The organism is Lactococcus hircilactis, assembly GCF_009601015.1.
GTDB lineage: Bacteria > Bacillota > Bacilli > Lactobacillales > Streptococcaceae > Lactococcus > Lactococcus hircilactis.
On record NZ_WITJ01000012.1, the window covers coordinates 57,672 to 115,342 of the forward strand.

Consider the following 57,671-nt stretch of genomic DNA (forward strand, 5'->3'; position numbering starts at 1 on the left):
GCTTACGCGATGGTTAAAGCTCAAAACCCACGCGGGATTAATAAGATGATCATGGAAAAATTACGAATTCACTCTGAAAATTAAAGCTGTCAGTACTGACAGCTTTTTTGTTAATTAAGCAATACAATGTATCGTTAATTTTACAATAATGAGAACAGTTTTTTTATTTAGAGTTATCATAATTATTGACACAATTTATAAAAAAGAGTATAATCATCCTTATCTTAATACAGTCTTAAAGTCTGAAAAAAAAAGTAATAAATTTAATAAAATTATACTTTGAGTGGAGGGAAAATGAAGAGTATAAGTGATGATCAAACGCTCTTGAAAGCAAAAGAGGTAAGTGTTTCTTTTCGCATTGGAGGAGAGTTTTTGGATGCGATTTACCATGTCGATTTGGACGTGAAACGTGGCGAGGTTTTGGCGATTGTTGGCGAATCTGGCTCAGGAAAGAGTACATTTGCGACAGCAATCATGGGGTTACATAATCCCAAACAGTCTCGTATTACAGGCTCGATTGTTTTGGATGGTGAAGAAATTGTTGGTAAAGTTGGCGATCAGATGTCAAAAATCAGAGGAAACAAAGCGGGAATGATTTTCCAAGATCCTCTAGCAGCGCTTAATCCGCTCATGAAAATTGGTTTACAGATTAAAGAAATGATGGCTGTTCATGATGTTTATCCAGAAAAAGAACAAAACGATCGGATCATTCAACTACTAAATCAAGTAGGCATTCCAAATCCTGAACGTGTTGCAAATCAATTTCCCCATGAGCTCTCAGGTGGGATGAGACAGCGAGTGATGATTGCTATAGCCATTGCAAATGATCCTGACTTGATTATTGCAGACGAGCCAACAACGGCATTAGATGTAACAATCCAAGCACAAATTTTAGATTTAATCCTGGATGTTCAAAAAAGGAAAAACGCAGGGGTTATTTTAATAACACATGATTTAGGTGTCGTTGCAGAAATCGCAGACACTGTTGCTGTCATGTATGCGGGGCAGTTAGTTGAAAAAGCCTCAGCACAAGAACTATTTACTCACCCCAAACATCCCTATACACGATCTCTTTTGAGATCAATCCCTTCGGCAGAGACAACATCAGACGATCTTTATGTGATCCCAGGACGTGTTCCTGCACTTATTGATATGGAACATGATAAGGATTTATTCTTACAACGTGTGCCATGGATGCAAAATCTAGCTGACAAGGTCGTTGCAGAAAAAATGGCGGAAGTTTCCCCTGATCACTTTGTACGTGGAGAAGCATGGAAAACTTTTGAATTTCCAGATGGAGGGGAAGCATAAGAAATAATGAATGAAATTTTAACATTAAAAAATCTAAAGGTACATTATCCTATACGATCAGGATTTTTCAATCGCGTGACAGATAATGTATATGCTGTTGATGGGATTGATTTGACTATCAACGAAGGAGAAACAGTTGGTTTAGTTGGTGAGTCTGGCTCAGGAAAAACAACGATTGGAAAAACGATTGTTGGACTTGAAAACATGACATCTGGCGAAATGATTTATAAAGGTCAAGACATTAGCAAAAAGAGCACACGAAATAAATTAAAATACAATAAAGATGTTCAGATGATTTTTCAAGATTCAATGTCAAGTTTGAATCCACGGAAAAATATTTATGACATCATTTCAGAGCCGATTCGAAATTTTGAAAAATTAGATCCAATAAGTGAAAGACAGCGTGTTAATGATTTGCTAGATATTGTGGGGCTTCCGCAACAGACATTAAGTCAATATCCGCACCAATTTTCAGGAGGACAGCGTCAAAGAATTGGGATTGCACGTGCTGTTGCAACAAATCCCAAATTAATTGTTGCAGATGAACCAGTCTCAGCACTTGACTTATCTGTACAAGCTCAAGTTTTGAATTTTATGAAACAAATTCAAAAAGAAATGGGAATTGCATTTTTGTTTATCTCACACGATTTGGGTGTTGTTCGACACATGACTGACAATATTGCAGTGATGCATTATGGTCGCATCGTTGAAAAAGGGTCTCGTGAAGCAATATTTAATGATCCTAAACACATTTATACGAAGCGTTTATTATCTGCGATTCCATCCATTGATGTCTCCAAAAGGCAAGAAAATAAAGCAAACCGACTTCAAGTAGAAAAAACTTTTGAAGAACAAAAGTACCTTTTCTATGATAAAGACGGACGTGCGCTCCCTCTAAAGAAAATTGGCGAGATGCACTGGGCAGCACTACCTGAAGGAGGAACAAAATAAATGTGGAAAGTAATTATTAGACGCATTCTGTTGATGATTCCTCAGTTGATTATTTTGAGCATTCTTGTTTTCTTGTTTGCTAAAATGATGCCTGGTGATCCATTCTCAGGATTAATCGGAGCAAAAACAGACTTGCATGAAATCGATGCCTTACGAAGAGCTGCAGGATTATACGATCCCTGGTGGGAACAATATTTGCGGTGGGTAGGGCACGCTATCCATGGTGATTTAGGCATGTCATATAATCTTCATATGCCAGTGACGACAGTGATTGGCCAACGAGCCATTAATACATTTTGGCTCTCCTTGTTGTCTGTTGTGCTGACTTATGTGTTTGCAGTACCGATGTCGATCTCTGCTGCGAAAAATGAAGGCAAATGGCAAGATAAGCTATGGCTGACGTACAATTCCATCACTTTTGGACTTCCACCTTACGTGATTTATCTCGTGATGATTGTTATTTTTGGATTTACACTCAAATGGTTTCCAACAGGAGGAACGGTCAGCCCAAACGCGATTGGTTTCTTTCCTGTGTTATTCAGTCGCATCTATCACATGATTTTGCCTGCCTTTACGATGGCTATTCTTGGGACGGTCGGGATCTTTACTTATTTCCGTTCAGGAATTTTGGATGAAGAAACGCAAGATTATGTTAGAACAGCTCGTGCTAAAGGTGTAAAAGAAAAATACATCTTTACACGTCACATTTTAAGAAATGCTTCTCTTCCAATTGCGGCAAACTTTGGATTTGTCATTACTGGATTATTGAGCGGTGCTATTTTTGCAGAAACAATCTTTGGTTATCCTGGACTTGGGTATTTATTTATTCAATCCATCACAGGTCGAGATTATTCGATGATTACGGCATTGATTTTGCTTAATGGTTTCTTAGGACTTCTTGGAGCACTTTTGTCAGATGTTATCATGGCACTGGTTGATCCTCGAATTCGGATTCAGTAAGGGGGAGAAGATGTCAGATAAAAAACAAAAAAATACAATGTCATTAACTCATGGCATTAAAAGAGAAATCAGAAATGATAAATTAGCACTGTATTCAAGTATTATTCTTGTGATATTATTTGTCGGTGTCTATGTGACAGCAATGTTTATTAAAAAGACAAGTTATGTAGATGTGAATATCATGGATCAGTACTTAGCACCGCTGACGAATGGACATCTGCTTGGCACCGATGTGGGCGGACGAGACATCATTTTGATGTTAATCATCAGTGCTAGAAATTCCTTTAATATCGCTATTGCAGTAACGCTTTTTACACTATTTGTCGGAAATGTTTTAGGGGTGACAACAGGGTATTTTGGAGGAAAAGTCGACTTCATTTTTATGAGATTTACAGACTTTGTCATGATTTTACCTAATTTGATGATCATTATTGTTTTAGTGACCATCATCCCCAAATTTAATGCTTGGTCATTGATTGGGATTATGTGTATCTTTAGTTGGATTGGAACAACGCGGTTGATTCGCGCAAGAACATTGACAGAAGTTAATCGAGATTATGTTCGCGCTTCTAAAACCTCTGGAACATCAAATCTGAAAATCATGTTCCGTGAGATATGGCCGAATTTATCGTCCATTATCATTGCTGAATCCACTTTAGTTTTGGCGGGTAATATTGGTCTTGAAACAGGACTTAGTTTCTTAGGTTTTGGTCTTCCAGCTGGAACGCCTTCTCTTGGATCTATGGTGAGTGAAGCAACCAACCCTCAAACCATGACGGCGATGCCTTGGACATGGGTTCCTGCAACGGTACTTATCGTAATTGTCATTTTAGGAACCATATTTATTGGTCAAGCCCTCAGACGTGTAGCGGACCAACGACAATCTACAAATTAATCAATCAATCAATCAATCAATCAATCAATTAATTAATTAACTCATTAAGCTTGTCATTTGGTTATCTGACGTTAAAGAAATAATCAAAAATGGAATTTGAAAGTAATCCTGAATTGTTACTTTCGAATTTACACTGCTTTTCAATTTTTTCAGTAATTCCAAGACTGATTTCCCTCAAAATTGCAAAGCGGTGTAAATTCGAAAAAGAATTTGGATGACTTTTGAAAATATTATATTTGGAGAAAAACGGATGAAAAAAACGAAAATTACACTTCTTGCAACTGGGTTGGTCGTTGCAGCAGCAGCATTGAGTGCTTGTGGTAACTCATCTACAACAAGCTCAGCAAAAGTGCTTAAAGTAGGAGATTTTAAAGTCGCTTACGATAATAAAGCAAAACCAATCAAGGGTGGAGAGTTGAATGTTGCTTATGAATCGGATTCACCATTTAAAGCACAATGGTTGGGCGGGCTCAGCGATGATGCTACATTTGCTGCGATGTCAGCTCCTTCTGGAGGCGCACTTTTCAATGTTAATAGTGCATTTAAGATCCAAAAAGGAGGTCCAGCAGACATTACTTTTGATAAGGATGCAAAAACAGCAACGGTTACGTTGCGTAAAGATTTGAAATGGTCTGATGGTTCTGAGGTTACTGCAAAAGACTATGAATTCCAATATGAGATCATTGCAAACCCTGCTTATGGTTCAAGTCGTTGGACAGATTCACTTTCTAATATTGTCGGAATGGATGATTTCCATACTGGAAAAGCCAAAACAATCTCTGGAATTACATACCCAGACGGTGAAAATGGAAAAGTGGTTAAAATCCAATTTAAAGATAATAAACCAGGATTCACGCAATCAGGAAATGGTTATTTCCTTGAATCTGCGGTACCTTACAATTATTTGAAAGATGTTGCACCTAAAGATTTAGCTTCAAGTCCAAAAACGACGACAAAACCATTGGTATTTGGTCCATTCAAACCAGTGAATATCGTCACAGGTGAGTCTATCAAGTATGTTCCGAATGAATACTATTATGGTGAAAAACCCAAATTGAAGTCCATCATCTACTCTACGGTCTCAACGGCCAAAGCTGTTTCGGCGATGAAGGCAGGAAAATATGATGTTATCAATGGAATGGCAAATAGTCAATACAAACAAGTGAAAGATGTCAAAGGTTATGTGACTCTTGGAAATCAAGCGTTGTATATTTCATTGATGTATTACAATCTTGGACATTATGACACTGCGAAATCTGTGAATATTCAAGATCGTAAAACACCTCTTCAAGATCAAGCTGTTCGTCAAGCGGTTGCTTATGCAAGAAATGTCGCAGAAGTTGATGCAAAATTCAGCAATGGATTATCAACGCCTGCAAATGGTATGATTCCACCAATCTTCAAACAATTTACAGATCCAAGTGCAAAAGCTTATGAAAAACAAAATTTGGATAAAGCTAAGAAATTACTGGAAAATGATGGTTGGAAAGTCAATAAGAGCACAGGTTATCGTGAAAAAGACGGTAAAGAGTTGTCTCTTGTTTATGCCGCACGTCAAGGAGACGCCAATCAAGAAACTATTGCTCAAAACTATATCCAACAATGGAAGAAAATTGGAGCTAAAGTCACACTTTACAATGGAAAATTGATGGAATTCAATTCTTGGGTTGACCATATGACGACTCCTCCAGGAGCAAATGACTGGGATATTACTGATGGAGCTTGGTCACTTTCATCAGAACCTTCTCAACAAGATTTATTCTCAGCAGCGGCACCTTATAACTTCGGTCACTTTAATGATCCACAAATCACTAAAGATTTGAATGATATTGACTCTGAAAAATCAGAAGATCCAACGTACCGTAAACAAGCTTTTGTCACTTACTCAAATGATATGGTTAAAAAAGCTTATGTTGTTCCAACAAACTTCTCAATTTCTTATACGCCAGTCAATAAACGTGTTACAGGAATGACGCTTGATTATGGGGATAATTACGGTTGGTCAGAAATTGGAGTCTCATCTAATACGCCAGCTTCGAAATAATGAATAAGAAAAAGATTTAAACTCAAGTTTAAATCTTTTTTATGTCGTCTTATTTTTCAAAGAGATAAGTTGTTAAGGCTTTAGAAACACCATTTTCGTTATTACTTGTCGTGATGTAATCAACTTCATTTTTTACGGGTTGAGGAGCATTTCCCATTGCGATGCCACAACCTGCAGCTTTTAGCATCTCAAGGTCGTTATAGTGATCGCCAAATGCTAAGATTTCTGATGGGTGGAGCTGATAGTATTTTGCAATTTCTTCAAGTGCTGTTTTTTTGGAACACGCACAAGAAGTGATTTCGAGGTAGTTTGGTTTGGATAAATTAAAGGAGGTGCGTGTAAGTCCAAGTGTTTTGAGTCCTAAAAGTGTATTTTGGATTTCATTTACGTCTCCAATCAAGAGGAGCTTGTGTGCGGGAAGGTCTGGAAATTTTCCAATGATGGGGAGCGTTTTAACAATCTCGGCTTCTTTTTGAGCCCATGAATCGAAAGTTTCAACGCGCCAGTCATTAGATGTGTAAAGGTTGATGGAGAGGTTGGGGTGTTGAGTCGTCACAAAATCAAGTATGAGTTTTAACTCCTTTTTGGCGAGCGGATGTTCGATTAAGGGATAAAACTGGTCTATTTTCCAATGTCCAATCAGTGCACCATTGAAACTAACCAATGGGAAATCAGGGATGTTTAGCATTTTTAGAAGCTCAATCATGCCAGATGGTGCTCTTGCAGAAGCTAAAATGAAAGGAATATCCATTTTTTTTAACTTTTTAACGGCCTTTTTCAATCCTGAATCTAAGTGGTGCTGGTCATTTAAAATGGTGCCATCAATGTCTGTGATGACCAATTTTATTGTCATGATTTCCTCCTTTTACGAAACAATTTTGTAAGTGATCGGCCAAAAGTAGGGGCTTTAATGATTTTTTCATTCCCAATGCGATCGCGGATGACACGCATTAATGGTCCAGTTTGATTGGATGAAAAACGTAATTTTTGGTGATTTTCAAGAATGAGTGCAAAAAATCTCCCTACTTTTTCTCCGTGTACCTCTACTTCAATTTTTTCAATTTCTGACCATCGAAATGCGAAGTGATCGTTTGGATTTCCATTTTTAAAAAATTCAAACGCACGATCGCCAACCATGATTTGACCATATTTTGCAAAACCTGATATAAAAACAGCATCTACCACATGATCATGTACCGTGTTTAATGATTCAACCAATTTTCATCCTCCTTTATAAAAAATAAAGTCCATCCAGTGATGGAGAGACTTTTGTGGTATGTTTATAAGATTCCAACGACGTGTGCTAAAATACCAACAACAAAGATGCCTAAAATCAAAAGTACTGGAGAGACTTTTTTGCGCAATAACCACATGCACAAGAAGGTCAATAAAACGCCTGCTAATCCTGGAAGTAATTTATCCAAATTGTTTTGCAGCGTAGTGACTTGCATGTTGGATAAGGAGTAACCTCCTGCATATTGTTGAAGAATCGTTTGTAAATCTGAACTTTGAAGATTTCCATGGAAGCTGTTAAAGTCGATGTATGCTCCTTTTTGGAGTTTGACTTTTGAAACTTGGGTGATGAAATTAATGCTGACCCATCGCTCAATCAATACACCCATGATAAACATTCCAAGAAGTCCAGCACCACGTGTGATGGTACTGAGTAAAGTGACATTTTTGGTGATTTGAACCCCTTGTTTATAGCCTAATTCTTGGGTGTACCACATAAATACGATGCGGATGATATTCCAGACAAGGACAAAAAAGACGGGAGCTACTAATGACCCACTAACGGCCAAACTTGCAGCGATTGCTCCAATGATGGGACGTAATGTAAACCAAAAGAGCGGATCTCCGATTCCAGCCAAAGGACCCATCATTCCGATCTTTGTTCCTTGGATGGCAGTATCGTCAACGATAGAAGAACCAGAAGCACGTTCTTCTTCAAGCGCCATCGTTACTCCTAAAATAGGTGCAGCAACGTAGGGGTGAGTGTTGAAGAATTCCAAATGGCGTTTCAAAGCTGCGGCTTGATCTTCTTTTTTTAGGGTAGAGTTTTTTGATTGCGGGAATCAATGAAAAGGCAATCCCGATATTTTGCATTCTTTCGTAGTTGTATGAACCTAATAACCACCATGAGCGTACGTTGACTTTCAGACGATCATTTTTTGTTAATTTAATTTTTTCAGCCATTGTTACACTCCTTAGTAGTTATCCAAAATTGTTCCAAGTTGATCGCCGTTTCCACCGCCACCAGAGCCTGAACTTTTTTCTGCTGTTAACATGACAGACATGTAGATGATGGTCAAAGCGACACCAATCAAACCAAGCGAGAGCAATGTTAATTGCATGATTGGCGCAAGGGCTAAACCAAGAATGAAGAAAGGCCAAGCTTCGCGTGTGGCCATCATATTGATAACCATGGCATATCCGACAGCAACAATCATCCCACCAGAAACTGAAAGTCCTCCAGTGAGCCATGCTGGGATTGCTTCTAATCCTTTTTGAACGACACTTGGTGCAACAGAAAGTAAAATACCAGCAGGAATGGCAACACGCAATCCTTGAAGTGCTAATCCAACTAAATGCCAGAGTTGTACACCAAAAAATGAGCTATGACGCGCTGCTGCATCGGCTTGGTGTGCGATAAAGACGGTCAATGTGCGGACGATCATTGTCAAGGCAAGTCCTGCAGTTGCAAGTGCTACAGCCATTCCGATGATGGTTGTGATTTCAGATAAAGAAACGTTTGGATTTTTTGCCCAATCGTGAGATTGAACAAGAATAATTGCTGAAGCAACTGAGGCTAAAGCAGCATCAGGTGCCATAGCAGCTCCGACGTTTGCCCATCCAAGAGCAATCATTTGAAGGGTTCCCCCTAAGATGACACAAGGAATGATGTGTCCTGTTGCGATTCCAATCAAGGAGCAAGCAACGATGGGCTGATGTAATTCAAAGGAATCTAATACACTTTCCATCCCTGCGATAAAGGCAATGATCAAAACAAAAATTATAGATATAAAACTCATTATTTCTCCTTACTATTTGAGGTGGGCATTTTCGATTAATTTGAAAATGTTCTCTTTGCTATTACTTGGTAATTGGCGAACTTCAAGTTCAACACCTTGTTCTTTTAATTTTTCAAAGGCGACAATGTCTTCGTGATCAACTGCAATCGCTTTTGAAATGAGTGTTTTTCCTTCAGAGTGAACCATTCCACCGACATTAAGTGTTTTGATGGGAACGCCCGCACGAATGGCTGTTTCGGCTTCGATAGGACTTTCAAAGAGAAAGAAAATCTTTTGTCCTCCAAATCGAGGATCTTTGAGGACTTCGACCATTTTTTTGATGGGGACGATATTGACTGGGACACCAGCTGGTGCGGCTTGTTTTAAGAGCTTTTTTCGTAAATCATCTTTTGAGACACGATCAGAAACGACGATAATCCGGTCTGGATGCACTTCTTTTGTCCATGCAGATGCGACCTGTCCGTGAACAAGGCGAGAATCAATTCGGGCAAAGGCGACTTTGATTTTTCCATCTCCAACTACGGTTCCTTCTGGCATGAAGGCTGAGTTTTTCTTGATTTCTTGGGCTGGTGCGCTGTAGTGCTTTTGTAATTCATCAGGGCGCACCTTGATGCCTGTGGTCTTAATTTCTTTAAGAATGTTAATTACTGCTTGTTGTGCTGTTTGATCAGGGTTCATTTGCTCAGCATACGCTTGAATCAAAATGGGTAGATTCAATCCTGCAATGATTCCTGTTGTTTCTTGATGTTGCTCGAAAATACGATTGGCCTCGTTAAATGGGCTTCCTCCCCATAAATCAACGAGAAACAAAATTTGATCTTCAGGGTCAAATTTTGCCATTGCTTCTTGATACTTTCTTGCAAGATCTTCTGGTCCTTCTCCAGGCATAAAAGTGATTACTTCCACTTTTTCTGGATTTCCAAAAAGCATGGTCCCAGATTGCCTCACTCCTTTGGCAAATTCTCCATGGCTTGCTAGAATAATTCCAATACTCATCAAAACCTCCATTAAATTTTTTTATGATCAGCTAGCCTAATCATAGATATTATACTATATTTATTTGAAATATACTTAATTTATATGAATTATTTTAGATATTTTTTTAAATATTTGTAATTCCTTATTTTTCCAATAGTTTTATATAAAGAACTCAGAAATTTGATAAAAAGAAAAAAACCATTTCTGTCAGTACTGACAGAAATGGTTTGAGGGGAGATTTTTTATTGACGAACAACAAGAACGTCACATGGGGCATTTTTGATGATATAGTCCGCAACTGAACCAATGAAAATCCGTTCAATATAAGATAATCCAGTTGCTCCTAAGACGATCAAATCGACATTCTCGTCTTTTGGTAAGGTTTGTCCAAGCATGACCTTTGGGGAGCCAAATTCGACGCGCGTTTTCACTTTTGTGAGACCAGCTTGTCTGGCATCGTCAGCGAAATCTTGAATGAGATTTTCAGCACCTTTATGTGTATCGTCAGCGACAACAGTGTCATAAGCTGAAATAGATTGGAAAGCGCGCAAGTCGATAACGTTTGCGATGACTAATTCAGCATCATTACGGAGGGCAGTCGCGACAGCTTTATCAAAGGCTTTTGTAGCTTCAACAGAACCATCAAGACCGACGAGGATTTTTTTATAATTATCTAACATAAGCGACTCCTTTATTTGTATCTTTTTTTATCTATACTCTCATTTTACTCTTATTTTTGCGATTTGTAAAATGAAAACTGTTTCATTTCTTTATTGTGGTATAATGAAATGTAAGTTTCATTGTGGAAATAAAATGATTTATTGAAAGAATGAACGGAAACAAAATACTCAAGTGCTTGCACTTGAAGAATGAAATGGAAGTTTAATGTTTCATCTAAAACTCCAAAGAAATAAGGTAAAGAAATGACTCGATATGCTGTGGTGGATTTGGAAGCGACCGATGCTCATAGTACAGAGAATAAGATTATTCAAATTGGCATTGTTTTTGTAGAAGAGGGAAAAATTGTTGGAACTTATACGACGGATGTGAACCCACATCGGGCGCTATTGCCGAGAATTCATGAACTGACAGGACTTTCTGATCAGCAGTTGAAAAAAGCACCTGATTTTTCAGAAATTGCACAAGAAGTGGCTGATTTGCTTGAGGATTGTGTTTTTGTGGCGCACAATGCGGCATTTGATTATGGATTGTTGTGGAAAAGCTTTCAATCGCTTGGGATTGTTTTTGAAGTGCCGCGCGTGGATACGGTTGAATTAGCACGGATTTTTTATCCGACTTTTGACAAATATGGAATGGAAGCACTGGGAAAGCGGCTGAAATTGACACATGAACATCCTCATGCAGCTCTTTCAGATGCGTATGCAACAGCGGAATTACTGATTAAAATGCAAGAAAAAGCACGTCAATTGCCTCTGTCAGTACTGACAGAATTAGTTAAGCACGCGGATGCCTTGCTTTATGAGACCGCCCTTTTTTTGCGAGAACAAATTACTTTTGCAAGTGCAAAACCAGCCGGATTTCTTGTGATTAATCAGATTGCAACAAGAAAACGGCGGGTGATGAAGGTGAAAAAAAAGAAAGCGACATCGCTCTCTTTTGATTTCTCTGAAAATATGAGTGCGATGGGACTTTCTGCACGTCCAAAACAACTCGTACTGGCGCAAAAAATAAATCAAGCGCTAGAGTCAAAAACGGTTGATTTTATTGAAGCACCAACAGGGATGGGAAAAACTTTTGCGTATCTTTTGCCCGTTCTTGCTGCAGGAAAAAGAGGCGTTATCTCAACGCCTACAAAACTCTTGCAAAATCAATTGATGCGTGATGTCGCGCCAGTTTTGTATAAAAAATTTGGCATCAGAATGGCCAAAATCGTCGGGAATCAAAATTATATTTCGATTGCGCGTTTTTCAACACTGTTACAAGAAGATACAGGGAGCAAAAATTTTGAAATTTTTAAAATGAAAGTGTTGGTGTGGCTGACCCAAACAAATACTGGAGAACTTGATGAACTTTCAAAAGTGATGATGAGTGATGATTATTTAACAGCGGTTGCTTATCACGCAGATGTGAGAGAACAGCAGTTGCATTACGCGCAGGAATTTTGGCCAAAAGCACAAGAAAAAGCGAAACATGCACACATCAAAGTCGTCAATCATGCGTATTTGATTGAACGATTGGCTGATTTTCCAGAGACATTCTTGGAAGATCGTGTTTTGATTGTTGATGAAGCGCAGCAATTATTCCAAATGATGGAGCAAATCAATCAAAAATCCATTCGTTTAACAGATGAATTACTTAAAATTGATCCAGAAGAATCACAGCTCAAAAAGCGCCTCCAAGAAAGTCTGATCTATCAGCTCTCAAAAAAAGAAATCCAAGTGGATAAAATCAGGCTAGATGCGCAAGAATTGGGCCTGTCAGCGCTGACAGAATTGCTAAGCGAGCCTGATGCTTTGGTGTTTAAAGCGCAGGATCGGCTTTATGCGAGTCGCCCAGATTTTTATAATTTTGCAAAATTAGTGCCAAAAGAAACAAAACTTTTCATGATCGGAGCAACGCTCTCACTGAGTGAAAAAGAGCCCTTATTTCCTGAACTCCTTGGATTTTCGGAATATCATTTTTTCAAGATTGAAAGCGAACCTGTCAAAAATCAAAAACTTTTTGTCATTAATGACAGCCCTAATGTGAAGAATACCAGTGTGATGGATTACGCACATTACACTGCCCAAGCGATTGCGCAATTGTCTGAACTTGACTTTCCAATTGTTGTTTTGTTTCGGTCAAAAATGGCGCTCACGTTTACGGCAGAAAAACTCTCAGCAGACGGTTTTCATCTCTTAGCGCAGGACATCAATGGGACTGCAGCACATATTAAGAAAAAATTTGATAAAGGGGAATGTCAGATTTTGCTTGGGTTGGGGAGTTTTTGGGAAGGAGTTGATTTTGAGCAACAGAAAAAAATGATTTTAGTCATTCCACGACTTCCCTTTTCAACTCCAGAGGACATTTTAACGAAAAAATATGCTGCGCGATTTAAAAATCCATTTTATGATTTTAATGTACCGATGGCGACATTGCAATTAAAACAAGCTTTTGGTCGTGTCAATCGCAAGCCGCGTCAAAAGTCAGCGCTTGTGATTCTGGATTCACGCCTTTCAGGAAAGAATTATGCTAAAAAAATGCGCCACAATATTTCTGATGTGATGGCGATAAAAATGCTCCCATTTAGCGATACAATCAGCGAAATTTTAGAATTTTTGATATAATTAAAAATAGCACTTGAAAATGGAAGCGATATATACTGATTTTTATTTTTAAAGAAAAAGAAAAGGGGAATTTGAGATGAGAAAACACAAAATGAGTGTGGTTTCACAAATCACAATCGGTATTTTGAGTGTCATTCTCGCAGTTTATCTTGCCTTTGCCGCTTATTTTTTGGGGGCGACTCATCCATATACCTATTCACGTCAACAGGTTATCGCTATTGCAAAAGAAAAGGCGCACTTGAAAACAGCAGAAGCTTTTGGTGTAGCAACAACAAATGAAACGACATACGCGGTCATTGGTTTGGATCAGAAAAACAAGCAAATTGGAGTGATTGTACCAGAGCACAAAGGAAATTTAACGGTCGTTGACCTCTCTAAAGGAGTTTCTCCTGAGCAACTCAAAACAAACACAACGACGTCGATTGTTTTGGGACTCTATGAGAATAAGCCCGTTTGGCAAGTCAACCTACCGAGCGGATTTAAAATATATGATTTTAAAAGTGGACATGTGATTTTGTCTTTGAATGCATAAAAATAGGGAGTGAAGTAATGAAAAAATGTTCTGATTTTGTTCTTGGTATGGATGAATCTGTCACCTTAGCCGCAGCGAATCGTGCGAAACAATTGAAAAGTCAAGGACGAGATATTATTGATTTGACGTTAGGACAACCTGATTTTAAAACGCCAAAAAACATTGGAGATCAAGCGATTTGCGCCATTGAGAATGGAAAAGCGAGTTTTTACACTCAAGCAGGTGGACTTCCAGAATTAAAGCAAGCGGTCGCTAATTATTGGCAAAAATTTTATGGGTATGCTGTAGATCAAAAAGAAATAGTAATCACGTCAGGGGCTAAATTTGCGCTGTATGCGTATTTTCAAGCTGTATTAGATCCAGGAGATGAGGTAATTATTCCAGCACCTTGTTGGGTGTCTTATGTGGACCAAGTAAAGATGTCCAGAGGAAAGCCTGTCATTGTTCACGCAACACAAGCGCATGATTTTAAAGTGACAGTCGATCAATTGGAAGCTGTCATTACTGACAAAACGAAAGTATTGCTGCTCAACTCGCCATCTAATCCAACGGGCATGATTTATACGCAAGAAGAACTGACTGCGATTGGAAATTGGGCGGTCGCACACGATTTACTGATTTTGGCAGATGATATTTATTGTCATTTGATTTATGGGGATGCCCAATTTAGTGCGATTTCGAGTTTGTCTCCTGCCATTCGTCAGCAGACGATGGTGATTAATGGTGCTTCAAAAACTTACGCGATGACTGGCTGGCGGATTGGATTTGCTGTTGGGGATTCAGAAATTATTGCGGCAATGACGAAATTTGTGAGTCAAACCACATCAAATCCTGCTGCGATTAGTCAATATGCAGCCATTGAAGCGCTAAATGGGGATAAAACACAAGTTGAAGTGATGAGAAAAGAATTTGAAGCACGACTCAATACGATTTATCCGCTTTTGTGTGAGATTCCAGGATTTGAGGTCATCAAACCTAACGGTGCATTTTATCTCTTTCCAAAAGTGACGCAAGCAATGGCCATGAAAGGGTATCATGATGTGACTGATTTTACCACAGCGATTTTAGAAGAAGCCGGTGTGGCTTTAGTCACAGGTGCGGGCTTTGGTGCGCCTGAAAATATTCGATTGAGTTATGCTACAGATCTTGAGAGTTTGCTTGAAGCAGTCTCACGCATTAAAAATTGGATTAATTCAAGTAATCAATCGAGTGGAAGTTCTAATTGATTTTAAAACCGCTGCCCCCAACTTTTACAAACTATAGAAAGACGATTTAAAAATGAAAGATTTAATTTCGATTAAAAATGTCGGCGCACACGTCGGCGAAACAGTAAAAATCGGCGCTTGGATTGCTGATAAATCAGGCAAAGGGAAACTTCAATTTCTTCAATTGCGCGATGGCACAGCATTTTTCCAAGCTGTTGTCTTCAAACCAAATATGATTGAAAAATTTGGTGAAGAAGAAGGTACAGCTAAATTTGATGAAATCAAGCATCTCTCACAAGAAACTTCAGTTTATGTGACTGGTGTGGTTAAAGAAGATTCACGGTCAAAATTTGGTTATGAACTTGATGTGACAGATTTGGAAGTGATTGGTCACTCACACGATTATCCCATTACACCAAAAGAACACGGCGTTGAATTCCTCCTTGATAACCGTCATTTATGGTTGCGCTCAAAACGTCAAATGGCAATGATGCAAGTTCGTAATGCAATCATCTATGCAAGCTATGATTTCTTTGCGAAAAACGGCTTCATTAAGTTCGATAGTCCGATTTTGTCAGGAAATGCTGCTGAAAACACAACAGAACTCTTTGAAACAGATTATTTTGGAAATTCTGCGTTCTTGTCACAATCAGGGCAACTTTATCTTGAAGCTGGGGCAATGGCGCTTGGACGTGTTTTTGACTTTGGACCAGTATTCCGTGCTGAAAAATCAAAAACACGTCGTCATTTGACTGAGTTTTGGATGATGGATGCAGAATATCCCTTTGTTACTCATGATGAATCATTGGATATTCAAGAAGCTTATGTGAAAGCGATGATTCAAGGTGTTTTGGACAATGCGGCTTATGCGCTTGAAACCCTTGAACGTGATACAAGTAAGTTGCAAAAGTATATTGATACACCTTTCAAACGTGTGTCGTATGATGATGCGATAGATTTGTTGCAAGCCCACGAAAATGATGATGATACAGACTATGAGCACGTCGAACATGGAGATGATTTTGGTTCGCCTCATGAAACATGGATTTCAAACTACTATGGTCTGCCAACATTTATCGTCAACTATCCTGCAAGTTTCAAAGCGTTCTACATGAAACCAGTCCCTGGTAACCCAGAACGTGTCTTGTGTGCTGATTTGTTGGCACCAGAAGGTTATGGTGAAATCATTGGTGGTTCAGAACGTGAAACAGATTATGATTTGTTACTTAAGAAAATTGCTGATTTCGGTTTAGATCCTAAAGATTATGATTGGTATTTAGAACTTCGTAAATTTGGTTCTGTTCCTCATGCTGGATTTGGACTTGGTCTTGAGCGGATGGTGACGTTTGTCGCTGGGACTGAACACATTCGTGAAGCCATTCCATTTCCACGGATGATTAATCGTATCCATCCTTAAGGGATGCCCAAAAACGATAAGTTTCTCATCGGACGATGGGAGATTTTTTTTAAAGAAAATAAAAAATTTTCAAAGCATTATAAGCATTGTATTTTTTTAAATCATTAATGGTATAATAATTAAAGCAGTAAAAAGGAGAAAAAATGAAAAAAGTCGGACTTGTTTTTGGGACACTATTGGCGTTTTTTGCCGTTGAAAAGCTCGTAATGCTAGGAATTGGCCAATTATTAAAGCCAATCACAAAAGGGATGCTAGGTTATTTCTTTGTTCAGTTGATTTTGGAGCTTGCGATGCTTTTTGTTTTTATTGTTCTCAATCAAAAAGTGGTGAAACAAAAAATCTTATTTGAAAAATATCCGTTATTAAAAGGGTTTGGTTTGATGTGGTACACGTGGTTGATTCTCGTGGTGCTTGTGATGACGGAGTTGAGTGGGATGAAAAAAGCCAGTCTTTCATTTTCAGAAAGTGCGCTTGCTTTAGTGCTTGCACTCACGATTGGTTGTGCTGAAGAGTTTATTTTTAGAGGGCTGATTCTTGGGAAAATGGTTTCAAGTGGAAGCTCTGTACTTGTTGCATTGTGTGTTTCTTCAGTATTATTTGGTGCAGTCCATTTCATCAATCTTTTGCATAATTCATTTTATAATGTTGGACTTCAGGTATTATATGCGATCCCATTGGGGGCATTTTTGGGATTACTTTATCTCAAATCCAATGCATTAATTTATCCGATCGTTGCGCATGGATTACAAGATTTTGCAGCATTCTTTATTTCTGGTGGGAAGATGGATTCGACAATGGCGACACCACAAACGGTGTTGCAGCTCTATGTAGTGTTTGGCGTGATTGTTGTTGCTTATTATCTGACAGGAAAAAAGCAGTTGCGGTTATTTAAAATACGCCTTGAAAATCCTGTCAGTACTGACAGCACGCTAAAAAGGGGACTTGGGAAATGAATTTGAATGAGTATCAAGAAAAAATCATAAAATTCGATGTTGACGGACCGATTCATGGAATTTCACAGGTTGATTTTGCGTTTTTGGATAAGGTTTTAGGTTTAAGTGGAGAGTCTGGAGAGGTCGCAGACAAGGTAAAAAAATTGATCCGAGATCAAAATGGCATGATTTTATCTGAGAATAAAGTGGCAATCCAAAAAGAATTGGGAGATGTGCTTTGGTATTTAGCGAGTGTTGCGCGCTATTTGGGAATTGATTTGGAGTCAGTCGCACTAGGAAATATCGAAAAATTAGAACGCCGAATTCAGCGCGGAAAAATTTCTGGGAGTGGAGATGAGCGATGAAAATACTGATTGTAGCGGGGATGCCAATTGATGAAATTACGGGTTCTTATGATGTTGTGATTGGTGTTGATGCGGGAAATCTTCACTTGCTTCATTTTGGAATTCGTCCAGATCTGGCTGTGGGGGATTTTGATTCTGTCAGTGCTGACGATTTTTTAAAGATCAAAAATCAAAGTCGTAAACTTTTGAAATTACCAGAAAAAAAAGATGATACGGATTTAGAAATCGCATTGAATCAGGCTTTTGAGATTTCTGATGATGCAAAAGTGACGATTATCGGTGCGCTTGGGGGACGGATGGATCACATGTTATCAAATCTCTATCTGCCGACCACATCAACGTATCGGGCACACGCAAGGCAAATCCAGCTGGTGAATGCTCAAAATGTGATTCGTTACTATCCTTGTGGAACATATATACTAAAGCGACTTGAGGGGATGAAATATATTGGATTTGTCCAAGTCGATACAGGAGAGAGTTTAGAAATCACGGGAGCAAAATATCCGCTCAAAGCAGCAGATAATTTCAAAACGATCTATACCAGTAATGAATTTCTCACAGATACAATGACCATCAGTCACAAAAAAGGAATGCTTATCGTGATTTATACTAAGGATGAAATTCCAAAAAAGTGATAAAATAATAAAATAACAAACGAAAAGAGAGAAAAAATGTCAAAAGAAATTTCAACTCAAAAGGCACCTGCGGCAATCGGTCCTTATGTTCAAGGAAGAATTGTCAATGGAATTTTATTTGCTTCTGGTCAAATTGCACTAGATCCAGCGACGGGGGAGCTTGTGGGAGAAACCATCGAAGCACAAACCACTCAGGTCATGGCCAATGTCACCGCATTGCTTGAAGCCGCTCATACAGATGTGGATCATCTGATTAAGGCAACCTGCTATTTAACCAATATCTCAGATTTTGCACGCTTTAATGCAGAATACAGTAAAGCATTGGGAAAATCATTTCCTGCGCGTTCTGCTGTTGGCGTTGCTGGATTACCAAAAAATGCTTTGGTTGAAGTCGAAGTCATTGCTGAAATTCCAGTGTAAAGAGAAAGGTAATCGCTCTTTGATAAAACGGATGATGAAAAAATGGTGCTCGATGAAGTCCCATTTTTTTGAATCTTATGAGATCACTAAAGAGTGAAAACGGTTTTTTTCAATGGAAAATGATAAAATAGAGAAAAATAAGGAGCGGTCAAAAGAAATGATCATTGGAGTAATCGGAGCGACATCAACTATTGCCAGTAAAGCTTATCTGCCTGTTTATGCGAGTTTGCAAGATGAGCATCGCTTTATTCTTTATTCAAGAACATGGGAAAAAGCAGAAGAATATCGCAAAAAATACAAGTTTGAGTATGCAACAACAGACCTTGCAGCATTGGAAACAGTGGATTTAGTCATGATTCATGCAGCAACCAGCCAGCATTTTGAGTTGGCTAAACGCTATTTATCTGCAGGGGTTCATGTGTTGATGGATAAACCAATTTCTGAAAATTTCAATGAAGTGCGTGAACTTTATGACATTGCAAAAGCAAAAGAGGTTTTGTTTGTGATTGCATTTAACAGACGTTTTGCCCCTCAAACACAGAAACTAAAAGCGATGCCGCATAAAAATGTCATTAAGATCACAAAAAATTTAGCAGATCATAAAGGAGAAATCAGGTTTCAACTGTATGATATTTTTAGTCATCCATTAGATACATTGATTTACTTGTTGGATGATGAGATTGAACAGTATCAGTATCGGTTGAAGCTGGATGATCAGGGAAATTTGGCACGTGCATGCGTGTTTCTTGAAACGGCGACAACGAGCGGAATTGCGAGCATGAATTTGGATTCTGGCGCATACAAAGAAACGTTTGAAGTTGAATCAAGTGCTGCAACGTCCATCGTTACAGATTTGACTGAATTAGAAATACTAACGACACAAGGACGTCACATTTCGCATCCCAACGGATGGAACTCTGCACCAGTCAATCGTGGCTTTGAGGAGCTTTTGTGTGAGATGCTGCAAGCTGTCAGTGACTATGACCCTAAAAATCGGACTGCACAACTAAAAAAACTCAAACAAGAAAACATCCTCAAAACTCACGAAATTATCGCCGAAATGCTTGGTGAAAAATGAATGCTCTTTTCTTAATTCTAAAAAGAAAGAAGTGCTCTGTTTTTTAAAATCTGTCAGTACTGACAGATTTTTTGAAAAAAGAAAAAAGGAAAAAAGTGATGAAAATTGAGCGATTATTGGGAATTATTTTTTATTTACTTCGGCACCAGCACGTGAGTGCTCAACAACTTGCTCAAAAATTTGAAGTGTCAAAACGAACGATTATACGAGATATGGAAACATTGAGTTTATCAGGAATTCCGGTCTTTTCAACTTCTGGAATTAAAGGAGGATATGAGCTGCTTGATACTTTTGAGTTGAATCAAACGCTGACAAATGCTCAAGATTTCAAAAATGTCTGGGAGGCATTAAAAACTTTGCAAACCGTTCTTGAAGATGAAAATTTAGAACATACGATGAACAAAATACAGGTGAAAATGCCACATCCATCAATTTCAGAGGATGTTTTGGTTGATTTTGGTATTGTTCGAGAAAATGAGTTTCTGTCAGTACTGACAAAGCAAATTACAGCGGCGATTGCTCAAAAAAAAGTCATTTTATTTCATTATAAAAACAGTGAAAAAGAGCGAGAGGTCGAACCAATTGCACTCAATTATCGGTGGTACAGCTGGTATTTGATTGCGCATGATATGCAGTGTCAACAGACTCGAATATTTAAGCTGAGTCGGATGTCGGAGTTGCGTGTAACAAAAAAACAGCTGCAAAAAGAGATACAAGACAAGGCACAATTTGTGGAAGAATGTTGGAAAAACGACGCACGTCCAAAAACAAAACTCACATTATTTTGTGAAAAAGAAATCAAAAGTGAAATAATGGAATACTTTAGACCTTCAATTTTATCTGTTGATGAACGGGGAAATTTTATCTGTTCATTTGATGTTGTTGAATCAGAACGACTTTGGTTTGGACTTCTACTCAGTTTTGGGGATTCGGTCAAAATTATCGCACCAGAAAAAATAAAAAATAAAATGATCACACAGGTCAAAAAAATAATTGAGCAAATGGAAAAGTGACAGACTGTTGTCACCTTTTTTATTCTATAATGAAGAGGAATTAAGAAAGGAGTATCAAAATGACAACAATCATTCGTAAAGACGGTGTTTCTGATTGGGCACATTCAGGGATTATAAAAGCAGGAGATTATTATTTTGTGGGCTATTGTTCAGGAAATGATCAACTGGACATGAAAGGTCAAGTTGCCACAAGTTTAGATGAGCTGGAAAGAAAATTAAAACTTTTTGATTTAAGTTTAGAAAATGTTGTTCAATTGAATGCACTTTTGCTTGACATCTGGGAAATTCCAATTATGGAAGAGGTGTTTAAATCTCGATTTTTGGGAGATTATCCAGTCAGAAAGTCAATTCAGACGAATTTTGCACATCAAAATTTGCGTTTTCAATGCGATGCCATTTGTTACAAGTCAAGTGATGAATGAGTTTAAATCTGTCAGTACTGACAGATTTTTTTAGTCTTGAAAATGAGAAAAAACTGGTGAAAAATTCGATTTTTTTCTCTTTTGTTGGGCAAAATATGGTAAAATATTACTATGACTATCGAGCAAAAAATCAAAGCATTAACGGACCTATTGAATCAGTATGCCTATGAATATTATACAAAAGATGCCCCATCTGTTGAGGATGAAGAATATGATCGACGGTATCGTGAATTGGAGAAATTGGAGCTAGAAAATCCTAATTTGGTGCGTGCAGATTCTCCGACAAAACGGACTGGAGATGTGATATTATCTGGTTTTGAGAAGTTTCAACATCCTTATAATTTATACAGTTTAGGCGATGTTTTTTCAAAAGAAGAGTTGGAAGTTTGGGAAGCACGTGTTCGCAAGGAAGTGTCGAATCCAGAATACATTTGTGAATTAAAAATTGATGGATTGTCTCTCTCTTTATACTATGAACAAGGAAATTTAGTGACTGCAGCAACGCGTGGTGATGGTTCTGTAGGTGAAAATATTACAGAAAATGTGAAACGCATCAAAGACGTTCCACTAAAACTACGTGAACCGATTGATATTGTCGTGCGCGGGGAGGCCTATCTCCCAAGAAAAAACTTTGCAAAACTTAACGATGAGCGAGAATTAGAAGGGCTACCGCCTTTTGCAAATCCGAGAAATGCAGCAGCAGGAACTTTGCGTCAGCTTGATACAAAAGTTGTTGGTAAACGTGGTTTAGCTACTTTTCTTTATCAAGAAGCCAGCCCTGCGACCAATGACAGTCAAGAAGAAGTGCTTGAATATTTTGAAAGTCTTGGATTTCAAGTGAATCCTGAGCGAAAATTTGCAAAAAATATGGACGAGATTTGGGCGTTTATTGAGCGTGCAACAACGTTGCGGGATCAATTGGCTTATGATATTGATGGCGTTGTCATCAAAGTGAATGATCTTGCAACGCAAGAAGAACTCGGATTTACAATAAAAGCTCCGCGATGGGCCATAGCTTATAAATTTCCAGCAGAGCTTGCACAAACAGAGATCTTATCTGTGGATTGGACCGTCGGACGTACGGGGGTTGTAACACCAACAGCTAATATGACACCAGTGATTCTCGCTCAAACAAAAGTATCCAGAGCAACATTGCACAATGTTGATTACATTCGTGAAAAAGACATTCGGATTGGGGATAAGGTCTTGATTTACAAGGCTGGAGATATCATTCCTGCGGTCAGTCGTGTATTGTTTGATCAGCGGCTGTCAGCACTGACAGAAATGCCCATCCCAACGACTTGTCCAGAATGTCACTCGGATTTATTGCATTTTGATGATGAAGTCGCACTCCGCTGCGTAAACCCGTTGTGTCCTGCTCAAAATCGTGAGCGTTTGATCCATTTTGCCAGTCGAAATGCGATGAACATCGTAGGACTTGGTCCAAGTGTGATTTCACAATTGTTTGACAAAAAATTAATCAGTGACGTGTCAGATTTATACGCTTTGACGACTGAAAAATTAGCCGAACTTGATAAAGTTCAAACCAAATCAGCTCAAAAAATAGTGGATGCTATTTCTGTCAGTCGAGAAAATTCGGCTGAAAAACTACTTTTTGGTTTGGGCATTCGTCATGTCGGTGCAAAAGCAGCAAAGCTTTTGATGGAAGAATTTTTGAACCTCAGAACTTTAGCACAAGCCAGTGAAGAAAAAATCGCGAATATCCCGTCATTAGGCGAGGTGATTGCGCGTTCTGTGACGACTTATTTTGAAACTGCAGGCGCTCAAAAATTACTGAATGAACTCGAAAACGCGGGACTGAACTTTGATTATTTAGGGACTGTTGTCAGTACTGACAGCATTTTATCAGGAAAAACAGTCGTTCTGACAGGAAAATTAAACACACTGACACGGACACAAGCAAAAGAAAAATTAGAAGCACTTGGCGCCACTGTTTCTGGGTCAGTTTCAAAAAAAACAGCGCTTGTTGTTGCAGGAAGTGAGGCAGGATCAAAACTTTTGAAGGCTCAAGCACTGGGCATCGAAATTTGGTCAGAAGAAGCGTTGATCAATTTATAATAAAACAGATGTTTAGTTTTTAAAAAAAATAAACAACAAAAGATGAGAAAAAAATGAAAGAAAATAAACGTCGTGCACGCCTGATCTATAATCCTTCAAGCGGTCAAGAGATAATGAAAAAAAATGTGGCGGATGTTTTAGAAAAATTAGAAAGTTTTGGTTATGAAGCTTCCGCATTTCAAACAAAAATTGATTCAAAATCCGCAGAAAAAGAAGCAAAACGTGCGACTTTAGCAGGTTTTGATTTGATTGTGGTTGCTGGCGGAGACGGGACCATCAATGAAGTAGTCAGCGGCATTGCAGAGTTCAAAAAACGACCGCAACTCGCCATCATTCCCACTGGGACTACCAATGATTTTGCACGCGCACTCAAAATTCCGCGCAATAATCCTGTTGCTGCTGTCGAGATCATTGGAAAGCATCAAACACTAAATATAGATGTCGGGCAAGCCATCACTGCAGACAAAGAAAGTAAATTTTTCATCAATATCGCTGCTGGCGGAGCACTGACGGAGCTGACTTATAGTGTGCCTAGCAATCTTAAAACCATGTTTGGTTATTTGGCTTATTTGTCAAAAGGAGCAGAGCTTTTGCCACGTGTGAAATCTGAAAAAGTCCGCGTAAAATATGATGACGGAATTTTTGAAGGCAAAATTTCCATGTTTTTTGTTGCGTTGACCAATTCAGTTGGCGGATTTGAAAAAATCGCTCCCGATGCGAAGCTTGATGATGGTCAATTTACACTCATTTTAGTCAAAACGGATGATTTTTTCTCACTTTTAGCGCTTTTAGGGATGGTCGCCAATGGCTCAGGCAAGCATGTAAATGACATTAATGTCGAGTACATTAAATCCTCACACATTGAAATAGAGCCGCTTGAGCGAAAACGTCCGACCTTGATCAATTTGGATGGGGAGTTTGGCGGCGAAGCACCCGTTAAATTCAAAAATCTAAAAAATCACATTGAAATGTTTGTCAATCTTGACGAAATCAATGATGAGCATTATATTGGCGATGAAGAATCCTTGGCACTTGAAGCAGTCGCACAAAAATTTGCCAAAGAAGCAGGTCGTGTCCAAAACGAAACACTCTAAAACAAAAACTTTTTTTCATACATAAAGAAGGACAACAAAAGTGAAAAAACAGCTTCTGTTTTTTTTTTGCATAAAATTGCATTGCACAATGATGACGAAAAATTAAATTTTAGTGATATTTTCTAAAATGCAACCGTTTGCGCTTGCAAGATAATATTTTTTGATATAAAATAAAGGCGGTTTCATTTTTAAGCTTCAGATAAGTATGAGCTTATTTAAGAAAAAAGGAGAAAATGATGTTTTCAAATCAAAAAACAAATCAAACGAACCCCCATTTCAGGACGTGGAAATCGGGAAAAAGATGGCTTTTTGCTGCTTCAATTCTTGCCACATTGGTCGGCAGTGCCTTTATTAGTTATCCGAAAGTCGAAGCTTCTACGGTTCAGATTACTTACACTGCGAAGTCAGGGGATCCAATCTATCCGACATTGTCAGCATGGGTGTGGGGGACAGGGACAAGTTCAGATAATTCCTGGACCACCTTAAAAAATGTAGCTGGGACAGAAAATTACACGGCTACGATTTCTGGGGTGTCAAGCTCTGGAGCTGGGATGACTTTGGTCAAAAAACAAGGCGACTGGAGCACCCAAATCAAAGATGCGACTGGCGGAACGAACATTAATCTCTCAGCGACAGAGACACAATCAGAGCTGATTCATATCACGGGAGATAATGTCGTTACTTCTGATGAAAAATTTACCATCCCTACGATTAAAGTCCCAACGATTTCAAATGCAACCGTTGATACACCACTTGACTTAACAGCAACAGTATCAAATCCAGACCAACTCCCAAGTTTAGAAGGACTTAAAGTTGAAGTAAATGGGGTGCTGATCAATGATCCTGCTCATTTTATTCCCACAAATCCCGGTGCAATGACGGTTTCTTATCGTTATGAGTACACATTACCGAATAAAACAACGGATACAGCTACGCAATCCATCAGTTTTCAAGTGGCAAAAAGTGATCAAGGCATCTTGAGTGTACCAGCCAATCAAACCTTATCTATCCTTGCAGGAAAAACAACTCAAACCTTTCATCCAACCGCACTCAAAGATTCATTAGGAAATGAAACGACAGTGCAACTGCTTGATGCTGCAAATCAAGTGATCACACCAAAGGCAGACGGAAGTTATGAGTTAACCTCAGGCACTTATCGTGTTGTTTACACAGGAAAAAATACTGCTCCTGAGCGTGTCACGCAAACCATAACAGTCAATCAAGCCCCTGCTACCATCACGGTGCATTATTACAATCCAAATGGATATGAAGGATGGAACATGTGGAAGTGGGTTGACGACAATAATGGTGCAGGAAATACTGCACCAGCGTCAAGTCCAACGTTTTCTGGAACCCAAACTGCTCAAGATGGTACAGTTTGGGATACAGCGCAGCTCATTTATGATACGAGTGGAACAGCAGGCAATGCGACAGCGCCGTTTAATTCAGTCAGTTTGATTATTCGTCAAAGCATCAATGGAAATGATTGGGCGAATCAAACGCAAAATCTTGTTTTTGCACCAAATGAAGATGGATCACCAAAAGATATTTATGTGGTTTCTGGAGATAACACACACATTTATTCTACAGAACAAGAGGCAATGGCTGCATACAAAAAAGCACAAGAAATTGTCACTATGGATTGGAAGGCTTTTGATGCTCACTATGCGTATGAGGGCACTTTAGGAAGTTTTTATTCTAAAGCAAGTACGACCTTTAAGGTCTGGGCTCCAACAACAGATGTCACAGGAGTTACAAAGGTGCAACTCATTGATTATGGGATTTCTACACTTACAGATAAGGATTTGGATCTGAGACCAGCTCGCGTTATTGAGATGACACAAGGAACGACCCAAAGCACTGATTTGAGCAAAAATACGATCGGACTTTGGACGACTGTTGTTTCTGGTGACATGAAAAATCATGTTTATACTTATCGTGTGACTTATGCTGATGGTTCTGTCAAAGAAACCCAAGATCCCTATTCTACTGCTGTGATTGTGAATGGGCATCGCTCTGTTGTGATTGATCCCAATGAGACCATTCCTGAGCATTTTAAAGTTGTCCAAGGGGCACAAGCCACTTGGCGTGTTTCTGATCCGACAAAAGCCATCATTCAAGAGATGAATGTTCGTGATTTTACGATTTCAAAAACTTCGGGTGTGGCATCAAATCAGAAAGGAAAATATTTGGGGGTGATTCAATCCGGCACTAAAAATTCGGCTGGAGCGTCAACGGGTCTTGATTATCTGAAAAAACTGGGTGTGAATTATGTGCAAATCATGCCTGCTGCTGACTTTGCCTCTGTAGATGAAACAGGCGCAGGACAGCAACAAAACTGGGGATACGATCCGGAAAATTATAATGTTCCAGAAGGATCTTTTTCGACGGATGCTGCAAATCCTGTGACACGAATTACTGAATTTAAAACGATGGTTCAAGGGTTACATGATGCAGGACTTGGCGTCATTATGGATGTGGTTTATCCCCACCAAGCGAATCAATCGCTCTCACCTTTCCAAATCATGGCGCCAAATTATTATTTCCGCCTTTCCAATGGTTCTGGTTGCGGAAATGATACCGCAAGTGAGCGAGAAATGTATTCAAATTATATTGTGAATTCTGTATTATATTGGGTCAATACGTATGATGTTGATGGCTTTAGATTTGATCAAATGATGCAGATTGATACAGGAACAATGAATAAAATTCGTGAAAAATTATCCCAGATTGATCCAAATATCATTCTTTATGGTGAGGGCTGGAATGGGGGAACAACGGCCTTACCAGAGAACGAAAAATCAAATCAAGATAATATTCAAAAAATTCCTGGTGTGGGTGTTTTTAATGATATTGCCCGTGATGCCATCAAAGGCTCTGATGTTTACAGTCAAACTGATCCAAAAACTGGATTTGTTAATGGTCAAACGGGAAATAGTGTCTTTACGGATACAGAAGCTGCCGTAGCTAATGTTATCACAGGGACACACACAAGTAGTGAAGATAAAAAAATCTCGGCATTGACGCCGTCACAAATCATGAATTTTATTGAAGTTCACGATAACGCAACGTTAAATGATTTGATTTGGAAAGAAAATCCCAAAGATGATCAAGCCACACATGATGCCAGAGTTAATCTTGCGAATGCAATTAATCTTTTAGCTCAGGGCGTTCCGGTTATTGAAACAGGACAGGAATTTGATCGAACGAAAGTTGTAGACAGTAATGGTAATGGAGTCATTGATCAAGATGAATTTAATGCTGCTGCAAATTCGTATAATACAGGAGATACGGCAAATGAAATCAATTGGGATTTGCTTTCAGCTCATGCTGATATGGTTGATTTTATCCAAAGTGTCATTGCTTTTAGAAAGGCACATCCTGCCTTTCAACTGACCAGTTATAATGCGATTAGCCAACACGTTAAAATCACCAACGCTGCTGCTGGATCAGGTGTTATTACTTATGAAGTCACTGAAAATGGAATCAAATATCTTGTCATTTATAATGCTACTGACAAGGCCATTCATCTTGGGAAATCTGGAACTTACTATACTGCAACCGATTTTTCAGATGCGCTGGTTGAAATCTCTGATTCATCCAATTTATCAGTAGGTCAAACGTTACACACCGCAACAGTGAGTGTCAATGCTCTGTCGGCAACAATTCTCCGATTGACTCCAGAAAAAGTGCCAGTCTTGACTCCGCCAAATTCGTCAGTACTGACAAAAAATCCAGTGCGTCATACAGCTTTAAAAAAAGGCCAGGTTAATCCGAGTGTCAGCGCTGTCACGTTAAAAAATGAAGGCCAGGGCGTTAAAGCATTGCCACTTCAAGAAAAAATTCTGCCAAAAACAGGCAGCGAAGATCAAAGTGCGTTAAGTGTGTTTGGTGTGGCGATTTTGTCACTGCTTGGCGTGACTTTAGGACTTAAAAAACGGCAGGAATGATAAAAAATGTGCAATAAGGATAGAAAAAATGTGCAGATTGATCATTGCACAAAGAAAACGGTTGCAGTACAATTGGATTATCATAAGAAAACATGGAGAAATAGAAAATGACAACACTTAGTCTTGAAAAAATTTACAAAAAATATCCTAATGCGACGCAATATGCCGTTGAGGATTTCAACATTGACATCAAAGATAAAGAATTTATCGTTTTTGTTGGTCCTTCAGGATGTGGGAAATCAACGACATTGCGGATGGTTGCTGGACTTGAAGACATCACAGAAGGTGAATTTAAGATTGATGGAAAAGTGATGAATGATGTTGCACCTAAAGATCGTGATATCGCGATGGTTTTCCAAAACTACGCATTGTACCCACACATGACTGTATTTGATAATATGGCTTTTGGATTGAAGTTGCGCAAGTTTAAAAAAGATGACATCAAAAAACGAGTGGATGAAGCAGCAGCGATTCTTGGATTGACAGATATGCTTGATCGTAAACCTGCAGATTTATCAGGTGGACAACGCCAACGTGTTGCAATGGGACGTGCGATTGTCCGTGATGCGAAAGTCTTTTTGATGGATGAACCACTCTCAAACTTAGATGCTAAACTTCGTGTATCTATGCGGACTGAAATTGCTAAAATTCACCGTCGTATCGGAGCTACAACCATCTATGTTACTCACGACCAAACAGAAGCAATGACACTTGCTGACCGGATTGTCATCATGTCCTCCACACCAAATTCAGATAAAACAGGAACAGTTGGACGTGTGGAGCAAATCGGATCTCCACAAGAACTTTATAACGAACCTGCAAATAAATTCGTCGCTGGATTTATCGGAAGTCCTGCCATGAATTTCTTTAATGTCACAGTATCTGGCAATAAATTGGTCAATGCTGAAGGGATTAATATTGACCTTCCAGAAGGCAAACAAAAATTGCTCAAAGATGCTGGTTATGATGGAAAAGCAGTTATTCTTGGCATTCGTCCAGAAGATGTACAATCTAGCAATCTTGCAATGGAAGCTTATCCAAATCAAAATGTCGAAGCAGAAGTGGTGGTTTCTGAATTGCTTGGTGCTGAAACAATGCTTTATTTAAAGACCGGGTCAGCTGAATTTGTCTCCCGTGTTGAGGCGCGTGATTTCCGTAATCCAGGTGAAAAAATCACTGTGGCACTCAACCTAAGTAAAGCACACTTCTTTGATGTAGAAACAGAAAAACGCATTCACGAATAAGAAGTTCCCTCACGTTTTCCTCTTAATGAGTTCTGTCAGTACTGACAGAACTTTTTTCATTTTGTAAAAGTTAATTGACACTGTGTTGGGTAATTATTTTGGAAGAAAAATGTTAAAATAGAAGCAGTCAAAATTTATAATAAACGCAAAGCGCTTGATTTGTTTCACTTCACTTCACTAGTCTTGAGTACAGAAAATTCATCGACACCGTTTTTTCTGATAAATAGATCAAATAATTGCTCTGCAAAAAGGATTATAAAATGTCAGAACAAAAAACAATGGATGGAAACATGGCTGCTGCACACGTGGCGTATGCTTTTTCAGAAATCGCTGTGGTTTATCCCATCACACCAAGTTCTCCGATGGCGGATAATGTTGATGATTGGGCGACAGCAGGACGTAAAAATATTTGGGGACAGCCTGTTAAACTCACGGAATTGCAATCTGAAGCTGGAGCAGCAGGAGCGCTTCATGGTGTTTTGAAAACAGGGAGTTTAGGCACGACATTTACCGCTTCACAAGGACTTCTTTTGATGTTGCCCAACATGTATAAAATGGCGGGAGAATTACTCCCTGCAGTAATTCATGTTGCTGCGCGTGCAGTAGCAGCAGGAGCACTCAATATTTTTGGAGATCAATCGGATGTCATGGCAGCGCGAAGCACTGGTTTTGCGCTGCTTGCAGAATCCTCTGTTCAAGAGGTCATGGATCTGTCTGCTGTGGCGCATTTAGCAGCGCTTGATGGATCACTTCCATTTTTGAACTTTTTTGATGGATTTCGAACGTCTCATGAAATTCAAAAAATTGAGGTACTCGCTTATGAAGATTTAGTCCCCTTAATTCCTCAAGAGAAACTGGAGGCTTTTCGCAAATTGGCGATGAATCCAGATCATCCGAGTGTTTCAGGAACCAACCAAAATGCGGACCTCTATTTTCAGCAGCGTGAAATTGTCAATCGGTATTATGATGCTTTACCTGCGATTGTCGAAAAATACATGGGAAAAATCAACCAACTGCGCGGCACGGACTATGATTTGGTGAATTATTATGGGGATGAACAAGCGACAGAAGTGATTGTAAGTATGGGTTCTGTAGCAGGAACCATCATGCAAACAGTAGATGAATTAAATGCCAATGGAAGAAAAGTTGGATTTTTGAATGTGCATTTGTATCGGCCATTTCCAGCTGAAAAAATACTTGAAAAATTACCTAAAACTGTAAAAAGTGTTGCGGTACTTGATCGGACAAAAGAATCTGGATCAAGTGGAGAGCCTTTATTTTTGGATGTTCAAAATGTGTTGCATGATCGCGCCATCAAAATCAGTGGTGGGAGATACGGCATTGGTGGAAAAGAAACACGTCCAGAACATATCATGGCGGTCTTTTCAGAATTAACCAAAAAAAATCCAAAGCGAAATTTTACGATTGGCATTGTAGATGATGTGACGCATTTGTCTCTTGATGTCAATGAAGTGCTTGATTTGACACCGTCAGAGATTTATCAGGCGAAATTTTGGGGCTTTGGATCAGATGGGACAGTCGGGGCAAATAAAGCTGCAATCAAAATCATTGGAGACCATACCAATCAGTATGTTCAAGGGGCATTTGAGTATGATTCGAAAAAATCAGGAGGATTAACGATCAGTCATTTGCGTTTTGGAAATCAGCCCATTTTATCAGAGTACATGCAAGTAAAAAGTGATTTTATTTCGTGTTCCAATATGACTTATATTCATCGTTATGATCTCATTAAAGGACTTAAAACGGGAGGGATTTTCTTATTAAATACAAGTTGGGATGATGAGAAATTATCTCAGCACTTACCGCCTGCACTTAAAGCTGCACTATTGGATAAAAACATTAAATTCTACCGCATTGATGCAATGAAAATTGCACGTCAAAATGGCTTAGAACGCCGCATTAATACCATCATGCAAGTGGCCTTCTTTAAATTGACGGGGATAATGCCATTTAATGAAGTTTATGATCTGCTCAAAAAAGATGCTCAAAAATACGCTAAAAAATCACCAACAATCGTGAATCAAAATTTGTCTGCAATGGCAGATGCACTCTCAGAGCTTCATCAGGTTGAACTAAGAGAAAGCAAAGATCAAGAAGTGCCAGTTGAGCACATGAAGCGCGAAGTAGCGCATAAAAAATACGTTTTCAATTTCTTGGATCAAGTGAATGCTTTTGAAGGCGATGCATTGTCGGTTGGGAATTTGATTGATAATGGACTTGAGCGGGGAAATTCGCCATTAGGAACAGCAGCGAGTGAAAAAAGAGGAATTGCGCTTGAAGTGCCGCAATGGAATGCACAAGCGTGTATTCAATGTAATGAATGTGCGTTTGTCTGTCCACATGCTGCGATTCGACCATTTTTGGTGGATGAAGAGGAGTGGAATACTGCACCAGAAGGCTTTAAAGTGATGGATTTTAAAAATGCACAAGGGTTGAGTTATCGCATTCAGGTTTCTGTTGAGGATTGTACTGGATGTGGACTTTGTGTTGAGGCGTGTCCTAAAAAAGGAGAAGCTTTAAAGATGATGCCGTATGAGAGTCAAAAAGACCAAGCGATTCAGTGGGCTTTTGCGATGACTTTAAAAGCAAAAGATAATCCATTAGCCAACCGTTTGACACCGAGCAGCACACAATTTAATCAACCGTTGTTTGAATTTTCAGGCGCATGTTCAGGCTGTGGTGAAACGCCGTACATCAAGCTTTTGACGCAAATGTTTGGAGATCGGATGATGATTTCAAACGCAACAGGGTGCAGCTCAATTTATGGAGGGACACAGGCAACGCCGTACACGACAAACGATGCAGGACACGGTCCTGCATGGTCAAATTCATTGTTTGAAGATAATGCAGAATATGGCTATGGCATGTATTTATCCTCTGTCAATCGGCGTCAAAAATTGGCAGGAGAAGTCTTGTCAGCACTGACAGAAATGTCAAGTGACCTTCAAGAACTTGCAAAAGATTGGGTCGAACACGTGTTTGATTCCAACGGAACGCGCGCACGTGCTGAGAAAATGAAAGCACTCCTTGAGCGCGAAAAAAATCATTCGTCAGCACTGACAGAAATTTACCAGCAAAGCGATCAATTTGTCAAACCCAGTCAATGGATTTTTGGTGGTGATGGTTGGGCGTATGACATCGGATTTGGTGGACTTGACCACGTGATTGCATCAGGAGCAGATGTCAATATTCTGGTGATGGATAATGAAGTTTATGCAAACACCGGAGGACAAGTTTCAAAAGCCACGCCAGCGAGTGCGATTGCTCAATTCGCTTCTGGTGGAAAAGCGAGTGCAAAAAAGGATTTAGGAGCGATGGCGATGACTTATGGCAATGTATATGTCGCACAAATTGCCTCAGGCGCAAATATGATGCAGACCATCAAAGCTTTTGAAGAAGCTGAAAAACATCAAGGTCCAAGTTTAATTATCGCTTATACGCCGTGTATTTCTCATGGCCTTTACGAAGGCATGCACAAGGTACTTGATGAGGCAAAATCTGCTGTCAATAGTGGCTATTGGCAACTTTATCGCTACAATCCAGCACTTGAAGAAGCGGGAAAAAATCCATTTTCATTGGATTTTAAGCGCCCAGATTTTAGTCAAATTCACCCATTTTTGCTTCAACAGGCCCGATTTGGAAATCTCGCAAAAGTGGACCACACTCACGCTGAAGCACTTTATGAGAAAGCAGCAATAGATTCACGCCAGCGATTTTTGAGATATGCAAGAATGTCTGGAGACGCAGACAAATTTATTGAACGCGAAGCGAAAACTGCAAGCAAAAATGATGCTGTCAGCACTGACAAAACACCGATAAAGCGAGAACGCAAAAGTGATCCAGAGCGAGAAGCAAGACGTGCAGCGAGACGTGCTCAAAAAGCGACAAAAACAACGCAATCCTAACGCATTGCGGACAGTTAAAATAGATCTGAAGGATCTATTTTTTTGTCAGTACTGACAGAATTTGTAAAACGCGCAGTACATCAATTAATAAAACGGTTTCAAAATTGCGGGAAATTTGGAATCCTATTCACCTAGTCAGCACTTAGATCGTAATTTTGGTATAATAAATGAAGAAACAAAAAACTGAAGGAGGGGAAAATTTGAACGATTTAAATCAATTTTTTGACCCTAATTTTTGGCATAAAATTTTTGAATTAAATGAATCTCCCGCACGACTTGCTATTGCTGTCGTTGATATTGCGATTGTCAGCTTCTTTTTATACATGGGGATTCGTTATGTCCAAGGGACGAAGTTGATGACTTTGGTGCGCGGCGTGATCATCTTTCTTTTCATCAAGGTGCTCGCTGGTTTTGCTGGATTGACCACCGTTGAGTGGTTGCTAAATCAAGTCATCACGTATGGCGCCATTGCTTGTGTGATCATTTTTCAACCAGAAATCAGGCGTGCTTTAGAGAGTTTGGGAAGGACAACCGCCCTATTTACACCAACCAAAAAAGGAAGTTTGGATGGGCATCTCTCAGCTTACGAAAAATCGTTTGCCTATATGAGTGAGCGAAAAATCGGTGCATTGATTGCGATAGAACAATCTCAAACCCTTGCTGAATTTGTCTCAACGGGGATAAAGCTGGATGCAGATATCACGAGCGAATTAATCATCAATATTTTTATTCCCAATACTCCACTTCACGATGGCGCGGTCATCGTTCAAGGAGACAAAATCGCAGTAACCAGTGCCTATCTTCCGTTGACAGAACGTGCAGGAATTTCAAAACAGTTTGGGACAAGACATCGTGCAGCAATTGGACTTTCAGAAGTCTCTGATGCTTTAATTATTGTTGTTTCAGAAGAAACGGGTGGCATTTCTGTGGCACATAATGGCGAATTTTTTGCAGACCTTTCAAAGGAGCGTTTCCATGACTTTTTAGTTGCTGTTTTGAATAATCCACACCTCAAAAAAGAGAAGGGGGAGAAAAAATGAGGAATAAATTTTTCACATCCAAATTCTTTTATATTCTTACATCGGTTTTTTTTGCCATTGTCCTCTTTTTCAATGCAAATGCGACAGCAGTCAGAAATGATGGAAACACGAGTGGAAATTCAGTATATACTGCGACCGTCACAAATGTTCCAATAGAGTTAAAATATGACAGTAATAAATATTTCGTCTCTACTTCAACCTCAGCTGCAACCGTGCATTTGTCAGGTTATAATCGGCTTCAAATCACAAACGAGACGAGTGAAGACACGAGAAATTTTTATTTATCCATTGATTTAAATCATGCATCTGAAGGAACAAATGCTTATCCAATCAAAGTAGAAGCTCTTCCGAGTGGTGTTAAAGCAGATATCGTTCCTTCAACCATTGAAGTCACCATCGAGCAAAAAGCCGCTCAAGAGTTTAATGTCGTTCCAAAAGTTGATAAAAGTCAAATTCCGACAGGGTACACGGTGAGTTCTATTGAACTCTCAGAGCAATCCGTGAATGTGACTGCAGGAAAACAAAGCATCACGAAAATTCACGCGATCGAAGCAGATTTGCCAAGTGATGCGCTTTTGACCAATAATTTTAATGGAAAAGTCGCCCTTCGCGCGGTTGATGAAAAAGGAAAAACATTGCCTGCGCAGATTTCACCAGCAAACATTCGAATGAAAGTTTATGTTAAACGCCTTTCTAAAGAAGTCCCGATTCGAGTGAATTTAACCGGAACATTAGATCCATCACTCAGTGGGATGGAGACAAGTCTTGCAAGTGATAACGTAAAGATTTTTGGTGAAAAAGCAGCGCTAGATAAAATTTCAGACGTTGTTGCAACTGTCGATATGACTGGCATTAAAGAAAGTAAAAAAGTCAAAGTTTCACTTAAAGCACAAGGTGTGACGGTCTATCCAAACACGATTGAAGTCACATTGACACCGAAAGTGAAAAAATAATTTGAGTTAAAAGTTGATAAAAAGCGACAGCAGTGATACACTAAAAGAGCGTTTTAAAAAATCACAAAACGATTAAAGTTTATGACAAAAAATGAATCATAAATCATGGAGATTAAAAAACAATGGGTAAATATTTTGGAACGGACGGAGTCCGTGGCGAAGCAAATGTGGAATTAACACCAGAAATGGCATTTAAATTAGGGCGGTTTGGTGGATATGTCTTAAGTCAACATGAAACAAAAACGCCAAAAGTGTATGTTGCGCGTGACACACGGATTTCTGGTCAAATGCTTGCGACGAGCTTGATTTCTGGTCTGCTTTCCGTCGGAATCGAAGTGTATGATTTGGGCGTTATTGCAACACCTGGTGTGGCATATCTTGTGAAAAAAGATGGTGCATCAGCAGGTGTCATGATTTCGGCCAGTCATAATCCCGCACTTGATAATGGCATCAAATTCTTTGGGGGAGATGGGTATAAACTTGAAGATTCAAAAGAACTTGAAATTGAAGCTTTGATTGATGCGCCAAAAGATACATTGCCACGGCCATCTGCTGCTGGGTTGGGCATTTTACATGATTATATCGAAGGGGTAAGAAAGTACCAATCTTTCTTAAAAAGCACAGCAGACGGAGATTTTGAAGGATTTAAAGTCGTTTTGGATTGTGCAAATGGAGCATCTTATACCAGTGCGCGTGCAGTATTTGCGGATTTAAATGCAGAACTTAAGGTGATTGGGGAGAATCCAGATGGATTAAACATCAATGTCCATGTTGGTTCAACGCATCCAGAAGCGATGGCGCAAGCTGTCGTTGAAAACGGTGCTGCGATTGGATTGGCATTTGATGGGGATGCGGACCGGTTGATTGCCGCAGATGAAAATGGCACGATTGTCGATGGCGATAAAATCATGTTTATTGTCAGTAAATATTTGAAAAATCAAGGAAAATTAGCCCAAAATACAGTCGTGACGACAGTCATGTCAAATCTTGGTTTTCATTTAGGATTAGAAGCACAAGGGATAAATGCTATTGTGACTGCTGTTGGGGATCGTTATGTGGTCGAAGAAATGAAGAAAAACCATTATAATTTTGGTGGAGAACAATCTGGACACATGATTTTTCTTGATTATAATACAACAGGAGATGGACAACTTTCTGCCATCCAGCTCTTAAAAGTTTTACGAGATACTGGAAAATCGCTCTCAGAACTTGCGCGTGAAGTGACGATTTATCCACAAAAATTAACAAATATCAGAGTGGCAAATAATGCTGCAAAAGACGGTGCTATGGATGTTCCTGCGATTAAAGCTGTTATTTCTGAGATGGAAAATAAAATGAAGGGACAAGGACGTATTCTTGTGCGCCCTTCTGGAACAGAGCCACTTTTGCGGGTCATGGCTGAAGCACCAACGCTTGAAATGGTCAATGAGGTCGTTGATACGATTGCTCAGGTTGTCGAAGAAGAAATTGGAATAAAATCATTTTAAAACTACATTTTTGATTGATATGACTCAAATAAAATGCTAAAATAAGTGTAATCAAAACGAGAAGGAAAATAATGTTTGGATTAGGGAAAAGAAAAGTAATCAAAGTAGATAACGGACTTTATGCGCCTTTTGATGGGGAAGTTTTTGAAATAGAAAAAGTTTCAGATCCCATTTTTTCACAAAAAGTATTGGGAGATGGGATTGCCATTCAACCAGTAAGTAGCGAAGTTTTCGCACCTGTTTCTGGAAAAGTCACTGTACTTCAAGCGCATGCGATTGGGTTTGTCAGAGCTGACGGACTTGAGGTTTTACTCCATTTGGGGATTGATACAGTGGATTTATCAGAAGATGCTTTTCATTTGACGGTCAAAGTCGGAGATGTACTTGAAGGCGGTCAAAAGTGTGGAGAAGTTGATTGGGCAAAAGTTTCAAAAGCCCAATTAGAACAAACTAGCATGATTATTTTTACCAATCGAGTGGGAAAATTGGAGCGTTTTGAGGTCGATTATGGCCCAAGCCTTGCAGGAAATGCAATTGGTGAGGTAAGTGTCAGTCGTTGAAATAAAGGTTTTAAAATTTTTTAGATAAAGAGAGAATCCATATGTTTAAAGCTGTATTATTTGATCTTGATGGCGTCATTACAGACACCGCAGAATACCATTTTCGAGCATGGCAAGCCCTTGCCCAATCCATTGGGATTGACGGCGTTGATCGCGTATTTAATGAGCAACTCAAAGGGGTTTCGCGAGAAGACTCGTTGAAAAAAATATTGGCACTAGGAAACAAAACCGTGTCAGATCAGGAATTTGAGGCGCTTGCAAAGCGTAAAAATGATCAATACGTGCAAATGATTCAAGAAGTATCTCCAGCAGATGTCTATCCTGGAATTTTACAATTATTGAATGATTTACGAGCAAATGGCATTAAAATTGCACTGGCTTCTGCCTCAAAAAATGGGCCATTTTTACTTGAACGCATGGCGCTCACGTCTTATTTTGATGCGATTGCAGATCCAGCTTTAGTGGCGGCATCAAAACCAGCACCTGATATTTTCATTGCAGCAGCACAAGCTGTCGGAGTATCTGGCGCTGAAGCCATTGGTCTTGAGGACTCACAAGCTGGCATACAAGCCATCAAAGCTTCTGGCGCTTTACCCATTGGTGTGGGACGTCCTGAGGATTTGGGGACGGATATTGTTGTCGTTTCTGATACTTCACATTATACGTTTGAATTTTTAAAAAAGGTATGGGAAGAAAAACGCGCTTAAAAATTGGCGCATCTCGTGATGAATTAATGATAAAAAAATTGTCCTTGTGCTCATTTTCGCTTTTTAACGGTGTAAAATGAGTCAATCAAAGACAATTTTTTTCTGTCAGTACTGACAAAAAGTCATTTGTCATGCTTTTGAACTTTTTTAGAACGCAAGTGTTTGAAAATCATTTTCAAAGTGTTTATAATAGAGAAGGAAAGGAAATCAAAAAGCAAAAGAATCCGGACCATGTATCATCACGGTTTTTCTATTACGCCCATTACGCCCAGTTTAAGAGGAGTGTGGAAAAGTATAATGTTTGATTCATTTCAAAACAAGAATAGGTTAAGTTTAAGTCTTTATAATAGAATAATGAAAAAATTAATATCATGGAGTAGTTTAATCCTCCTTTTAAGTAGTAGTACGGTCGGTTTTGCAGATCAAGCCACAACAAATGCAAGTTCAACGCCAACCACACAAAATAGCAGTGCTCAAACTGCAGCAACTCAAAATAAAACCAATCAAAATGGCACGGATGCTACAAATTCAGGTGAGAAAACTTCTGAATCTTCAAATTCTGAACAAACATCAAGTGCTCAAAAAAATGCAGGAACACAGACAAGTACGACCGCACAAGAAAATACAGCACCTATTGCTAATGACAGCACAAAAAGTGATCAAAATCGTAATTCTCCTGCTTCCTCAACAACTGTGATCAAAGAAACGGTCAATAACAGCTCAAAACCCAATCAGACAAATCTGATTCCAATCATTTTGTCCAGCTTATCTGCTGTGGTGACCATCGTTGGGGGAATTCTGGCATTTTTGAAACACCTCAGAAAAAAAGTCGGAACGCAAAAATCAGAAACACCTACGACACTTTCGATAACCCCTGCATCTCAGGAGCTTAAACGAACACAAACGTCAGACAAACGACGCAGACGCAGACATTCTTAAAAAAAAGAAAAGGATTGATTATGAAATTTAATGAAGCACAGATGCTCAAATACGCAGAACACTTAGCAAGAGCGTGTCAAGCTGGTGACATTATTGTCCTTACTGGAGAGCTTGGTGCAGGAAAAACAACTTTTGTGAAGGGATTTGCATTGGGACTTGACATTCATCAAATGATCAAAAGCCCGACTTATACAATTGTACGCGAATATGAAGGACGTTTGCCGCTTTATCACATGGATGTTTATCGGGTAGGTGATGATCCAGATTCCTTTGATATGGATGATTATTTATTTGGTCAAGGCGTTTCTGTGATTGAGTGGGGGGAGCTTTTAGGAAAAGATTTACCACAAGATTATCTGGAAATTATTTTTGATAAGTATGTGGATGGTTTTGATGCAGATGGAAAGCGCGAGCTCCGTGTGATTCCACATGGAAAACGGTATCAAAAATGGGTGCTCATGCAGGATAATAAGGCTTAAATGCCTTTTTTATTTTAGGTTTTGATATATGAAATTAATATTTTTTATCGTTTTGATATTGTTAATTGATAAAATTTTGGTATAATTCTAATATGAAGCTATGGATGAAATCTCTCCTGATGACAGGAGCAATTGTTTTACTGACTGTTGCAGCAGCTGCAGCTTATTTGTTTACAGTATCAAATTCAACTGTAAACGCACTCAAATCCACTTATACCAATGTTGGAAATAAAAACACCACAGAGGTACTCAAAGCAACAAAACCTTTAACCATCGTTTTATTGGGAGTGGATACGGGAGGTGCAGGGCGCGGCACAGCGGATAGTTGGAATGGAAACTCGGATTCACAAATTGTAATGACGTTGAATCCCAAAACCAATACCACGACAATGGTCTCAATGGAACGCGATACCATGACAAACATTATGGATGCAAGCGGAAAAATTGTGTCAAAACAAAAAATGAATGCCGCTTATCCGATGGGTTTTAATGCGGGCGATGCTTCAGGCAAAGGACTTGAAACGGCTGTTGGGTATTCGATGAAAACGATTGGATCACAAGCTGGAATTCCGATTGATAACTTTTTTACGATCAATTTTGATGGCATCATTAATTTAGTCAATGCAGTCGGTGGAATTGATGTATATAACGATCCTAAAAATATTGTATCTTATGAAAAACCAGCGATTCATCCTGGAGACATCTATATTTCAGATACAGAACCAGAATATACAGCCGTTGTAAAACCTGGAAATCAGCACCTCAATGGGGAGCAAGCCTTGGTTTATTCACGCGACCGTCATCACCGTGCAGATGGAGATTATGGACGGCAAGCAGCGCAGCGTGAGGTGATTTCGCAACTCATGAAGAAACTTTTGGCTTTGGACAATGTGACACAATATCAAAAATTACTCAATGAAGCAGCAAAAGATTTTAAGACAAATATTCCCATCACCAACTCAACCTTGTCTTATTTGTTGAGCTATAAAGATTGCTTTAAGAAAATTGTATCGATTCAATCCATCGGAAATGGTCAGATGGTCAATGGCGGATCTTATGAGTTTTTCTCTGAAAATACTTATTTGGCCTTCCAAAATGCGATGCGACTCTCGCTTGGTGAATCAGCAGAAACCAGCTTGAATCCTGATTTAGTGACACTTGAATCTTACTTTGGATCTACATCAGATTATTTTCTTCCCTCAGCGACAGTGACTGAAAAAGGAAAACAAACCATTTATGGTGTTGCAACAGATGGTCAACTCGTGACACTCAATGCACAAAATTCTGGGAAATATGTGTCAGCAGTGACAGGAGAAGGATTAACAGCAGCAGAAACAAGTTCAAATTCGAGCACAAGTGCATCCTCTTCATCAAGTGGTGCAGCTGCACAGACAAATCAAAGCAGTACAAGCGAGCTTCCAGATGGATTGACTGCAACGACGACACAGGGCGTTTATACATCGCGTAAAGGCTATACTGTCTATTACAAAAACGGGAATTACGTCTATGAAAATGGCACACTTTATCCAGATGGGACAAAATATCCAGGTCAATAATTGAAAAATGAATTAAATTATGGTAGAATAATTTCTGTTGGGCTTGACGATTTCTGTCAGTACTGACAGAAATTTTTTTGACTTTTTGTCAGTACTGACAAAAAAAGTTGGTTCAGTAGCTCAGCTGGATAGAGCATTCGCCTTCTAAGCGAACGGTCGAGGGTTCGAATCCCCCCTGAATCATGGTGCCAAACCTCGCCTTGCCTTCGTAGCAAGGCTTTTTTGTACTGTTTTTTGCTTTTGTGCCAAATTTGTGCCAAATCACTTACTATTTATTTCGCTAAATATTTTTTAATATTATCGCTAATTTTTTTCAACGCTTTAAAATTTGAGAATATCCCCCCTGAATCATGGTGCCAAACCTCGCCTTGCCTTCGTAGCAAGGCTTTTTTTGTACTGTTTTAGCCCTTAAAAAGAACTGCTTTTGATTTTCTAAAAAATGCGTTAAAAAAATGAAAAGGTCATTTGGATTTTTTTTTGGTATAATATAAAACATGACAAGATATAAAGCATTGATTGCCTACGATGGTACAGCTTTTGCGGGATTCCAAACGCAACATCACACGCGAACGATTCAAGGTGAAATTGAAAAAGTGTTGACACGACTCAATGCGCATGAACCAGTGATTGTACAAGGATCTGGACGTACAGATGCTGGCGTTCACGCATTGGCTCAAGTGATTCATTTTGATTTATCTGAGGATTTTGATTGTGAGCGGTTGCGCTTTGCACTGGATACACAAACGCCGGCAGATATCGCTGTCACTCATGTCACCAGTGTTTCAGCAGACTGGCATGCGCGATTTGCACCGCATGAAAAAGTTTATGAATATTATCTTGAGCATTCAAAAGTGAGAAGTCCGTTTCACAGACTTTATCGTGCGCATTTTCGATATGCTCTTGATTTAGAAAAAATCCGTTTAGCTCTTCAACTCCTGAGTGGAACGCATGATTTTACAGGATTTACAGCGAGTGGATCTTCTGTCGAAGATAAAATAAGAACCATTTCACAAGCTGAACTGATTGTCATTGATGACGAAAATGTTAAATTTGTTTTTCGTGGCAACGGATTTCTCTATAAGCAAGTGCGAAATATGGTGGGGACATTGATTAAAATCGGCAATGATCGCATGCCCGTGTCACAAATTACAAAGATTTTGGAGAGTAAAAATCGCAAATTTGCAGGACCAACTGCCGCACCAGAAGGACTGATTTTAAAAGAAGTGATTTATCTTGAGAATCAAAGCAGTGTTAAGATTCAAAACGAGTGAATTTTAACTGAGGGGGATTTATTTTGACGAAAAATATTTTAGCAGTCCACGACATTTCATGTGTGGGACGCTGCAGTTTGACGGTAGCATTACCCATTTTGAGCCATTTTGGGCTGGAAACACGCGTATTGCCAACAGCACTTTTATCAACGCACACGGGTGGATTTACAGGATTTACGTATCTTGATTTGACTGATGAAATGAAGCAAATCATGACCGCATGGCAACCACTGGATTTGAAATTTGATGGTATTTATAGTGGTTTTATGGCTTCTGCTGAGCAGATTGATGTGCTTAAAACATTGATCAAAACCTATAAAACTAAAGAAAATCTGATCATTATTGATCCTGTCATGGCTGATAATGGAGAATTATACAGTGTTTTTGATCGAAATTTTGTGAAAAAAATGGGAGAATTAGTCGCTTATGCGGATGTTCTGACCCCTAATATCACAGAAGCGTGTTTGCTGACAGATACTCCATATCCAACAGGACTTCATGATGCGGCGTTGATTGAAACGCTCTTGAATAAATTGCACGAAAAAGGGGCTAAAACGATTGTTCTGACTGGTGTGAAAACGCACGAGGATCAAATTGGTATTGCTGTCAGTACAAAAAATCATCCGAATCATTCTGAGTGTTACATGGCTCAAGAAATTAAAGGGGCTTATCATGGCACAGGAGATATTTTTGGCTCCGTTTTGAGTGCTGAGTTGTTACGTGGACAATCGACGCTTGACGCGGCTAAAACGGCAGTTGATTTTGTTGTTTCATCAATTTTGGCGACACCTGTCAGTAATGACAAACGCTACGGCGTTGAATTTGAACAGGTTCTTGCCAGTAAGAAATTTTAATAAAGGAAAAAAGAATGCAAAAATACTCCACCCGAAGCATTGCGATTTTAGGATTATTATCCGCTGCTACATACGTCGTTGGACGGTTCGTACAAATTCCCATTCCAGCAGTGAATGGCTATGTGACCTTACTTGATGCAGGCATTTTTACAGTTGCGCTGACGTTTGGAAAAAAAGAAGGTGCAATTGTTGGGGGGCTTGCGGCATTTTTGGCCGATCTGACGAGCGGTTTTCCACAATGGATGTTTTTTTCCTTGCTCATTCATGGTTTTCAAGGTTATTTTGGCGCACTGACAAAAAAAATCTGGCTCAATTACCTTTTGTCAGCACTGACAATGGTGGGCGGCTACTTTTTGGCGACGTGGGTATTGTATGGTTTTGTGGCAGCAATTAATCCGCTCACAAACATTCCAAATCTCATTCAAACGACATTGGGCTATGTATTGGGAACAATGTTTTCAAAACTATTAGAAAGAACAGGAATCGCACATGGATTTAAAAATAATTGAATCAGAAACACAGTTCATCATTGATGACGTCATCGAAAAGTCAGGCATAAAAGCAGGGCAGGTCTTTGTTTTAGGTCTTTCTTCAAGTGAGGTCAATGGTGGTGTGATTGGTCACAATTCTTCTGCTGAAATTGGAGAAGTCATTGTTGGTGTGATTTATCGAACGCTCAAAAAACAAGGAATTGATCTTGCGGTTCAAGCGTGTGAACATCTCAACCGCGCGCTACTTGTCGAATCAAGTTTTGCACAAAAGAGTCAAGCTGAAATTGTAAGTGTGATTCCTAAACTCCATGCAGGAGGCAGTGGACAAGTTGCAGCCTATCACTTATTTGAACATCCTGTTGAAATCGAACACATTACAGCTCACGCGGGACTTGATATTGGGGATACTGCGATTGGGATGCACATTAAACACGTCCAAATTCCAATCCGTCCAAACATCAAGACGCTTGGTGCGGCGCACGTCACTGCACTTACGACCCGTCCTAAGCTGATTGGTGGGGAACGCGCGAGCTATAAAGCATAAAAAGGATGCGTTGGGGGTGAGTTTCATCAGTGCAGCGCTGATGGTGCGTGATTTTTGATCTGATTTTTACCTCAAACGCGATTAAGAAATTTTGAAACTTGACAAATTGTTAAAAATCACATATAATTAAGTTCGGGCACTGGTTTTATTATAAATAAAATCAGAAATTCAAGAAAGCTCCCCATCGGGGGAGCTTATTTTTATTTTCCCAGATCAGTTAAAGTCAAGTGAATCAACAGAAATAAGGAGAAGAAATGGCAACGAAGTATATTTTCGTCACAGGTGGTGGAACGTCATCAATGGGAAAAGGAATTGTAGCAGCGTCACTTGGACGTTTGTTGAAAAACCGAGGACTAAAAATTGCGGTTCAAAAGTTCGATCCCTATCTTAATATTGATCCAGGAACGATGAGTCCTTACCAACATGGTGAAGTTTTTGTCACTAATGACGGCGCTGAAACAGATTTGGATTTGGGACATTACGAGCGTTTTATTGATATTAATTTGAATAAATATTCTTCTGTCTCATCTGGAAAAGTATATAGCGAGATTCTTCAAAAAGAGCGCAAAGGAGAATATCTTGGTGCGACGGTACAGATGGTTCCGCACGTCACGAATGTGATTAAAGAAAAGATTACACGTGCTGCAACAGCGACGGATGCAGATGTCATCATCACAGAAATCGGTGGAACAGTCGGTGATATGGAAGGGATGGCAATGATTGAAGCCATCCGCCAAATGCGCATGGACATGGGTGCAGAAAACGTGATGTATATTCATACTGTGCCAATTTTGAATTTGCGTGCTGCTGGCGAATTAAAAACAAAAGTAGCTCAAAATGCGACAAAAACACTGCGTGAATTTGGAATCCAAGCAAATATGCTTGTGCTGCGTACAGAAGTTCCTGTGACAACGGAGATGCGCAATAAAGTTGCAATGTTCTGTGATGTTGCTCCTGAAGCAGTCATTCAGTCGGTTGATGTGGATCATCTTTACCAGATCCCATTGAACCTACAAGCCCAAGGCATGGATCAAGTGGTGTGTAATCATCTCAAAATCAATGCACCAAAAGCAGACATGACGCAATGGTCAGAGATGGTAGATCGCGTCATGCATCTGAAAAAGCGGGTGAATATCGCAATGGTTGGAAAATATATCGAAGTTCCAGATGCGTATATTTCGGTCGTTGAAGCACTGAAACACGGTGGATTTCCATTGGATGCTGAGGTGGACGTTGATTGGGTCAATGCAAATGAGCTCAATGAGGATAATGTGGTGCACCGTCTTGAACACGCAGATGGGATTATTGTCCCTGGAGGATTTGGCCATCGCGGAACAGAAGGAAAAATTTCTGCAATCAAATACGCGCGTGAAAATGATGTCCCATTTTTAGGCGTTTGCCTAGGAATGCAACTGACTGCTATCGAATTTGCACGTCACGTGTTAGGACTTGAGAAAGCGAATTCGTTTGAATTGGATCCAGAGACAGCTTATCCAGTCATTGATATCATGCGCGATCAAGTGGACGTCGAAGAAATGGGTGGCACACTTCGTTTAGGACTTTATCCAGCAAAACTAAAAGCGGATTCTAAAGCAGCACACGCTTATCACAATGCAGAAGTTGTCCAACGCCGTCATCGTCATCGTTATGAATTCAATAATAAATTCCGTGATCAATTTGAAGCTGCAGGATTTACCTTCTCTGGTGTCAGTCCTGACAATCGCTTAGTTGAAATTGTGGAGCTCTCTGACAAAAAATTCTTTGTGGCCTGTCAGTATCATCCAGAATTACAATCCCGTCCAAATCGTCCTGAAGAATTGTACGCAGCATTTGTCAAAGCATCATTAGAAGCACGTGAAAATCAAGCCTAAAAAATTTCTGTCAGTACTGACAGAAATTTTTTTGCCATTATTTTTAAGCTGTTTGGTGGAAAAAGGACTTATTTGAGTTGCTTAAGAATGGTTTTGAGCGGTGCTATTTTTTCAAAACTCAAGCGAAAGACAAGCACCATTTTATTGGCTAGAATTTTTGAATCAAGCGCTGCGCATTTTTTTTGGTCTGTTAAGGATTGGGCGATTTCAAGTTCATACGTTTGCCACATTTCAAGAAGGCGCCGTTTTAACGTCTCGCTTGTGTCAATCAATTGTGGAAGCGATAAAAAACGTGTCTCATCTTCATCCAATGATACGGTTAATACCCATTTTTGGAAGTCCTCCCAAGGAGAATTCCACGCTGTCAGCGCTGACAAGAGCTGATCAAGCAACTCACGATCATTGACAAAAATGAGGGCTTCTTTTGATTTAATGTATTGAAACAACGTTTTTTTAGCAATCCCACACACCTCAGCAATTTGTGCAGTATTGATTGGAGGGAGTGCCATCATGATGAGTACACTCACTTCTCACAGCTCAGTAGTAGTTGTAGCACTTGCTTTATTCATTTCAGGCGCGGGACAAGGCGCAATCATTCAAGTCGCACTTGTCGCAGGACAAAATGCTGTGAGTTTTGACAATATCGGTGCGGCAACAGGCGCACTGAATTTCTTTAAATCTTTGGGAGGAAGTTTTGGAAGTGTGATTTTTTCGGGACTTTTAGCAGATTTTGCAAGAAAAAATCTTCATGCCATCCCGCTCGCACAAAATTTTGGCCGCACGTTTTTAGCCCTTATTCCTCTGATGCTGATCAGTTTTTGCTTAGCTCTCCTCATGAAAGAAAAACCCCTGTCAGATCAAATGATCAAAGTAGCAAAAGGACAAGAAGAAGTTCCAGAGTATTAAAAAAACAAAATCATTTTGATATGACCCTCAAAAATCAGACGTTTGAGGTGCACATCAGCACGATTTTGTTTTTTTTAATTTAAACGGGTGAATTTTCATGAGCTAAATTTGTTTGCTCTTCATCATCGTCGTCGGTATTTTCTTCGATGTTATCCAACGTTTCTTCGAAATCATCCAACTGATCTTCGACATCATCGAGTCGATCACGAATGTCTTGATTTTGTTGATAGACTTCATTAAGTAAGATCTGGATATCGCCCAGCATTTCGGTTTGGATCTTTTGGATTTGCATGTTTGACGTCTGATCGTCCATCATGAGATGATCTAATTTTTCATGCAATGCAGCCACACCTTTTTCAGATTTGATATTGGTTTGAAAGTCATTTTTTGCGGTCAATCGATCATGATCAGCAGCACGATTTTGACTCATCATGATGAGTGGTGCTTGCATCGCAGCAGTGACAGATAAAAATAAATTCAACAAAATGAACGGGTATTTATCCCACTCAAGACCAAAAAAAAGTCCAGTGACATTTAAAAACATCCACACCAAAAGAATCCCAGTGTATATGAGAATGAAATTCCAAGATCCTACAAATTCTGTGACCTTGTCTGCGGCTTTTTCACCCCATGTTTCTTGGGCTTCGAGTTGCTCTTCAACGTCATGGATTTCAAAATTTGCCTTTTCAAGTTCTTCGTTCAATCGATCATTTACGGTAAAGTTTTTTTGCAAATCCAAATGGAAAAGCGTGTCCAAAACTTCCAAACGGAACTTAACTTGATGTTCATTACAAATGAAACTGTGTGAATCACAATTGGGATAATCTCGCTTGATTACTCTTTGTAAACTTGGATCAAGATTCTCCAGATAATCGCCACCAGAAACGCGATGAATGCGTCCATTAACTAAACAGATGACTTTATTTGATGCAAGTGGAGCCATGTGAAATATGGCTTCAGAATGAATTGCTCAAAAAAATTGTTGCACAAATAAGAGTGCGCTAAAAGAGTGCACGTGTGCAAAATTCTTTTTACAGATTAGCGAACAAGAGCGTGCTTTTTGTCTTGTTCAGCGATAATGTAAGTATTATAATAAAAATCTGCGTTCGGGGGTATAGGGGTGTCGCTATTCAAAACTGAAGCACTCTCCTTTCGTTTGATGATTTAGTGTATTGTTTTAGATCAATACAGTCCTCTTATATTATAACGTGTTTTTGAAAATTTTCAAGTCTCAAAAATTGCAAAATGAAAATAAATGAAAAAAACCTGTCAGTAAAGGAAAAAATTTTCCGTCAGTGCTGACAGGTTTTTTTATTTTTCTTTTGCGGGATTGAGTAACCCAATTTTTGAGATGACATAGACAAAAACGCCAAAGATTAAGGAAACAGCAAGCGTCCAAACAGTATTATCAGCAACGCCGGCTAAAGCTGTCATGATATATCCAGCGACCTCACCAATCACAGCTGACCAAAAAAGTGCAACAATAAGTTTCATTTTTACGCCTCTTTCATTAAATATATTTCACTGTCCAGTATAATACAAATTGATCAAAATATCAATTTCTAGCAAAATAAAAATTTCCCATCTTTTTGAAAAATCAAGTATAATAGAAGAAGAAACAGGGTGAAAAAAGAAAAGAGAAAGGAGTTTTATGTTCGTCCCACTTAATACCAAAACAGAATATAGCTTTTTAGACAGCATGGTTAGAGTATCAGATTATATCAAAACAGCAGCACAGATGGGCTATCAAACGATTGGCATGTGTGATAATGGAAATCTTCACGCCGCCTATCGCTTTATCCAAATGGCAAAAGAAAAACAGCTTCGTGCAGTGATTGCGATTGAGCTTGCATTTGAACTTTTTGATTTTCCCATGTCGATGGCCTTCATTGCAAAAAATACGACAGGATATAAAAATCTCTTACGAATCTCGACTTTATATAACGAGGGACACACGCAATTTTCAGCCATAAAAGCTTACTTATCAGGTCTTGCAATCGTTATTCCAGAAGCTTATGGCGATCTGTCAGCACTGACAGAATTAAAAAATCAAGCAGAACTCTACGTTGGAATCACGCATCAAACGAGCCCAAAAACTACATTTACGCTTCCCATTATTCCTTTTGATTCTGTGCGCTATCTTGCCTCTTTCGATCAAGCCACATTGGAGGTTTTGCACGCCATCAGAAACAACACTACTTTTGAAGAAGGAAAAACACAAAGCAATAAAGAGCTTCTTTTACGTCCTGAAGTTTATGAAAAATTCTATCAAAAAAATTTTCCACAAGCGCTAAAAAATCTGTCAGTACTGACAGAAAATATTTCCTATGCGCTGACAGAAAAACTGGACTTACCACAGTTTGACAAAACGCAAGATGCACAAATTTTGCTTGAAAAAATGGCAGAAAAGGGCTTAAGCGTGCGCAAAAAAACAAGTCCAACCTATCGCGATCGGCTCAGACATGAATTAAACGTCATTCACACAATGGGATTTGACAACTATTTTCTAATCGTTGGTGATTTACTCGCTTACGCTAAGAGACAAGGCATCTATTGTGGCATGGGACGAGGCTCTGCAGCAGGATCACTCGTTGCATACGCCTTACAAATCACGCACGTCGATCCAGTCGCTAATGCTTTGATTTTTGAGCGTTTTTTGAATCCAGAACGTGTCGCCATGCCCGATATTGACATTGACATGCCCGATGACCGGCGCAGCGAATTATTGGATTACATGAAACGCAAGTACGGAAGTGACCATGTTGCACAAATCGTGACATTTTCAACTTTTGGAAAACGCCAAGCACTCAGAGATTGTGCCAAAGCATTCAAAATGACTGAAATCGAAATCACGGGACTGACAAAAATGTTGACCCCAAAAAATGAATTTCTTGAAGACGAATACCTTCATAATCCAAAATTCAAATCAGAACTTCTAAAAAATGCGACACTTCACCAGGTCTATGAGCGTGCAAGACGGATTGAAGGCATGCCTAGACAAACCTCTACACACGCCTCAGGCGTTGTTTTAAGCGACGACTCACTCATCAACCACGTCCCTCTAAAACCCTCTGAGGATCTCTTTTTGACCCAGTATGAAGCACACGATGTCGAAGCATTAGGACTTTTAAAAATTGATTTTTTAGGCTTGAGAAATCTGACCTTGCTTGCGCAAATGCGAAAAGCTGTTTTAGACAAACAAAAAATAGACATTGATCCGCTGAACATTGATCTTGAAGATTCTGAAACCTTAGCGTTATTTAGAGCAGGGGATACTCAAGGCATTTTCCAATTTGAAAATCCTCAAATGCGACGATTTTTAAAAAATCTTGCTCCGACAACATTTGATGATCTGGTCGATGCCACTTCGATTTTTAGACCTGGTCCTAGTCAATTCATTCCACAATTTGTCGCCCGACGCAACACAAAAGAACCCTTTCAATCGATTGACCCCTCACTCACAGAAATCCTCGCCCCAACGTATGGTATTATGATTTATCAAGAACAAATCATGCAAGTCGCACAAAAATTTGCAGGTTTTTCTCTTGGAAAAGCAGATTTACTTCGCCGCGCCATCTCAAAGAAAAAAGAAAATGAATTTGAACAACTCCAATCTGAATTTTTAGCAGGAGCCATGAAAAACGGACATGATGAAACTCAAGCACAAAAAATTTATGCCCTCATTGAACGTTTTGCAAATTACGGGTTCAACCGCTCACACGCGTATGCGTATGCTGCCCTTGCAGTTCAAATTGCATATTTTAAAGCCCATTTTCCAGCAGAATTTTATGAAGTTCAACTCAAAGACCGCAAACGTGAACAAATGATTACGGATGCCTTAGCGCACGGCTTGACCCTTGAGCCATTGTCCATCAATCAAAGTCCATATCACGACCGCATTCAAAATAACAAAATCAGCTTAGGACTCTCGCACCTTCAAAATCTCCAACGAGATTTTGCCTATTGGATTGTCGAAAATAGACCATTTAAAAATTTAGAAGCCTTCATCAGAGCATGTCCAGAAAAATTTCAAAAAGAAGAAACCCTCAAAACACTCATAAGCGTGGGGCTATTCGATCAAATGGATGCCAACCGAGGTAAACTTTTATTTAATGTTTCAAATCTCATGGATTATGTCCAAAATATTCAATTTGATTTATTTAAAGATTCACCGCTCAAATTCAGCTACCAAGCAGCAAAAGATTTATCTCAAGCACAAAAATACGAGATTGAAAAAGCAACTTTAGGTGTTGGTATCACACCACATCCTATTGTAAGTCTTGCTCAGATCTATCAAGGAAATTTTACACCATTGACTCAGCTTCAAAAAAATAGCAGAGCCACACTTTTAGTTGAGGTACTCTATATCAGAGTTCATCGCGCAAAAAATGGACAAAATATGGCATTTTTAACCTGCTCAGACAGTCAAAATAAAATGGACATCACGCTGTTTTCTGAAACATATCGTCATTATGAGACTAAACTAGAAAAGGGAAATTTTTATTTCATCACAGGAAAAGTCACTGAAAGAAACGAGCAATTACAACTGGTTGCTGATCGCATCGCTCTTGCTCAAGAAAGTGACATCAAACTCTGGCTCAATCTCAAAGATGCAAGTAAAAATACAAAACTTCACCAGATTTTAAAAGAATTTCCAGGACAGCATCAAGTGATTCTCCACTTTTCAGATCGAAAAACAACACAACAAACGACCACTTACGTCGATCAAAACGAAATGCTCATCAAAAGACTAGAAGGTTATGTTCAAAATGCAGTATTCAAATAAAAAAGGAAGAACAGCTTCGTTCTTCCTTTTTTAAATTTATCCCATAAATCCATAAACAGAAAACCACATCAAAAGGGCAGCGATTAAAACGAACAAATGCCAAATCACGTGGGCAAACGGGAACTTAAAGTGATAAATGAGTGCGCCCAAAGAGTAAACCACACCACCAGAGACGAGCAACCAAAAGTCAAGTGGTGAGATTGTTTGCCAGAGCGGATAAATCGCAAGTAAAATCATCCACCCCATCAAAACGTAGAGCACCGTTGAAGATTTTGGAACCCGATTCCATTTGGGTAAATAAATCGCTGTCAATGTGATTCCAGTAATCGCACAAGCCCAAATGACTCCGAAAATGGTCCATCCTAACCACCCACGAACCGCCACTAAACAATAAGGCGTGTAAGTTCCTGCAATTAAAAAATAAATTCCACTATGATCAAAAACACGAAAAACATTCACTGCTTTAGTAAAATGCAAACTGTGGGCCAAAGTAGAAAATAAAAAGAGTAAAATTAATGCGGCCCCATAAATACTTGCTGAAACGACCTGCATTGCAGAGCCACTTTGAGCAGCTCGAACAAGAAGTAAAACAAGCCCTGCAATCGCTAAGCCTAATCCAATGCCGTGTGTGATGGAATTGAAAATTTCATTTAAAATTAAATAACTGCGTGATTCTATTTTTTTCATGTGTCCTCACTCTTCATTTTGCAATGAAAATAAGTTTCTTTATCGTCTTAAAAGCCATTAACAGATTGTAATGTTCCTACATCAATTTTTATCACAACTGAAATAAAAGAACATTAAAAAACCAATCAGCCCAAAAGATGATAAAAAATAAAATCCTTTTTTAATCCATGACCTCTTTTTTCATCTTTCCAACTAAAAATTTGATATAATATATAATATCACAAATTGTATAGAAAAGAAATGAGTATTTTGAGTGAAATTTTAGTTTTCATTTCAAAGATACTTTATTGATACAAAGGTTTGTTCACGTAAAATAAAAAAAGTGTTTTTTCCTCAAAAATGAACGAAAAGAATTTTTGGAGAATAATGAGCAACCTTAAATACAAAAACTGGTTTGGAGAAATTATGGCAATTAAAATTGTGACAGATTCGTCAATTACAATTGAACCTGAAATCGCACAGGCACTCGACATTACCATTGTGCCACTTTCGATTATGATTGACGGGGTCTTGTATTCTGATGTGGATTTGACGTTTAAAACATTCATGTCTAAAATGGCAAATGCTAAAAATTTACCAAAAACAAGTCAGCCTCCTGTGGGAGTGTTTGCTGAAGTGTATGATGAATTGGCGGTAAATGCAGACGAGATCATTTCGATTCACATGACTGATATCTTATCAGGAACAGTAGAAGCGGCACGTCAAGGTGGACTTTTATCTGGAAAATCAGTGACCGTTGTCGATTCTGATTTCACAGATCAAGGACTTAAGTTCCAAGTGGTCCAAGCGGCACAGATGGCAAAAGATGGAGCAACTAAAGAAGCAATTCTTTCAGCAATCCAACACACACGCGAAAATACAGAACTTTATATTGGATTTTCAACGCTAGAAAATTTAGTTAAAGGCGGACGCGTCAGTAGAATGACAGGCTTATTTGGTGCTTTATTAAATGTTAAAGTGATCGGGACCCTTAGAGATCATGAGTTAGGGACGATTGTGAGAGGGCGCGGGACTAAAACCTTTCATCGCTGGTTGGATGATTTATCCGAATCCATCTCAAAATCAGGTCGAAAAATAAAAGAAATTGGAATCTCACATGCAGAAAGTCTGGAGTTTGCGGGGCGTGCAAAAGAAACCCTTCAAAAATTTGTTGAAAAACCGATTTCTGTTTTAGATACAAATTCTACCATAGCAACGCATACTGGACCAGGTGCGTGGGCGATTATGATAAATTATGAATAAGATGAAAAAAATATTACTGAATTTTGCTGGCTTTTTGCTGGCAATTTTGCTTATCTTTATTGTATTGTGGGTTGCTATTCCAAAAGCAAAAGACCAGTTTACGTCAGATAAAACTGCGATGTTAAAAACTCAAAAAATTCGATATGTCGCGCTTGGAGACTCATTGACTGAAGGTGTGGGAGATGCGACTGCTCAAGGTGGCTTTGTCCCTTTATTTGCAAAACAGATTCAAAACGTAAGTGGTGATGTGGTTGAAAGTCAAAATTTTGGAAAAGCGGGGGATACCAGTGGACAGATTTATACGCGAATGACGACCAAAGCGGATCTTAAAAAAGCCTTGAAAACGGCAAATGTCATCACAATTACAGTGGGCGGAAACGATGTGATGCACGTGTTAAAAGATAATTTTTCACGTCTTTCAAACCTTACTGAAAAAGATTTTAAAAAGCCCGCATTGGCTTATCAAAAGCGATGTGAGAAAATCTTTGCGGACATCAGAAAAGTCAATCCGACTGCACAAATTTATGTTTTAGGCATTTACAATCCGTTTTACTTAAATTTTCCAAATATTACCATGATGCAAACCATCATTGATCAGTGGAACGATGCAACCAAACACGTCGTTCTTGCTCAGAAAAAAGCGTATTTTATCCCAATTAATCAACTTTTATACAAGGGAAATGAAGGGCAAGAAGCGATTGAAGAAGTCAAAGGAAAAACAACATCAAAAAGCGAAGTCACCAATCAACTCCTTTATGCTGGAGATCATTTTCATCCCAATAATAAAGGCTACCAAATCATGGCAGATGCAGTATTTAAGGCCTATGAAAAGGAAAATCATTCGAAATGATAAGGACATATCATGGATAATCAAGAAAAAATTTCAAGAAAAAATAAAACAAGCTCAGCGCCAAATATAAAAGAAAAAAATGCTACAAAAAAAATAAATCCACTGCCAAAAAGTACAGTTTGGAAGGTTCTTTTTCTGGTTTTATTGGCGTTTAATCTTGCTGTGGTTCTCTTTGTCGGCGTTCGCGCTACGAGTTTTCGGGATGAGGCAATTTTATCTCGCACACAAGCGACATCAAAAAATCAAAGTGTTGCCACAGTGACAAGTACAACTCAAGAACTCAATCAATTGATTGCAACGTATATCAATGCAAATCAATCTAAAAATTCTGATTTGACGTATAAGTTTTACATCTCACAAGAACAAGCCGTTTTAAATATGACCTATAAAGTGCTTGGAACGAAAATTCCAATTTACATTTATTTTGAACCGCTTGCTTTATCTGATGGTTCAATTAGTTTAAATGTGACGAGTATCTCGGCTGGGACGTTGGGACTTCCGACAAAAGAAATTTTACAGTTGCTCAAATCCTACAATTTACCAACTTTTGTTGAGATTAAAAGTAGCTCAAGTCAGCTGGTCATCCATTTGGATCAGATCAAGGTAGCAGGTGGATTTTACTTAAAATCAAATCAAATTGATCTTACAGCAGGAAAATTTAGTTTTGATTTGATGAAAAAGAACTAAAAACTGATAAAAAATGGAGAAAAATGGCTTAAAGAGCCGATTTAGCTTGCAAAGACGGGCAATATTTGATAGAATAAACAGTGCCTAAGTAAAAGGTAAAAAATTAATGGAGGACATTTTTAAAATGGCTAACAAACAAGATCTTATCGCTGAAGTTGCAGCAAAAACTGGTTTGACTAAAAAAGATTCAGAAAAAGCAGTAAACGCTTTTGGTGAAGCAGTTACAGCATTCCTTGCTAAAGGTGAAAAAGTACAACTTATTGGTTTTGGTACTTTTGAAACTCGCGAACGCGCAGCACGTGAAGGACGTAACCCTCAAACTGGTGCAGCAATCAAAATCGATGCAACTGTTGTTCCAGCATTTAAAGCTGGTAAAGCATTGAAAGATGCCGTTAAATAATTTAACTTAAGAAATACCGATGTCATGCGTTTGCATGGCATTTTTCTTTTTTTATTTTCGTTTTAGAACATCTGATTGAAAATGTGCTATAATATGAGAAATAGGAAGTCGAAAACCAGCTCTAAAAAGGGCTGGTTCTGATTTTGAGGTTAGATGAAAAGGAAAGAAAACAAGTGATTTATTTCGATAATTCAGCAACAACAGCCATGGCGCCTGAAGCAATCAAAACTTATACTGATGTGGCGATGCGAGTGATGGGGAATCCGTCTAGTTTGCATCAGCTAGGAGCGGTAGCAACGCGCTTGCTTGAAGCATCGCGTCAGCAAATTTCAGCATTATTGGGGGTGTCGTCAGATGAAATTTATTTTACAAGCGGGGGGACTGAAGGAGATAATTGGATTTTAAAGGGAGTAGCTTTTGAAAAACGGATTTATGGACGGCACATCATTGTTTCAAGTATCGAACATCCTGCCATCAAAAATACAGCACAGTGGCTCAAAACTCAAGGATTTGAGGTGGATTATGCTCCAGTAGATGCACGTGGATTTGTTGACGTTTCAAAACTTGCAGATTTACTTCGTGAAGATACAATTTTAGTTTCTGTGATGGCAGTCAATAATGAAGTAGGGTCGATTCAACCGTTAAAAGCAATCTCTGAGTTGTTGGCTGATCATCCAACAACTGGTTTTCATGTTGATGCCGTACAAGCGATTGGAAAAATTGCTGTCGAAGATTTCATGTTACCGCGCGTGGATTTTGTGACCTTCTCTGCACATAAATTTCACGGTCCACGTGGTGTTGGCTTCGCAATGATCAGGGCAGGAAAAAGATTGACTCCACTTTTACATGGTGGCGGTCAGGAAAATAATCGACGTTCAACAACAGAAAACTTACCAGCGATTGTGGCAACAGCAAAAGCTTTGCGCTTGACGCTTCTGGATGATGCACTCAAACGCAAAAATGTGAGTCAGATGAAGCAAGTGATGCTTGAGTCACTCAAAACTTATGATAAGGTGATTTTGTTTAGTGAAATGGCAGATTTTGCGCCCAATATCTTAACGTTTGGCATTCGAGGAGTACGTGGAGAAGTGCTCGTTCATGGATTTGAAAATCATGAGATTTATATTTCGACGACATCAGCATGCGCATCAAAGAAAAATGCAGCAGCTGGAACACTGGTTGCAATGCATGTCCCAAGTCACTATGCAACCAGCGCTGTAAGAATCAGTCTTGACTTTTCCAATAATATGGCAGAAGTCGAACAGTTTTTGACAGTTTTTAAGCTCTTGTATGCTGAATTTGATAAAATTGCCCATTAAACAATTCTGTCAGTACTGACAGAATTGTTTGTGTGTGATGAGGTAGAAAAAACCACTTTTTAGTGGTTCTTTATTATTTTGTGAGTGATGCGTGTGTTAAATCATAAATCATTGCAGAATTGACTTTAGAAACTCCCTTGAGCTTGGGATTTAAAAGGAGTGATTTTGCTTGAGTATCAATCGGATCGATATTGGATTGCTCATAAAGTGCTTTCTCGGCCGCCTTGTAATCTGCGTAACGTTTTTCTGGATCATTGACATCTGGAAGCGTT

Annotated in this window: 52 protein-coding genes, 1 tRNA gene and 1 pseudogene (2 of these 54 cut by a window edge); 43 read left to right on the top strand and 11 right to left on the bottom strand. The window is 39.1% G+C overall.

Annotated features, from left to right (window positions below):
- The 6 genes from GHI93_RS09240 to GHI93_RS09265 all read left to right on the top strand — a co-directional run.
- On the top strand, nucleotides 1-84 hold the 3' portion of the coding sequence (locus GHI93_RS09240; RefSeq protein WP_153496768.1) for a bifunctional lysylphosphatidylglycerol flippase/synthetase MprF. The gene continues 1,620 nt to the left of window position 1, outside the view; the window shows 84 of its 1,704 coding nt (coding positions 1,621-1,704); the start codon falls outside the window, past its left edge; its stop codon occupies nucleotides 82-84.
- Nucleotides 85-294: 210 nt separating this feature from the next.
- Complete coding sequence (locus GHI93_RS09245; protein WP_153496769.1) at nucleotides 295-1,311, top strand: ABC transporter ATP-binding protein; 1,017 nt, start codon at nucleotides 295-297, stop codon at nucleotides 1,309-1,311.
- Nucleotides 1,312-1,317: 6 nt separating this feature from the next.
- Complete coding sequence (locus GHI93_RS09250; RefSeq protein WP_153496770.1) at nucleotides 1,318-2,262, top strand: ABC transporter ATP-binding protein; 945 nt, start codon at nucleotides 1,318-1,320, stop codon at nucleotides 2,260-2,262.
- Nucleotides 2,263-3,222 (top strand): murein tripeptide/oligopeptide ABC transporter permease OppB, encoded by a 960-nt coding sequence (oppB, locus tag GHI93_RS09255; protein ID WP_153496771.1) that lies wholly within the window; start codon nucleotides 2,263-2,265, stop codon nucleotides 3,220-3,222. It begins immediately after the preceding gene.
- Between the two features lie 10 nt (nucleotides 3,223-3,232).
- Nucleotides 3,233-4,117 (top strand): ABC transporter permease, encoded by an 885-nt coding sequence (locus GHI93_RS09260; protein WP_153496772.1) that lies wholly within the window; start codon nucleotides 3,233-3,235, stop codon nucleotides 4,115-4,117.
- Between the two features lie 250 nt (nucleotides 4,118-4,367).
- Nucleotides 4,368-6,161 carry an oligopeptide ABC transporter substrate-binding protein gene (locus GHI93_RS09265; RefSeq protein WP_153496773.1) on the top strand — a complete coding sequence of 598 codons (1,794 nt, stop codon included), beginning with the start codon at nucleotides 4,368-4,370 and terminating at the stop codon, nucleotides 6,159-6,161.
- 49 nt (nucleotides 6,162-6,210) lie between these two features.
- On the opposite strand, the gene GHI93_RS09270 is transcribed toward GHI93_RS09265, so the two are convergent.
- From GHI93_RS09270 to GHI93_RS09295, 6 genes and pseudogenes are all read right to left on the bottom strand, one after another.
- Nucleotides 6,211-7,014, bottom strand: a complete 804-nt coding sequence (locus GHI93_RS09270; protein ID WP_153496774.1) for a Cof-type HAD-IIB family hydrolase — start codon at nucleotides 7,012-7,014, stop codon at nucleotides 6,211-6,213.
- Complete coding sequence (locus GHI93_RS09275; protein ID WP_153496775.1) at nucleotides 7,011-7,379, bottom strand: DUF956 family protein; 369 nt, start codon at nucleotides 7,377-7,379, stop codon at nucleotides 7,011-7,013. Before GHI93_RS09275 ends, GHI93_RS09270 begins: the two co-directional genes overlap by 4 nt.
- 62 nt (nucleotides 7,380-7,441) lie before the next feature.
- Nucleotides 7,442-8,357 (bottom strand): annotated as a pseudogene (locus tag GHI93_RS09280) (PTS system mannose/fructose/sorbose family transporter subunit IID).
- Between the two features lie 11 nt (nucleotides 8,358-8,368).
- Nucleotides 8,369-9,193: a PTS mannose/fructose/sorbose transporter subunit IIC gene (locus GHI93_RS09285; protein WP_153496776.1), complete on the bottom strand. Its 825-nt coding sequence runs from the start codon at nucleotides 9,191-9,193 to the stop codon at nucleotides 8,369-8,371.
- A gap of 12 nt (nucleotides 9,194-9,205) precedes the next feature.
- Complete coding sequence (locus tag GHI93_RS09290) at nucleotides 9,206-10,189, bottom strand: mannose/fructose/sorbose PTS transporter subunit IIB (RefSeq protein ID WP_153496777.1); 984 nt, start codon at nucleotides 10,187-10,189, stop codon at nucleotides 9,206-9,208.
- Nucleotides 10,190-10,413: 224 nt separating this feature from the next.
- A complete protein-coding gene (locus tag GHI93_RS09295) occupies nucleotides 10,414-10,851 on the bottom strand; it encodes a universal stress protein (protein WP_153496778.1) in 438 nt (145 codons plus the stop codon).
- A 243-nt stretch (nucleotides 10,852-11,094) separates the two neighbouring features.
- On the opposite strand from GHI93_RS09295, the gene GHI93_RS09300 reads away from it, so the two are divergent.
- The 30 genes from GHI93_RS09300 (at nucleotide 11,095) to pyrG (ending at nucleotide 46,522) form a co-directional block, all read left to right on the top strand.
- Entirely contained in the window at nucleotides 11,095-13,458 is a 2,364-nt protein-coding gene (locus GHI93_RS09300) for a helicase C-terminal domain-containing protein (protein ID WP_153496779.1), read from the top strand.
- A gap of 76 nt (nucleotides 13,459-13,534) precedes the next feature.
- Nucleotides 13,535-13,990 (top strand): cell wall elongation regulator TseB-like domain-containing protein, encoded by a 456-nt coding sequence (locus tag GHI93_RS09305; protein ID WP_153496780.1) that lies wholly within the window; start codon nucleotides 13,535-13,537, stop codon nucleotides 13,988-13,990.
- A gap of 17 nt (nucleotides 13,991-14,007) precedes the next feature.
- Entirely contained in the window at nucleotides 14,008-15,216 is a 1,209-nt protein-coding gene (locus GHI93_RS09310; protein ID WP_153496781.1) for a pyridoxal phosphate-dependent aminotransferase, read from the top strand.
- Nucleotides 15,217-15,268: 52 nt separating this feature from the next.
- Nucleotides 15,269-16,612: an asparagine--tRNA ligase gene (gene asnS, locus GHI93_RS09315; protein ID WP_153496782.1), complete on the top strand. Its 1,344-nt coding sequence runs from the start codon at nucleotides 15,269-15,271 to the stop codon at nucleotides 16,610-16,612.
- Nucleotides 16,613-16,755: 143 nt separating this feature from the next.
- Nucleotides 16,756-17,565: a CPBP family intramembrane glutamic endopeptidase gene (locus GHI93_RS09320; protein WP_153496783.1), complete on the top strand. Its 810-nt coding sequence runs from the start codon at nucleotides 16,756-16,758 to the stop codon at nucleotides 17,563-17,565.
- Entirely contained in the window at nucleotides 17,562-17,909 is a 348-nt protein-coding gene (locus GHI93_RS09325) for a nucleoside triphosphate pyrophosphohydrolase family protein (RefSeq protein WP_153496784.1), read from the top strand. Before GHI93_RS09320 ends, GHI93_RS09325 begins: the two co-directional genes overlap by 4 nt.
- Entirely contained in the window at nucleotides 17,906-18,544 is a 639-nt protein-coding gene (locus GHI93_RS09330; protein WP_153496785.1) for a thiamine diphosphokinase, read from the top strand. Before GHI93_RS09325 ends, GHI93_RS09330 begins: the two co-directional genes overlap by 4 nt.
- A gap of 36 nt (nucleotides 18,545-18,580) precedes the next feature.
- Nucleotides 18,581-18,964, top strand: a complete 384-nt coding sequence (locus GHI93_RS09335; RefSeq protein WP_153496786.1) for a Rid family detoxifying hydrolase — start codon at nucleotides 18,581-18,583, stop codon at nucleotides 18,962-18,964.
- A gap of 157 nt (nucleotides 18,965-19,121) precedes the next feature.
- Complete coding sequence (locus tag GHI93_RS09340; RefSeq protein WP_153496824.1) at nucleotides 19,122-20,042, top strand: Gfo/Idh/MocA family protein; 921 nt, start codon at nucleotides 19,122-19,124, stop codon at nucleotides 20,040-20,042.
- A gap of 98 nt (nucleotides 20,043-20,140) precedes the next feature.
- A complete protein-coding gene (locus GHI93_RS09345) occupies nucleotides 20,141-21,055 on the top strand; it encodes a helix-turn-helix transcriptional regulator (protein WP_153496787.1) in 915 nt (304 codons plus the stop codon).
- A gap of 59 nt (nucleotides 21,056-21,114) precedes the next feature.
- Complete coding sequence (locus GHI93_RS09350) at nucleotides 21,115-21,477, top strand: RidA family protein (RefSeq protein ID WP_153496788.1); 363 nt, start codon at nucleotides 21,115-21,117, stop codon at nucleotides 21,475-21,477.
- Nucleotides 21,478-21,588: 111 nt separating this feature from the next.
- Complete coding sequence (gene ligA / locus GHI93_RS09355; protein WP_153496789.1) at nucleotides 21,589-23,556, top strand: NAD-dependent DNA ligase LigA; 1,968 nt, start codon at nucleotides 21,589-21,591, stop codon at nucleotides 23,554-23,556.
- A 53-nt stretch (nucleotides 23,557-23,609) separates the two neighbouring features.
- Entirely contained in the window at nucleotides 23,610-24,650 is a 1,041-nt protein-coding gene (locus GHI93_RS09360) for a diacylglycerol kinase family lipid kinase (RefSeq protein ID WP_153496790.1), read from the top strand.
- 236 nt (nucleotides 24,651-24,886) lie between these two features.
- On the top strand, nucleotides 24,887-28,600 hold the full coding sequence (pulA, locus tag GHI93_RS09365) for a type I pullulanase (protein ID WP_170272428.1): 3,714 nt from the start codon (nucleotides 24,887-24,889) through the stop codon (nucleotides 28,598-28,600).
- A 107-nt stretch (nucleotides 28,601-28,707) separates the two neighbouring features.
- Nucleotides 28,708-29,844 carry an ABC transporter ATP-binding protein gene (locus GHI93_RS09370; protein WP_153496792.1) on the top strand — a complete coding sequence of 379 codons (1,137 nt, stop codon included), beginning with the start codon at nucleotides 28,708-28,710 and terminating at the stop codon, nucleotides 29,842-29,844.
- 260 nt (nucleotides 29,845-30,104) lie between these two features.
- Nucleotides 30,105-33,770 carry a pyruvate:ferredoxin (flavodoxin) oxidoreductase gene (nifJ, locus tag GHI93_RS09375; protein ID WP_153496793.1) on the top strand — a complete coding sequence of 1,222 codons (3,666 nt, stop codon included), beginning with the start codon at nucleotides 30,105-30,107 and terminating at the stop codon, nucleotides 33,768-33,770.
- A 200-nt stretch (nucleotides 33,771-33,970) separates the two neighbouring features.
- Nucleotides 33,971-34,810: a diadenylate cyclase CdaA gene (cdaA, locus tag GHI93_RS09380; RefSeq protein WP_153496794.1), complete on the top strand. Its 840-nt coding sequence runs from the start codon at nucleotides 33,971-33,973 to the stop codon at nucleotides 34,808-34,810.
- Nucleotides 34,807-35,763, top strand: coding sequence for a CdaR family protein (locus tag GHI93_RS09385; RefSeq protein WP_153496795.1), 957 nt, complete (start codon nucleotides 34,807-34,809; stop codon nucleotides 35,761-35,763). Before cdaA ends, GHI93_RS09385 begins: the two co-directional genes overlap by 4 nt.
- A 122-nt stretch (nucleotides 35,764-35,885) precedes the next feature.
- The gene (glmM, locus tag GHI93_RS09390) at nucleotides 35,886-37,250 is read left to right on the top strand and encodes a phosphoglucosamine mutase (protein ID WP_153496796.1); all 1,365 of its coding nucleotides are present in this window, start codon (nucleotides 35,886-35,888) and stop codon (nucleotides 37,248-37,250) included.
- Nucleotides 37,251-37,321: 71 nt separating this feature from the next.
- Nucleotides 37,322-37,810: a PTS sugar transporter subunit IIA gene (locus tag GHI93_RS09395; protein WP_153496797.1), complete on the top strand. Its 489-nt coding sequence runs from the start codon at nucleotides 37,322-37,324 to the stop codon at nucleotides 37,808-37,810.
- A gap of 41 nt (nucleotides 37,811-37,851) precedes the next feature.
- Nucleotides 37,852-38,517 (top strand): beta-phosphoglucomutase, encoded by a 666-nt coding sequence (pgmB, locus tag GHI93_RS09400; protein WP_153496798.1) that lies wholly within the window; start codon nucleotides 37,852-37,854, stop codon nucleotides 38,515-38,517.
- 354 nt (nucleotides 38,518-38,871) lie between these two features.
- Nucleotides 38,872-39,456, top strand: coding sequence for a hypothetical protein (locus GHI93_RS09405; RefSeq protein ID WP_153496799.1), 585 nt, complete (start codon nucleotides 38,872-38,874; stop codon nucleotides 39,454-39,456).
- Between the two features lie 14 nt (nucleotides 39,457-39,470).
- Nucleotides 39,471-39,935 (top strand): tRNA (adenosine(37)-N6)-threonylcarbamoyltransferase complex ATPase subunit type 1 TsaE, encoded by a 465-nt coding sequence (gene tsaE, locus GHI93_RS09410; RefSeq protein WP_415579469.1) that lies wholly within the window; start codon nucleotides 39,471-39,473, stop codon nucleotides 39,933-39,935.
- 92 nt (nucleotides 39,936-40,027) lie between these two features.
- Nucleotides 40,028-41,491, top strand: a complete 1,464-nt coding sequence (locus GHI93_RS09415; RefSeq protein ID WP_153496800.1) for an LCP family protein — start codon at nucleotides 40,028-40,030, stop codon at nucleotides 41,489-41,491.
- Between the two features lie 109 nt (nucleotides 41,492-41,600).
- Nucleotides 41,601-41,674 (top strand) — tRNA-Arg (locus tag GHI93_RS09420).
- 311 nt (nucleotides 41,675-41,985) lie between these two features.
- Nucleotides 41,986-42,762: a tRNA pseudouridine(38-40) synthase TruA gene (gene truA, locus GHI93_RS09425; RefSeq protein ID WP_153496801.1), complete on the top strand. Its 777-nt coding sequence runs from the start codon at nucleotides 41,986-41,988 to the stop codon at nucleotides 42,760-42,762.
- Between the two features lie 23 nt (nucleotides 42,763-42,785).
- Complete coding sequence (locus GHI93_RS09430) at nucleotides 42,786-43,616, top strand: pyridoxamine kinase (protein WP_153496802.1); 831 nt, start codon at nucleotides 42,786-42,788, stop codon at nucleotides 43,614-43,616.
- A 14-nt stretch (nucleotides 43,617-43,630) separates the two neighbouring features.
- Nucleotides 43,631-44,125: an ECF transporter S component gene (locus GHI93_RS09435; protein ID WP_153496803.1), complete on the top strand. Its 495-nt coding sequence runs from the start codon at nucleotides 43,631-43,633 to the stop codon at nucleotides 44,123-44,125.
- Nucleotides 44,106-44,651 (top strand): TIGR01440 family protein, encoded by a 546-nt coding sequence (locus GHI93_RS09440; RefSeq protein WP_153496804.1) that lies wholly within the window; start codon nucleotides 44,106-44,108, stop codon nucleotides 44,649-44,651. The genes GHI93_RS09435 and GHI93_RS09440 overlap by 20 nt, the downstream gene beginning before the upstream one ends.
- A 254-nt stretch (nucleotides 44,652-44,905) precedes the next feature.
- Nucleotides 44,906-46,522 carry a CTP synthase gene (gene pyrG, locus GHI93_RS09445; RefSeq protein WP_153496805.1) on the top strand — a complete coding sequence of 539 codons (1,617 nt, stop codon included), beginning with the start codon at nucleotides 44,906-44,908 and terminating at the stop codon, nucleotides 46,520-46,522.
- 68 nt (nucleotides 46,523-46,590) lie between these two features.
- On the opposite strand, the gene GHI93_RS09450 is transcribed toward pyrG, so the two are convergent.
- Nucleotides 46,591-47,034 (bottom strand): TetR/AcrR family transcriptional regulator, encoded by a 444-nt coding sequence (locus GHI93_RS09450; protein ID WP_153496806.1) that lies wholly within the window; start codon nucleotides 47,032-47,034, stop codon nucleotides 46,591-46,593.
- On the opposite strand from GHI93_RS09450, the gene GHI93_RS09455 reads away from it, so the two are divergent.
- Nucleotides 47,033-47,428, top strand: a complete 396-nt coding sequence (locus tag GHI93_RS09455) for a hypothetical protein (RefSeq protein WP_153496807.1) — start codon at nucleotides 47,033-47,035, stop codon at nucleotides 47,426-47,428. The genes GHI93_RS09450 and GHI93_RS09455 overlap by 2 nt on opposite strands.
- A 79-nt stretch (nucleotides 47,429-47,507) precedes the next feature.
- Here the strand turns inward: GHI93_RS09455 and GHI93_RS09460 are convergent, their stop codons facing one another.
- Nucleotides 47,508-48,371: a DUF1003 domain-containing protein gene (locus tag GHI93_RS09460; RefSeq protein ID WP_153496808.1), complete on the bottom strand. Its 864-nt coding sequence runs from the start codon at nucleotides 48,369-48,371 to the stop codon at nucleotides 47,508-47,510.
- 368 nt (nucleotides 48,372-48,739) lie between these two features.
- Nucleotides 48,740-48,922: a DUF2929 family protein gene (locus tag GHI93_RS09465; RefSeq protein WP_153496809.1), complete on the bottom strand. Its 183-nt coding sequence runs from the start codon at nucleotides 48,920-48,922 to the stop codon at nucleotides 48,740-48,742.
- Nucleotides 48,923-49,079: 157 nt separating this feature from the next.
- On the opposite strand from GHI93_RS09465, the gene GHI93_RS09470 reads away from it, so the two are divergent.
- Nucleotides 49,080-52,214 carry a DNA polymerase III subunit alpha gene (locus tag GHI93_RS09470; protein ID WP_153496810.1) on the top strand — a complete coding sequence of 1,045 codons (3,135 nt, stop codon included), beginning with the start codon at nucleotides 49,080-49,082 and terminating at the stop codon, nucleotides 52,212-52,214.
- A gap of 36 nt (nucleotides 52,215-52,250) precedes the next feature.
- On the opposite strand, the gene trhA is transcribed toward GHI93_RS09470, so the two are convergent.
- Nucleotides 52,251-52,901 carry a PAQR family membrane homeostasis protein TrhA gene (gene trhA / locus GHI93_RS09475; protein ID WP_153496811.1) on the bottom strand — a complete coding sequence of 217 codons (651 nt, stop codon included), beginning with the start codon at nucleotides 52,899-52,901 and terminating at the stop codon, nucleotides 52,251-52,253.
- 405 nt (nucleotides 52,902-53,306) lie between these two features.
- Here trhA and GHI93_RS09480 point away from each other — a divergent pair, with 405 nt between their 5' ends.
- From GHI93_RS09480 to GHI93_RS09500, 5 genes are all read left to right on the top strand, one after another.
- On the top strand, nucleotides 53,307-54,143 hold the full coding sequence (locus GHI93_RS09480) for a DegV family protein (RefSeq protein ID WP_153496812.1): 837 nt from the start codon (nucleotides 53,307-53,309) through the stop codon (nucleotides 54,141-54,143).
- Complete coding sequence (locus tag GHI93_RS09485) at nucleotides 54,136-54,993, top strand: SGNH/GDSL hydrolase family protein (RefSeq protein WP_153496813.1); 858 nt, start codon at nucleotides 54,136-54,138, stop codon at nucleotides 54,991-54,993. The genes GHI93_RS09480 and GHI93_RS09485 overlap by 8 nt, the downstream gene beginning before the upstream one ends.
- Nucleotides 54,994-55,005: 12 nt before the next feature.
- Nucleotides 55,006-55,680: a YpmS family protein gene (locus GHI93_RS09490; protein WP_153496814.1), complete on the top strand. Its 675-nt coding sequence runs from the start codon at nucleotides 55,006-55,008 to the stop codon at nucleotides 55,678-55,680.
- Nucleotides 55,681-55,804: 124 nt separating this feature from the next.
- On the top strand, nucleotides 55,805-56,080 hold the full coding sequence (locus tag GHI93_RS09495; protein ID WP_153496815.1) for an HU family DNA-binding protein: 276 nt from the start codon (nucleotides 55,805-55,807) through the stop codon (nucleotides 56,078-56,080).
- Between the two features lie 173 nt (nucleotides 56,081-56,253).
- On the top strand, nucleotides 56,254-57,399 hold the full coding sequence (locus GHI93_RS09500) for a cysteine desulfurase family protein (protein ID WP_343030354.1): 1,146 nt from the start codon (nucleotides 56,254-56,256) through the stop codon (nucleotides 57,397-57,399).
- A gap of 73 nt (nucleotides 57,400-57,472) precedes the next feature.
- Here GHI93_RS09500 and GHI93_RS09505 read toward each other — a convergent pair whose 3' ends face one another.
- On the bottom strand, nucleotides 57,473-57,671 hold the final stretch of the coding sequence (locus tag GHI93_RS09505) for a peptide ABC transporter substrate-binding protein (RefSeq protein ID WP_153496816.1). The gene runs 1,448 nt beyond the window's last position; the window shows 199 of its 1,647 coding nt (coding positions 1,449-1,647); its start codon lies off the right edge, out of view; it ends in the stop codon at nucleotides 57,473-57,475.

Excerpts from the sequence above, each read along its gene's own strand:
- GHI93_RS09325 (WP_153496784.1), top strand. The coding sequence starts at position 17,562 with ATGAATTTGAATGAGTATCAAGAAAAAATCATAAAATTCGATGTTGAC.
- GHI93_RS09460 (WP_153496808.1), bottom strand. The coding sequence starts at position 48,371 with ATGGCTCCACTTGCATCAAATAAAGTCATCTGTTTAGTTAATGGACGC.
- GHI93_RS09360 (WP_153496790.1), top strand. The coding sequence starts at position 23,610 with ATGAAAGAAAATAAACGTCGTGCACGCCTGATCTATAATCCTTCAAGC.
- GHI93_RS09495 (WP_153496815.1), top strand. The coding sequence starts at position 55,805 with ATGGCTAACAAACAAGATCTTATCGCTGAAGTTGCAGCAAAAACTGGT.
- GHI93_RS09310 (WP_153496781.1), top strand. The coding sequence starts at position 14,008 with ATGAAAAAATGTTCTGATTTTGTTCTTGGTATGGATGAATCTGTCACC.
- GHI93_RS09395 (WP_153496797.1), top strand. The coding sequence starts at position 37,322 with ATGTTTGGATTAGGGAAAAGAAAAGTAATCAAAGTAGATAACGGACTT.
- nifJ (WP_153496793.1), top strand. The coding sequence starts at position 30,105 with ATGTCAGAACAAAAAACAATGGATGGAAACATGGCTGCTGCACACGTG.
- GHI93_RS09470 (WP_153496810.1), top strand. The coding sequence starts at position 49,080 with ATGTTCGTCCCACTTAATACCAAAACAGAATATAGCTTTTTAGACAGC.
- ligA (WP_153496789.1), top strand. The coding sequence starts at position 21,589 with ATGACTATCGAGCAAAAAATCAAAGCATTAACGGACCTATTGAATCAG.
- GHI93_RS09340 (WP_153496824.1), top strand. The coding sequence starts at position 19,122 with ATGATCATTGGAGTAATCGGAGCGACATCAACTATTGCCAGTAAAGCT.
- GHI93_RS09270 (WP_153496774.1), bottom strand. The coding sequence starts at position 7,014 with ATGACAATAAAATTGGTCATCACAGACATTGATGGCACCATTTTAAAT.
- asnS (WP_153496782.1), top strand. The coding sequence starts at position 15,269 with ATGAAAGATTTAATTTCGATTAAAAATGTCGGCGCACACGTCGGCGAA.
- GHI93_RS09405 (WP_153496799.1), top strand. The coding sequence starts at position 38,872 with ATGAAAAAATTAATATCATGGAGTAGTTTAATCCTCCTTTTAAGTAGT.
- truA (WP_153496801.1), top strand. The coding sequence starts at position 41,986 with ATGACAAGATATAAAGCATTGATTGCCTACGATGGTACAGCTTTTGCG.
- GHI93_RS09300 (WP_153496779.1), top strand. The coding sequence starts at position 11,095 with ATGACTCGATATGCTGTGGTGGATTTGGAAGCGACCGATGCTCATAGT.
- GHI93_RS09290 (WP_153496777.1), bottom strand. The coding sequence starts at position 10,189 with ATGAGTATTGGAATTATTCTAGCAAGCCATGGAGAATTTGCCAAAGGA.
- GHI93_RS09435 (WP_153496803.1), top strand. The coding sequence starts at position 43,631 with ATGCAAAAATACTCCACCCGAAGCATTGCGATTTTAGGATTATTATCC.
- GHI93_RS09455 (WP_153496807.1), top strand. The coding sequence starts at position 47,033 with ATGATGAGTACACTCACTTCTCACAGCTCAGTAGTAGTTGTAGCACTT.
- GHI93_RS09295 (WP_153496778.1), bottom strand. The coding sequence starts at position 10,851 with ATGTTAGATAATTATAAAAAAATCCTCGTCGGTCTTGATGGTTCTGTT.
- GHI93_RS09265 (WP_153496773.1), top strand. The coding sequence starts at position 4,368 with ATGAAAAAAACGAAAATTACACTTCTTGCAACTGGGTTGGTCGTTGCA.
- GHI93_RS09480 (WP_153496812.1), top strand. The coding sequence starts at position 53,307 with ATGGCAATTAAAATTGTGACAGATTCGTCAATTACAATTGAACCTGAA.
- GHI93_RS09370 (WP_153496792.1), top strand. The coding sequence starts at position 28,708 with ATGACAACACTTAGTCTTGAAAAAATTTACAAAAAATATCCTAATGCG.
- trhA (WP_153496811.1), bottom strand. The coding sequence starts at position 52,901 with ATGAAAAAAATAGAATCACGCAGTTATTTAATTTTAAATGAAATTTTC.
- GHI93_RS09335 (WP_153496786.1), top strand. The coding sequence starts at position 18,581 with ATGTCAAAAGAAATTTCAACTCAAAAGGCACCTGCGGCAATCGGTCCT.
- pgmB (WP_153496798.1), top strand. The coding sequence starts at position 37,852 with ATGTTTAAAGCTGTATTATTTGATCTTGATGGCGTCATTACAGACACC.
- GHI93_RS09260 (WP_153496772.1), top strand. The coding sequence starts at position 3,233 with ATGTCAGATAAAAAACAAAAAAATACAATGTCATTAACTCATGGCATT.
- GHI93_RS09415 (WP_153496800.1), top strand. The coding sequence starts at position 40,028 with ATGAAGCTATGGATGAAATCTCTCCTGATGACAGGAGCAATTGTTTTA.
- pyrG (WP_153496805.1), top strand. The coding sequence starts at position 44,906 with ATGGCAACGAAGTATATTTTCGTCACAGGTGGTGGAACGTCATCAATG.
- GHI93_RS09350 (WP_153496788.1), top strand. The coding sequence starts at position 21,115 with ATGACAACAATCATTCGTAAAGACGGTGTTTCTGATTGGGCACATTCA.
- GHI93_RS09330 (WP_153496785.1), top strand. The coding sequence starts at position 17,906 with ATGAAAATACTGATTGTAGCGGGGATGCCAATTGATGAAATTACGGGT.
- oppB (WP_153496771.1), top strand. The coding sequence starts at position 2,263 with ATGTGGAAAGTAATTATTAGACGCATTCTGTTGATGATTCCTCAGTTG.
- GHI93_RS09285 (WP_153496776.1), bottom strand. The coding sequence starts at position 9,193 with ATGAGTTTTATATCTATAATTTTTGTTTTGATCATTGCCTTTATCGCA.
- GHI93_RS09305 (WP_153496780.1), top strand. The coding sequence starts at position 13,535 with ATGAGAAAACACAAAATGAGTGTGGTTTCACAAATCACAATCGGTATT.
- GHI93_RS09440 (WP_153496804.1), top strand. The coding sequence starts at position 44,106 with ATGGATTTAAAAATAATTGAATCAGAAACACAGTTCATCATTGATGAC.
- GHI93_RS09250 (WP_153496770.1), top strand. The coding sequence starts at position 1,318 with ATGAATGAAATTTTAACATTAAAAAATCTAAAGGTACATTATCCTATA.
- GHI93_RS09320 (WP_153496783.1), top strand. The coding sequence starts at position 16,756 with ATGAAAAAAGTCGGACTTGTTTTTGGGACACTATTGGCGTTTTTTGCC.
- GHI93_RS09450 (WP_153496806.1), bottom strand. The coding sequence starts at position 47,034 with ATGATGGCACTCCCTCCAATCAATACTGCACAAATTGCTGAGGTGTGT.
- GHI93_RS09485 (WP_153496813.1), top strand. The coding sequence starts at position 54,136 with ATGAATAAGATGAAAAAAATATTACTGAATTTTGCTGGCTTTTTGCTG.
- glmM (WP_153496796.1), top strand. The coding sequence starts at position 35,886 with ATGGGTAAATATTTTGGAACGGACGGAGTCCGTGGCGAAGCAAATGTG.
- GHI93_RS09245 (WP_153496769.1), top strand. The coding sequence starts at position 295 with ATGAAGAGTATAAGTGATGATCAAACGCTCTTGAAAGCAAAAGAGGTA.
- GHI93_RS09490 (WP_153496814.1), top strand. The coding sequence starts at position 55,006 with ATGGATAATCAAGAAAAAATTTCAAGAAAAAATAAAACAAGCTCAGCG.
- GHI93_RS09385 (WP_153496795.1), top strand. The coding sequence starts at position 34,807 with ATGAGGAATAAATTTTTCACATCCAAATTCTTTTATATTCTTACATCG.
- GHI93_RS09345 (WP_153496787.1), top strand. The coding sequence starts at position 20,141 with ATGAAAATTGAGCGATTATTGGGAATTATTTTTTATTTACTTCGGCAC.
- pulA (WP_170272428.1), top strand. The coding sequence starts at position 24,887 with ATGTTTTCAAATCAAAAAACAAATCAAACGAACCCCCATTTCAGGACG.
- GHI93_RS09465 (WP_153496809.1), bottom strand. The coding sequence starts at position 48,922 with ATGAAACTTATTGTTGCACTTTTTTGGTCAGCTGTGATTGGTGAGGTC.